Source organism: Veillonella seminalis, assembly GCF_003992065.1.
Lineage (GTDB): Bacteria > Bacillota > Negativicutes > Veillonellales > Veillonellaceae > Veillonella_A > Veillonella_A seminalis.
On sequence record NZ_RQUZ01000014.1, the window covers coordinates 1 to 52079 of the forward strand.

At 42.5% G+C, this 52079-nt stretch carries 43 protein-coding genes; 2 read left to right on the forward strand and 41 right to left on the reverse strand.

From position 1 onward, the window contains the following. Positions 1-204: 204 nt before the first annotated feature. The 16 genes from hypE to EO126_RS09415 all read right to left on the reverse strand — a co-directional run bounded on the left by hypE (position 205) and on the right by EO126_RS09415 (position 17335). Entirely contained in the window at positions 205-1215 is a 1011-nt protein-coding gene (gene hypE, locus EO126_RS09340; RefSeq protein ID WP_006556920.1) for a hydrogenase expression/formation protein HypE, read from the reverse strand. A 105-nt stretch (positions 1216-1320) separates the two neighbouring features. Continuing rightward, positions 1321-2439, reverse strand: a complete 1119-nt coding sequence (hypD, locus tag EO126_RS09345) for a hydrogenase formation protein HypD (RefSeq protein ID WP_127008619.1) — start codon at positions 2437-2439, stop codon at positions 1321-1323. After that, positions 2399-2650, reverse strand: coding sequence for a HypC/HybG/HupF family hydrogenase formation chaperone (locus tag EO126_RS09350; RefSeq protein WP_006556922.1), 252 nt, complete (start codon positions 2648-2650; stop codon positions 2399-2401). Before EO126_RS09350 ends, hypD begins: the two co-directional genes overlap by 41 nt. Before the next feature lie 121 nt (positions 2651-2771). Next, positions 2772-5057, reverse strand: a complete 2286-nt coding sequence (hypF, locus tag EO126_RS09355; protein WP_006556923.1) for a carbamoyltransferase HypF — start codon at positions 5055-5057, stop codon at positions 2772-2774. A 53-nt stretch (positions 5058-5110) separates the two neighbouring features. Next, positions 5111-6550, reverse strand: coding sequence for a thioether cross-link-forming SCIFF peptide maturase (scfB, locus tag EO126_RS09360; protein WP_006556924.1), 1440 nt, complete (start codon positions 6548-6550; stop codon positions 5111-5113). 247 nt (positions 6551-6797) lie between these two features. Next, positions 6798-6941: a six-cysteine ranthipeptide SCIFF gene (scfA, locus tag EO126_RS09365; protein ID WP_004693318.1), complete on the reverse strand. Its 144-nt coding sequence runs from the start codon at positions 6939-6941 to the stop codon at positions 6798-6800. A gap of 160 nt (positions 6942-7101) precedes the next feature. Then, positions 7102-8136 carry a metal ABC transporter solute-binding protein, Zn/Mn family gene (locus tag EO126_RS09370; protein ID WP_192496413.1) on the reverse strand — a complete coding sequence of 345 codons (1035 nt, stop codon included), beginning with the start codon at positions 8134-8136 and terminating at the stop codon, positions 7102-7104. A 251-nt stretch (positions 8137-8387) separates the two neighbouring features. Continuing rightward, on the reverse strand, positions 8388-9419 hold the full coding sequence (locus EO126_RS09375) for a metal ABC transporter solute-binding protein, Zn/Mn family (protein WP_225723649.1): 1032 nt from the start codon (positions 9417-9419) through the stop codon (positions 8388-8390). 163 nt (positions 9420-9582) lie between these two features. Continuing rightward, a complete protein-coding gene (locus tag EO126_RS09380) occupies positions 9583-10197 on the reverse strand; it encodes an ECF transporter S component (RefSeq protein WP_006556927.1) in 615 nt (204 codons plus the stop codon). Positions 10198-10323: 126 nt separating this feature from the next. Beyond that, positions 10324-11166, reverse strand: coding sequence for a hypothetical protein (locus EO126_RS09385; protein WP_006556928.1), 843 nt, complete (start codon positions 11164-11166; stop codon positions 10324-10326). Continuing rightward, positions 11163-11570, reverse strand: coding sequence for a hypothetical protein (locus tag EO126_RS09390; protein WP_006556929.1), 408 nt, complete (start codon positions 11568-11570; stop codon positions 11163-11165). Before EO126_RS09390 ends, EO126_RS09385 begins: the two co-directional genes overlap by 4 nt. 128 nt (positions 11571-11698) lie before the next feature. Further along, positions 11699-13834, reverse strand: a complete 2136-nt coding sequence (locus tag EO126_RS09395; protein ID WP_006556930.1) for a heavy metal translocating P-type ATPase — start codon at positions 13832-13834, stop codon at positions 11699-11701. Between the two features lie 5 nt (positions 13835-13839). Further along, positions 13840-14133 (reverse strand): DUF6110 family protein, encoded by a 294-nt coding sequence (locus tag EO126_RS09400; protein ID WP_006556931.1) that lies wholly within the window; start codon positions 14131-14133, stop codon positions 13840-13842. Between the two features lie 170 nt (positions 14134-14303). After that, positions 14304-14477 carry a hypothetical protein gene (locus EO126_RS09405; protein ID WP_006556932.1) on the reverse strand — a complete coding sequence of 58 codons (174 nt, stop codon included), beginning with the start codon at positions 14475-14477 and terminating at the stop codon, positions 14304-14306. 190 nt (positions 14478-14667) lie between these two features. Then, on the reverse strand, positions 14668-17091 hold the full coding sequence (feoB, locus tag EO126_RS09410) for a ferrous iron transport protein B (RefSeq protein ID WP_127008623.1): 2424 nt from the start codon (positions 17089-17091) through the stop codon (positions 14668-14670). A 1-nt stretch (position 17092) separates the two neighbouring features. Beyond that, entirely contained in the window at positions 17093-17335 is a 243-nt protein-coding gene (locus EO126_RS09415) for a FeoA family protein (protein ID WP_040771345.1), read from the reverse strand. 563 nt (positions 17336-17898) lie between these two features. Here EO126_RS09415 and EO126_RS09420 point away from each other — a divergent pair. Next, a complete protein-coding gene (locus EO126_RS09420; RefSeq protein WP_006556935.1) occupies positions 17899-19161 on the forward strand; it encodes a DEAD/DEAH box helicase in 1263 nt (420 codons plus the stop codon). A gap of 166 nt (positions 19162-19327) precedes the next feature. Here EO126_RS09420 and EO126_RS09425 read toward each other — a convergent pair whose 3' ends face one another. After that, positions 19328-21781 (reverse strand): DNA topoisomerase III, encoded by a 2454-nt coding sequence (locus EO126_RS09425; RefSeq protein ID WP_006556936.1) that lies wholly within the window; start codon positions 21779-21781, stop codon positions 19328-19330. 272 nt (positions 21782-22053) lie between these two features. Between EO126_RS09425 and EO126_RS09430 the strand changes: the two genes are divergently transcribed. Beyond that, a complete protein-coding gene (locus EO126_RS09430) occupies positions 22054-23649 on the forward strand; it encodes a peptide chain release factor 3 (protein WP_006556937.1) in 1596 nt (531 codons plus the stop codon). Positions 23650-24271: 622 nt separating this feature from the next. On the opposite strand, the gene EO126_RS09435 is transcribed toward EO126_RS09430, so the two are convergent. From EO126_RS09435 to nhaA (EO126_RS09550), 24 genes are all read right to left on the reverse strand, one after another. Beyond that, complete coding sequence (locus EO126_RS09435) at positions 24272-25114, reverse strand: polysaccharide deacetylase family protein (RefSeq protein ID WP_006556938.1); 843 nt, start codon at positions 25112-25114, stop codon at positions 24272-24274. Positions 25115-25334: 220 nt separating this feature from the next. Continuing rightward, the gene (gene rsmA / locus EO126_RS09440; RefSeq protein WP_006556939.1) at positions 25335-26195 is read right to left on the reverse strand and encodes a 16S rRNA (adenine(1518)-N(6)/adenine(1519)-N(6))-dimethyltransferase RsmA; all 861 of its coding nucleotides are present in this window, start codon (positions 26193-26195) and stop codon (positions 25335-25337) included. A 31-nt stretch (positions 26196-26226) separates the two neighbouring features. Then, positions 26227-26766: a ribonuclease M5 gene (gene rnmV / locus EO126_RS09445; RefSeq protein WP_006556940.1), complete on the reverse strand. Its 540-nt coding sequence runs from the start codon at positions 26764-26766 to the stop codon at positions 26227-26229. A gap of 229 nt (positions 26767-26995) precedes the next feature. After that, positions 26996-28000: a 3D domain-containing protein gene (locus EO126_RS09450; RefSeq protein WP_006556941.1), complete on the reverse strand. Its 1005-nt coding sequence runs from the start codon at positions 27998-28000 to the stop codon at positions 26996-26998. Between the two features lie 461 nt (positions 28001-28461). After that, positions 28462-30576, reverse strand: a complete 2115-nt coding sequence (locus tag EO126_RS09455) for an RNA degradosome polyphosphate kinase (protein WP_006556942.1) — start codon at positions 30574-30576, stop codon at positions 28462-28464. Between the two features lie 3 nt (positions 30577-30579). Next, positions 30580-32130 (reverse strand): Ppx/GppA phosphatase family protein, encoded by a 1551-nt coding sequence (locus EO126_RS09460; protein ID WP_006556943.1) that lies wholly within the window; start codon positions 32128-32130, stop codon positions 30580-30582. A gap of 10 nt (positions 32131-32140) precedes the next feature. Next, positions 32141-33679, reverse strand: a complete 1539-nt coding sequence (ppx, locus tag EO126_RS09465) for an exopolyphosphatase (RefSeq protein ID WP_006556944.1) — start codon at positions 33677-33679, stop codon at positions 32141-32143. Between the two features lie 217 nt (positions 33680-33896). Then, entirely contained in the window at positions 33897-34667 is a 771-nt protein-coding gene (locus tag EO126_RS09470; protein ID WP_006556945.1) for a TatD family hydrolase, read from the reverse strand. A 1-nt stretch (position 34668) separates the two neighbouring features. Then, a complete protein-coding gene (gene metG, locus EO126_RS09475; protein WP_127008625.1) occupies positions 34669-36699 on the reverse strand; it encodes a methionine--tRNA ligase in 2031 nt (676 codons plus the stop codon). Between the two features lie 113 nt (positions 36700-36812). Next, the gene (gene rsmI, locus EO126_RS09480; RefSeq protein WP_006556947.1) at positions 36813-37673 is read right to left on the reverse strand and encodes a 16S rRNA (cytidine(1402)-2'-O)-methyltransferase; all 861 of its coding nucleotides are present in this window, start codon (positions 37671-37673) and stop codon (positions 36813-36815) included. Further along, positions 37660-38388, reverse strand: a complete 729-nt coding sequence (locus EO126_RS09485) for a tRNA1(Val) (adenine(37)-N6)-methyltransferase (protein ID WP_040771347.1) — start codon at positions 38386-38388, stop codon at positions 37660-37662. The genes rsmI and EO126_RS09485 overlap by 14 nt, the downstream gene beginning before the upstream one ends. Continuing rightward, positions 38378-39223 carry a PSP1 domain-containing protein gene (locus EO126_RS09490; protein WP_006556949.1) on the reverse strand — a complete coding sequence of 282 codons (846 nt, stop codon included), beginning with the start codon at positions 39221-39223 and terminating at the stop codon, positions 38378-38380. The genes EO126_RS09485 and EO126_RS09490 overlap by 11 nt, the downstream gene beginning before the upstream one ends. Then, complete coding sequence (locus EO126_RS09495; protein ID WP_006556950.1) at positions 39220-40263, reverse strand: DNA polymerase III subunit delta'; 1044 nt, start codon at positions 40261-40263, stop codon at positions 39220-39222. Before EO126_RS09495 ends, EO126_RS09490 begins: the two co-directional genes overlap by 4 nt. Before the next feature lie 73 nt (positions 40264-40336). Further along, a complete protein-coding gene (locus EO126_RS09500; protein ID WP_006556951.1) occupies positions 40337-41017 on the reverse strand; it encodes a dTMP kinase in 681 nt (226 codons plus the stop codon). 10 nt (positions 41018-41027) lie between these two features. Beyond that, positions 41028-42500: an aminotransferase class I/II-fold pyridoxal phosphate-dependent enzyme gene (locus EO126_RS09505; protein ID WP_040771442.1), complete on the reverse strand. Its 1473-nt coding sequence runs from the start codon at positions 42498-42500 to the stop codon at positions 41028-41030. Between the two features lie 194 nt (positions 42501-42694). Beyond that, positions 42695-43198, reverse strand: a complete 504-nt coding sequence (locus EO126_RS09510) for an NUDIX domain-containing protein (RefSeq protein WP_006556953.1) — start codon at positions 43196-43198, stop codon at positions 42695-42697. 74 nt (positions 43199-43272) lie between these two features. After that, positions 43273-43470: a hypothetical protein gene (locus EO126_RS09515; protein ID WP_006556954.1), complete on the reverse strand. Its 198-nt coding sequence runs from the start codon at positions 43468-43470 to the stop codon at positions 43273-43275. A 321-nt stretch (positions 43471-43791) separates the two neighbouring features. Then, positions 43792-44370 (reverse strand): aminoacyl-tRNA hydrolase, encoded by a 579-nt coding sequence (gene pth / locus EO126_RS09520; protein WP_006556955.1) that lies wholly within the window; start codon positions 44368-44370, stop codon positions 43792-43794. Positions 44371-44471: 101 nt separating this feature from the next. Further along, positions 44472-45425 carry a ribose-phosphate diphosphokinase gene (locus tag EO126_RS09525; RefSeq protein WP_006556956.1) on the reverse strand — a complete coding sequence of 318 codons (954 nt, stop codon included), beginning with the start codon at positions 45423-45425 and terminating at the stop codon, positions 44472-44474. 109 nt (positions 45426-45534) lie between these two features. Then, a complete protein-coding gene (gene glmU / locus EO126_RS09530) occupies positions 45535-46914 on the reverse strand; it encodes a bifunctional UDP-N-acetylglucosamine diphosphorylase/glucosamine-1-phosphate N-acetyltransferase GlmU (protein WP_006556957.1) in 1380 nt (459 codons plus the stop codon). A gap of 4 nt (positions 46915-46918) precedes the next feature. Next, positions 46919-47743 carry a pur operon repressor gene (purR, locus tag EO126_RS09535; RefSeq protein WP_006556958.1) on the reverse strand — a complete coding sequence of 275 codons (825 nt, stop codon included), beginning with the start codon at positions 47741-47743 and terminating at the stop codon, positions 46919-46921. A gap of 352 nt (positions 47744-48095) precedes the next feature. After that, entirely contained in the window at positions 48096-48872 is a 777-nt protein-coding gene (locus EO126_RS09540; RefSeq protein WP_081580071.1) for a peptidoglycan-binding protein, read from the reverse strand. A 304-nt stretch (positions 48873-49176) separates the two neighbouring features. Further along, positions 49177-50364, reverse strand: a complete 1188-nt coding sequence (gene nhaA, locus EO126_RS09545; protein WP_127008627.1) for a Na+/H+ antiporter NhaA — start codon at positions 50362-50364, stop codon at positions 49177-49179. 255 nt (positions 50365-50619) lie between these two features. Next, positions 50620-51786: a Na+/H+ antiporter NhaA gene (gene nhaA, locus EO126_RS09550; RefSeq protein ID WP_006556961.1), complete on the reverse strand. Its 1167-nt coding sequence runs from the start codon at positions 51784-51786 to the stop codon at positions 50620-50622. Positions 51787-52079: the final 293 nt, after the last annotated feature.

The window sequence follows — 52079 nt, forward strand, 5'->3', positions numbered from 1 at the left end:
TGGTGTAATGCACTGCCACGCAAAATTCTAAATTACCGGACACCACAAGAAGTATTCATTGAAGAAGTTAATAAGTTACTGGGTTTTTAAAAGTGTTCAATTTCATATTGCAATTTACTTCAAAAAAGCAGTTATAAAATAAAAATTTTATAACTGCTTTAGCATATACCTATTAAATTTTATCTATAAAAATATTAGAGTTCTTTAACAAATTCTCGGCACTTGGTCCTCGCCCAACTGATCCAACAACCGAACACCGCCAAGCGCTGTTTTAAGACCAACTTTACCGGCATTACTGCTAAGCACTTCACCGATGCAAGCGGCCTCACGGCCATATTCGTTAGCATGCAAAATTTCAAGCACCGTATCTGCCACATCGGCTTCAACAACAAATACTGCTTTACCTTCATTAGCCAAATACAATGGATCATAGCCTAAAATACTGCAAACGGACTGCACTTCATCGTGAATTGGCAACGCGTATTCATCAACACGGATACCGACATTAGCTTGACCGGCAATTTCATACAGGGTTGTTGCCAAGCCGCCACGTGTTGGATCACGCATTACGGCCACTTTATCGCCTACTGCATCCAACACGGCCATAATCATATGATTAAGTGGTGCACAGTCGGTTTTAATGGATTCAGGCAAAGCTAATTCATAACGAGAACCCATTACGGCAATAGCATGATCACCAAGCGAACCGGATACAATAATTTTCATGTCCGGCTTAACGCGTTCGGGATCAATGTTAATCCCTTCCGGAATCATACCCACGCCGGCGGTGTTGATGTAAAGACCGTCTACGGCCCCTTTTTCAACTACCTTTGTATCGCCTGTAACGATAGTAACACCCGCTTTTTTAGCCATTTCCGCCATAGTCGCGAGAACGGCATCCAAAGTTTTTACCGGTAAACCTTCTTCCAGAATAAGACCACAGCTCAGATGTAAAGGTTTCGCACCGTTCATAGCCAAGTCATTCACCGTACCGCATACGGCCAATTTACCGATATTACCACCGGGGAAAAATTGCGGTGTTACCACATAGGAATCAGTGGTAAACGCCATACGACCGGCGGGTACATCGAATTGAGCACCGTCATGTAATTTTGCCAATGCCTCATTTTTAAAATGAGGCATAATATATTTTTCCATCAATTCATGGCTGAAGCGTCCCCCATTACCATGAACCAAGCGTATTGTTTCATCCATAAATTACTCCTTAGCCGAAAGCCTTGCCAAAACAAGTCTCGCAATAAAGCTATCTAAATAAGGACATTAAGATTAAGACAGCTCAACACAAGCACCATTCGGCTTTTATTCTTCCCAAGTCATACCGCCGCTGGCACGGCCGTATTTATACCAAGCCGCACAGCTGCCTTCCACGGACACCATGCAGGCACCCACCGGATGGTCGGCGGTACAAAGCTTACCGAATAAACCGCATTCATCGGGACGAATGAGGCCTTGCAACACACGACCGCATTGACAGCCTTTCGGCACGCCACCGCTTTCAATCGGTCCGAGTGGAATCATACGTTCCGCATCAAAAGCCGCATATTCACCTTTTAAGCGTAGACCGGAGTTAGGAATCACACCGATGCCGCGCCAAGTATCATCGATAACTTCATAGAGTTCATCCATAAGCTTAACCGCTATGGGATTACCTTTTTTAGCCACCACCGATTTATACTGATTGCCCACATAATACTTGCCGCTTTTACGCTGTGCCAATAAATCGCGCACAGCCGCCAAGATTTCAAGACCGTCAAAACCGGCAATACAGGACGGCATATGGCATTCTGTAGGAATGAAGCTATATGGTTCTTCCCCGATAATAACGCTCACATGACCGGGCAAAATAAACCCATCCAAATGGCCTTCTTTTTGATTGGCCAAGGCACGTAGTGCGGGCGGCACCAATTTATGGGATACCAAAAAGAAAACATTCTTAAGGCCCGACATAGCCAACGCTTTAACAGCCGCCGCAATAACGGCAATGGTCGTTTCAAAACCAATAGCTAAGAAGACAATCTTTTTATCCGGATTAGCTTTACCCAGCTCGATGATTTCTAAAGGACTGTAAATAATATGAATATGAGCACTGGCGCTCTTTGCTTCCCACAGATTACTGTGTGTGCCCGGCACTTTCAGCATATCGCCAAAAGTCGCCACAATCACATCATCCATAGCCGCATAGGCCAAAGCTTTATCCATATATACCTGGTCGGTAACACAAACAGGACAGCCCGGTCCGCTTACAAGCTCGATGCCTTCCGGCAAGAGTTGACGAATCCCTTCGCGGAAAATCGCCACTGTATGCGTACCGCACACTTCCATAAATCTAACCGATTCTCCCGGCGTATGAAGTGCTTTTATCTCTTGTAACAGTTCATTAGCGACCTGTGTTTTTTCCTGCAAAGTAATCTTTTTCAAGTTCTTCCAACTCCTTAAAGGCCTCCATTGTTGCATTAGCCTCTTCTTCATCTACCACTTGAACGGCGCAACCGGCATGAACCAGTACATAATCGCCTACTTTAGCTTCCGGTACCAACATGAGATTTACATCACGCGTCACACCGGTAAGCTCAATGGTGCCGATGAATTCATTAACTTTTATTAATTGAGCAGGTACTGCTAAACACATAGTGTTCCCTCCTAACTTTCTCAGGGAGTATGAATTTTCATTTAAGGAAATATTACTCTTTCATTTAAGAAAATATTCTTCTATTCACTTAATGAAATACTGCTTCTCACTAAATGAAGTATTATTTTTCATTCAATTTTTGATGACCCAGCCACAATTGCCCCAGTGCCAAACCACCGTCATTCGGCGGCACCTGACGCGGCAAGAGCATGACTTGATCGTGATTTATACTCATCATTTCTTCGATAAGGCGTCTGTTTTGAAAAACACCGCCGCAAAGAATAACTTGTTTAATATTATATTGGGTACACAAATGCTCCATCGTTTCCGTAATGCCATAGGCCAACGTACGGTGGAACGAAGCTGCCAAAACGCGCTTGGAAATTCCATCGCCCAAGTGGCCGACAATATCCTGCACCAATGGTTTAAAATCGAGGATTTTACCGTCCCAAATAAATTCCTTAATTTTACCACGTTCACCATAAGCTAACTGTTCAAGGCTCATAGCAATTTGCCCGTCAAAGGTGTGTTCATTGCCAAGGCCCAGTAAACAGCCTACAGCGTCGAATAATCGACCGGCACTGCTGGCATCAACCATAGGCATATTGTTTTGCATCATGAAATCTAATAATTCCCAATTATCCGGCAATTGATTAAACCACGGCTCGAGCCAAGCCGGCGTGTCATCGCCGAACTCATCACGCACATACCAAAGGGCCTGACGCCACGGTTCTTTAACCGCCGCTTCACCGCCCGGTAACGGTGCCGTATGAATATGAGCCAAACGTTGCATGGAAGACCCCTGACACAGTAAAAACTCACCGCCCCAGATAGTATCATCCAGACCATAGCCCGTACCGTCAAAACAAATCCCCAACACCGGTTCGGAGTCTAAGCCATATTCCGCCATAACGGCCGCCACATGAGCATGATGATGTTGCACCTGCATATAGGGAATATTGTGCTCTTCACTATAGGTTTTGCCATATTGTGAAGAAAAATATTGCGGATGATAATCGGCCACTACCGCTTCCGGTGTAAGACCGAATAAATCTTTATATCTGTCAATAGTCCAAACCAGACTGTCATTCATGGCCAAATTGGCTAAGTCACCGATATGAGGCCCCATGAGCACCGCTTCATTGCGATTCATGGCAAATGCATTTTTCAAATCGCCGCCCATGGCGAGTACCGTTTTTTTACCTTCATTTGGCAAGCGCACTCTAAAAGACGTCGGTACATAACCGCGACTGCGCCTAATTTGTAAAGTTTCGCCCTTTACCACCTGCACCACCGAATCATCTACGGATGCCACAATACGGCGATTATGAACAAGAAAATAATCCGCCACATGTTTTAATTTGGCAACGGCTTCCTCATCATCAAAAATCACCGGTTCACCGCTGCGATTACCGCTGGTCATAACCCAAACAGCCCCTGCCGGGAGCCAAACTTCATGGACCGGTGCATACGGCAACATAATCCCTACATAGTGATTATTCGGTGCTACCGCCTGCCATGCTACCTTCGCATCATGACGTTGCGGCACCAATACAATCGGTCTTGCCGGCGATAACAATAAAGCCTCTTCTTCCGGTGTAATATGAGCAATTTCTTTAGCTGTAGCCAAAGAATCTACCATAACGGCCAAAGGCTTATGAGGTCGTTGTTTACGTTCACGAAGTGCCATAACGGCGGCCACATTAGTGGCATCACACACCAAGTGATAACCGCCTACACCTTTAAAAGCAATAATATGGCCGGTCATGACATAGTCACGCCCCAATGTTAACGGATCCAGTTCCGTCGCCGTAGGATGAATCTCTCCGTTAATTACTTCATATAAAGTGTACTGCGGTCCGCACACGGGACAAGCATTCGGTTCTGCATGATATCTTCGATTACTTTCAGACTCATATTCTGCCTTGCAAGCATCACAGAGCGGAAACTCCTTCATGGACGTAAATTTACGGTCATAAGGCACTGTTTCCACAATCGTATAGCGAGGCCCGCAATGGGTACAGTTAATAAAGCCGTAGTGAAAACGGCGGTTCATAGGGTCGTGCAATTCATGGCGGCATGCCTCGCACGGCGCCGTATCGGCCCCGATAAACGTAGCCGGTTGTTTACCTGCCGGCGAAGGGGCGATAACAAATAAGCTGTCATCTTTTAACGAAATCTCCTTTACATTGACTGAGTCAATGCGTGCTATCGGTCCTTTTCGCTCTTTTACGGCATCAACGAATTTTGCCAATGCTTTCTCCGTGCCCTCAACTTCTACATAAACGCCCGCATCATCATTATAGACAAAACCCGTGAGACCCAATTCACGTGCTACAACCGCAATAAGGGGGCGGAATCCGACCCCCTGTACTATCCCTGTAAATCGTATACCTTGTCGCTTCATAAATAGTTCCTTTGTAATATACTATTTGCTTACTTGTTATACGGTATTTAGTTTTACATCCAATTATGCTGTTTGCGTTCCTGGAAGGCCGGATCCTCCTTCGGCACAATTCCCTGTTCACGCAATTCATCAAGCTCAGCCTGAATCATGATGGCACATTCAATGCGTTTTTTCTGCAATTCACAGCCAAGTGCATACGGTTCCTTAATGGTGCCGGTAAAGGTTTCATTATTGGCATGACAACCGCCGGAGCAGAAGAATTTAGCCCAGCAAGCAGCACAGGTAGGTTTCGTAAACACATGAGTATTGCGGAATTCACGCGGAATATCAAAGTTCTTAAGCCCTTCGTATACATTGCCCAATACATAGCCGTCGCGACCGACAAACTGATGGCATGGGTAAATATCGCCGTTCGGTACGATAGCCATATATTCATGACCGGCACCGCAACCGCGCAAACGTTTAGCCATACAAGGTCCGCGATATAAGTCCATACGGAAGTGGAAGAAGTTGAACTTTTCACCCCAGCCTTCTTTTTGACGTTCCAAATACAAATCGGCAAGCTTTTCGTATTCTTTCATCAAAGCCGGCAAATCTTCTTCACGAAGTACATAGTCCCCTTCTTTACCTACTACCGGTTCCATAGATAAATGTTCGAAACCGAGGTCGGACATGGCAATAACGTCCTTGGTAAAATCAAGGTTATTGTGCGTATACGTACCGCGTGCATAGTATTCGAGACCATGACGTTGTTTAACGGCATTAACAAGGTTTTTAGCCACTGTTTTATACGTATCCGTGCCGCCGGCGCTTGGACGCATATGATTATGCACTTCTTCACGACCGTCAATGGACAATACCATACTCAATTTATGTTCGTTGAGGTAATCGATTTTTTCCTGAGTTAATAACACACCGTTGGTGGTCATAGTCATTTTGAAAATCTTATTGTGTTCAGCCCCAACTTTTTCGGCATATTCGATGGTCTGTTTAACAACTTCCCAGTTCATGAGCGGTTCGCCGCCAAAGAAATCTATTTCTAAATGTTGACGAGGACCACTCATAGAGATTAAGAAATCAACAGCTCGTTTAGCCACATCAAAACTCATGAGTTCACGTTTTACTCCGCCGTAATCGCCCTGGCTGGCAAAGCAATAACGACAAGCCAAGTTGCAGTCATGAGCAATATTAAGACATAAAGCCTTAACAATCGGTTCTTCCGCTGCCACTAATTTGAAATCTTCAGACATTGGTGCATAGAGCATTTCATCTTTAATCAAAGAATCCAATTCGTCTAATAATTCGTCGATTTCAGCCGGTGATTCAACGCCGTCAAAAGCCTGATGAACTGCTTCACGATTGGTGCCATCATAAATATCGAGCACTTTATCGGTAAATTCATCAATAACGTGAATAATACCGCTATTTACATCAAGACAGAAATACTTATCCTTCATCTTGAATTTGTGAATCATTGGTTTTAATTCTAACATGGTACCTCCATATATTTAATAGTTACTACTACCCTATATATTATACATCATTTATCTACTTTTAGCTTAAAAAAAAGGTTCTACCATATATGAAATAATGACATACAAGCCCTTTCCAAAAATCCAATTTATTAATTTTGCATAGATTGGGTTGTTTTAAATTATGAAAATAAAATAAGACCCAATCACTATCAAATAATGATTGGGTCTTATCGGATCATTGACGTATCAAAACAGATAAGAAATCTTATTTCTGTTTACAAACCTGGTTGCCTACAGTGCAGCTTGTTTTGCAAGCGGACTGGCAAGAAGTCTGGCATTCGCCGCAACCACCGGTTTTAGCAGTTTTCTGTAAAGATTCAGTGTTGATTGTACGAATTCGTTTTGCCATGGTGTTCAACCTCCTCAAAATACTACTATACGTTACTCATATTTTAACATAGTAACGCGGTAATCGGCAATACTTCAGTCAATGCGAAATATCAATACCCCATATGTGGTTGAGAAATACGTTGATAATCCGTCAATTCTTTTCAGGCTAATATGATGTATTATTGCCCGCCTAAAGCCGTTTTTAATACCTTCAAATTATCCTCCATAACGGATAAATAGGTAGCGCCCGCTTTCATTTGCTCTTCCGTCAAACCTTCTACCGGATTCAGCATATACACCTTAGCGCCCGTTTCTTTAGCAATAGCTTCTGCTAATTTAGGATTAACCAATTCTTCGCTGAAAATAGCCTTTACCTTGTGCGCTTTTACAAAACTGATAATCGAGGCCATCCGTTCCGGTGTAGGTTCCGCATCCGGTGCTACCCCCATGATGCCCAATTGCGTGAAACCGTAACGATTGGCAAAATAGCCGAATGCTTCATGAGTTACAACTAAATCTTTATTCGGGATTGTTTGAGCAAACGCCTGATATTGTGCATCTAAAGCTGTCAATTTTTCTTTATACGCTTTACCGTTTGCTTCGTAATAGTCTTTATTCGCCGGATCTGCTTCACTAAAGGCCGCCACTACAGCGTCCACTTCTTTTGCCACATTCATCGGATTCAACCAAATGTGAGGGTCCACCGTGCCATGATGATGATGATCATGACCGTCATCGTCATGATGAGCTGCATCAGTGTGATGATCATGATCGTGGCCGGTTTCTGTTTCCGTTTCATTATCGATATCAATGGATTTAATCGGCATTACCTCAACTGATTTTGCCAATTCTACCGGCTTAGCCTCTTTTAAATTATCCGGTGCCAATAACTTTTCACTTGGTTCTAAACCGGCACCGTTATAAATAAATACCTTAGCTTGGCCTACGGCCTTTAAATCTTTAACGGTTGGTTCCCAATCATGAGGTTCCGTTCCCGGCGGCACCAATAAACTTACATTCACCTTATCCCCGCCTACTTGTTTCGCAATATCATAGGCCGGATACACGGTAGCCACTACCGGCAATCCCCCTTTACCGGAGTCCCCGCTCTTATCCCCCAAGCCACAGCCTCCAAGTACAGTCGCACCGACTAACAAGCCGGCCATTAACACGGATGAAATGCGCCATTTGCGCCAATTAATTTGAATATTCATTTCATCGCCTCTCTTTCTAAAAAAGATTGTAGAATTCGTTTTGCCATGGTGTTCAACCTCCTCAAAATACTACTATACATTACTCATATTTTATCACAGTAACGCGGTAATCAGCAATACTTCAGTCAATGCGAAATATCAATACCCCATATGTGATTGAGAAATACGTTGATAATACGCTTTCCTTTTCAGCCTCCAAAAAGTATTATAAATCACCTAAAGCAACCTTTGACGTGTTTATAAAAGAAGTATTATTGACCGCCTAACGCTGTTTTCAAAACCTTCAAATTATCCTCCATAACGGATAAATAGGTAGTGCCCGCTTTCATTTGCTCTTCCGTCAAACCTTCTACCGGATTCAGCATATACACCTTAGTGCCCGTTTCTTTAGCAATAGCTTCTGCTAATTTAGGATTAACCAATTCTTCGCTGAAAATAGCCTTTACCTTGTGCGCTTTTACAAAACTGATAATCGATGCCATCCGTTCCGGTGTAGGTTCCGCATCCGGTGCTACCCCCATGATACCCAATTGCGTGAAACCGTAACGATTGGCAAAATAGCCGAATGCTTCATGAGTTACAACTAAATCTTTATTCGAGATTGTTTGAGCAAACGCCTGATATTGTGCATCTAAAGCTGTCAATTTTTCTTTATACGCTTTACCGTTTGCTTCGTAATAGTCTTTATTCGCCGGATCTGCTTCACTAAAGGCCGCCACTACAGCGTCCACTTCTTTTGCCACATTCATCGGATTCAACCAAATGTGAGGGTCCACCGTGCCATGATGATGATCATGACCGTCATCGTCATGATGAGCTGCATCAGTGTGATGATCATGATCGTGGCCGGTTTCTGTTTCCGTTTCATTATCGATATCAATGGATTTAATCGGCATTACCTCAACTGATTTTGCTAATTCTACCGGCTTAGCCTCTTTTAAATTATCCGGTGCCAATAACTTTTCACTTGGTTCTAAACCGGCACCGTTATAAATAAATACCTTAGCTTGGCCTACGGCCTTTAAATCTTTAACGGTCGGTTCCCAATCATGAGGTTCCGTTCCCGGCGGCACCAATAAACTTACATTCACCTTATCCCCGCCTACTTGTTTCGCAATATCATAGGCCGGATACACGGTAGCCACTACCGGCAATCCCCCTTTACCGGAGTCCCCACTCTTATCCCCCAAACCACAGCCTCCAAGTACAGTCGCACCGACTAACAAGCCGGCCATTAACACGGATGAAATGCGCCATTTGCGCCAATTAATTTGAATATTCATTTCATCGCCTCTCTTTCTAAAAAATATTCATTCTTACAAACTCCATATTTAAACAGCTCAATATTTTTTAAGGCTTATTTCCTCATTTATCAATATATATTCATATATCAATATATACATTCAAAAAGCCCCGACATGACGTCGGGGCTAATGGTTTAACATATTATTTATCTGTTTTAAGTTTAGCCCTGATCGCCATGACTACCGGTGTCCCTACTACAACAGCCGCCAATGCTTCAAGCGGTCCGTGGAATACGGCTACACCGATAACAATATTCGCCACATGGTCTACAGGAATCCCTTTTGCTGCTGCATACGGTTCTGCATAAATAAGGTAAATCAACCCCATTACCATTACAGTATGCACAATAGTACCGACAAATAAGGCAATCATAACACGCCATAAAGGCCTTTTAATCGGTAAATAACGGTACACATAGTAAGCAATAGGTCCGATTAACATACGTGGTAATATGGAAATAATCGGGTTTAAAAATACGAAAGACATAATGTTTGGCTGTACGAAGTTTTGAACCAAACTGTAAGACCCGAAAATAAAACCGATAACCATACCGATTTTTGGGCCTTCCAGTAATGCCCCGATTAAAGTCGGAATATGCAAGATAGTCGCATAAATCGGTGGAATCGGAATAAATCCTAACCCGCTGACACCCAGTACTACGGTTAATGCCGACAACAAACCGATAACAGTTAATTGTCGCAAGCTGAATCGCTGACGCGGATACGGACTTTTCGTATCCATATTATCTTTTTCCATGTAAAAAAACCTCCGTTCTCATTCCTATTCGGATATAAGTCGAAATACATATTCAAATTCATACAATTGCGCTGTAAAATCTCAATCACCCATTTTCAAACAGTTATACATTATATCATAGAAAATTTATTTTGCCTGCCGTTTCAAAATAAGATCTTCCAAAAGTAAACCTGCACCTACGGACATGGCGAGTATCACAAATTCCAGTAAGCCCGGTGTAATATAAACCAGCCAATTGCCTTGGAATACCGGCATCATGAAATATAACAACTCCATAAAGAAGTCCGGCTTCCAACCATACATTAAATGTCCGTTAATAGCGAGCCATATCAAAGCAGTCACCATAATACGTGCTAAGCGTAAGCCTTGTTTTTGCCCCATCCGAGGATGAAGATAAATGGCAATAACCGCCATAGTCCAAATAACAAAACCATAGAGCCAAAGTTGTAAAAAGGTAAACACTTGGGGACTAAGTTGTGCTGCCAAAATAGGATCGGGCACATTTAAAAATAACACGTCCCCTAATAAAAGCATCGGCACAGGCAATGAGTAAACAGCCATATCCAAAGAATCATCGAACCAGCAATTAAAACGTGGACGTTCGGCATAAAGCGTCAGAATAACAGCTACTAAAGTCATAGCCAACAGACAGATCGAAAAGACTGCAATCCAACCAACCATAATAAGGCCCATGCTACCGGTTGCAATAGCAAATGGGATTACGCTGTCACCTAAGAAGAAAAAGGTTAAACACCAAATCCAACTGTAAGCATACAAACTGTTACGCCACGGATAGGTCAAAAATTGTTGTAAACGGTCTTGCCTACGAAGTACCATAGGTGTCAGAAACGAAAGCACCAAGAAGGCTACCATGCCTAAAGAAACACCTTGCAAGGCCAATATAATCATAGTAATCGGTAATACAATAGCCAGATTTAAAACAAACATGCGTAATACATTTTTTATCATTTAGCGGCCCTCCCGGAAATGAGCGAATTCAGAATATAGCCGACCACCAATGAAAGTGATACCTGCAAATACATTACAATAACAAAGGCTATATCACGGCCCACACTTGGCAGTGCCCAGAGAAAAGCAAAATCACCCACAAAAAAACTTTGATATGTTGCGAGCTGAACAAGGAACCAGCCCAATATATAATAAATACGGCCTACACGCTTTTCTTCCGGACCGAAACCACTTCGCTTCGAAGATAAATACGCCACCGGCACCAATAACGACAACACTAAATAACTGACCAACGCCACCATGGCACTGGAACCGTTATGAATAGTGTAGGCGCCTAAGGGTACCAATATGATGAAAAAACTCATATATAGCGTGCGCCTCAAAATATCCGTGAGGACTTTCATAGTAAAAACCTCCTACATCCTTATCTTAACAGTATTATTCTACTATAGGACACGCTAAAACTCAACTGTAAAAGGCGGTGTTCCGAAGAACACCGCCTTAATGTCACTTATTTTTACTCTATGTATGCTTACGCTACGACCTGTGCCGTTGTTTCAATAATCTCCCCATCGTCCGCTGTTTTAGCCGGTAACAATGGTGTCATACTGCGCAAACCGATACCTAAGGTGAACATATTATGCATCCATGCCGTCGTGCTCGGTGTCAATACTTGGAACAAACCAAGGCCTACCAACGCGCCGTTAACGCCGACGATGGAATTGTAATTAAACTGAATGCGATCCATCAAACGCATAGCAATGCGTCGCAAATCAACAAGACTGGCAAGATTATCGGAGGAAACCGTAACATTAGCGATTTTTTGAGCAATCGGTGCCCCTTCATTCATCGCAACGCCTACATGAGCTTCCGACAATGCCGGCGAATCGTTAATACCGTCGCCAACCATCATTACCGTATAGCCTTCATCTTTAGCTTTCTTTACATAAGCCGCTTTATCCCCCGGCAATACTTCCGCATACACTTCGTCAATGCCGATTTCACGTGCTACACGTTCTGCATTGCGTTTACTGTCACCGGTCATCATAACGACTTTTTTAATGCCTAATTCGTGAAGCTCTTTAACAACCTGTTTTGCTTCGTCACGAACCGGATCTTTAATACAAAGTACGGCTGCCAAACAACCGCTGATGGCTAAGTACAAATGAGAGGAGAAATCCGGCAAATTGTCGAATTTTTCCTGTTCCCCTTCCGGAATTACAACTTTTTCATCGTCAAAAATAAAGTGTGCACTACCGATACGGCATTTACGATTGCCTACTTTAGAAGCAATACCATGTGCCACAATATATTCAACTTTAGACGAGTGTTTTTCCTTGTGCGGTAAATTATGCTGATCGGCCGCATTAACAACCGCTTTCGCCATAGAATGTGGGAAATGTTCTTCCAGGCAGGCGGCCAACAAGAGCATTTCTTCCGGATCATGGCCTTCAAACGTAATAATTTGTTCAAATACAGGTTCCGCTTTCGTCAATGTTCCCGTTTTATCAAAAACGACAACATCAGCTGCGGCGATTTGTTCCAAATACTTACCGCCTTTAACCGTAATACCCCGTTTAGAGGCTTCTTCCATAGCAGATAAAACAGCCAACGGAATACTCAATTTCAAAGCACAAGAGAAATCAACCATCAAAAACGACAGTGCTTTCATCGTATTTCGCGTGAGTAAGTAGGTCAAAATAGTGCCGGCAAAACTGATTGGTACCAATTTATCGGCCATATGGAACGCTTTTTGTTCCATACCGGATTTCATTTGCTCCGATTCTTCAATAAGCGCCACAATCTGTTCATAACGCGATGATTTCGAGTTCCCCCGTACTTCAATGAGACAATGCCCCTCTTCTACTACCGTACCGGCATATACCGAAGTTCCTTCATCGCGACGAACCGGTTCCGGTTCCCCTGTCATAGAGCTTTCATTAACAAGGACAACACCTTCTACTACTACACCGTCCAGCGGTACGACTTCACCTTGGCGTAAGACAACAAGATCGCCTTCTGCAACGTCCGCTACAGGTCGACTTACTTCAACGCCATCGACTTTAACCCAAACTTTATCTACATTAAGCGACATACTTTCAGCCAGGTTAAGTACAGACTTACGAAGAGTCCATTCTTCCAAGGTCTCACCGATACCCAACAAATACATAACGGCACCCGCCGTAGATACATCACCGCGCAATAAGGATACGGTAATCGCTACGCCGTCCAATACTTCTACGGTTAATTTACGATGCCATAACATGGACACCGCTTTTTTAGCAAACTTTAAAGCATTAAACCAAGACCACACCATATTAACCGGTGCAGGTAACAATATCTTTTTCCCCAAGTACATGAGAGTCTGACTAATCATAGACTCTTTGTATTGTTTGTTAACAAGTCGCGGTGAGTATTCCGTCAATGCCGGTGCATCGGCGAAATCCAAATCGTTGAGTGCCACCAAGGCATCACGAACAGCTAATTCATCGCCCGTATGGTTGATGATAAGGTCTCGTGAACGCGTAAAGAACTGAGCTTTTTCTATAGCCGGATTCTGCAATAAAGTCGCTTCTAAATAAGCGGCTTCCGCATCATCAAACAAGTGGCCGGAGACAGTAACATGAAGACGTTTCGATAATCTTTGAATAACCGAAAACTTCAACATATTAATTATTCACCCTTTTCTTCAGCTTTTTCTGCTTGTTCTTCTTCGAATAAAGCTTCTTCTTTATGACGATTTTCATTAATTTCTTGTGCATCAGCTAAAATGCTACCACTGGAAGCCTGTACTTTTTCAGCTGTCTGCAATACGCTTTCCTTAGCACGAAGGCCGGCAGCCACTACATTAGCATATACCTTTTTAGCGTCTTTACTGGTCAAAACTTTAAGACCAACTGTACCGAGAGCCAAGCCGGCTGCGAATAAATTAGCGTTTTTTACTTTGTCTTTGTTGATGTTAAACATAAAAATCTCACCTTTCCTCTACACGATGTAATGCACCCAGTGCATATACAATAAATAGTTTAAGCACCTACTGCTTTATAAAAATAGCCAAGGTCTACCCGAACCTTGGCTACTTTTGCCGTAAATCAATCGAATACACTGTATTCGTCAGTCATTACCCTTATGAAATCCTATTTGTTGCCCCCGCAACCACAGCCGCAACCGGCTTCAGACATGTCTTTTTTCTTGCCGTTACCGTTACCGCCGCAACTGCATCCGCCTTTACCGCTAAGCGTTTTATATGCCTTACGAGCAACAAATAATACAGCGATTAATCCGATAAGATATACTATTAGGTTCTCCATTATAATACACCATCCTTAATTAATAATCAATAGTGATTTGTTAAAAATCTTGAGAAAATATTGATTGGTGTTACATTCTCAACGATTATCAGCAGTTAATTCTCATTTAGACTTTCATAGGAACAAGCTAATAACTTAACAGAAAAACGCATTTCAGTTTTAATTCATTTAATTTATAACGTTTTTTTAATCAATGGAATCCCAATAAGTGACCGCCATTGTAGACGATAAAGGCTGCTACCCACGCTAATGCTGTAGAGTAAAGAACGAAGAAGCCTAACCAGCCCCAGCCGCCGGCTTCACGTTTGAATACGGCCATAGCCGCAAAACATGGCGGATAAATAAGAACGAACATCATCAAACCAACTGCAACAAGTGGCGTGAATGAAGGGTCTTGACGTAAGTAAACTTGCAATGGTTGTTCATTGTCTGCATCGGCTGCAATAGAGTAAATTGTACCTAAGGTACTTACCATAACTTCCTTAGCTGCAAAAGCTGTAACTAAGGATACGCTCATCTTCCAATCGAAACCAAGCGGTCTCATAACCGGTTCAATGAATTTACCGATAGAAGCTACATAAGAGCCTTCTAATTTTTCAGTTGCTTCCTTCTGATCAAGTTCACCGATAGCTTCGTCTTTTTCTTGATTATTTAAGTAAATTGCCCAAGCAACCGGGAACGCATCAGCATTAGCTACTTCAAGATTGTGGAAGTAGTCAGGAACTTCAGGGGCCGCTTCTGCAGGAGCTACATCGGTAGTAGCAGCTGCTGCTTCACCGTTAAGACCTTCATCACCGATTTCTTCTTCCTCTTCGTCAGCCGCAGCTTCATCCTGTTCTGCCTGGATAGAAGTCATTTCGTCAACGAGTGCCATAACCGGCGCTTTTTGTTCGTCAGTAGCAATACCGTACTGAAGTAAGATTGCATTATCACGAGCTTCATATTCTTGCGTTACTTGATTGCGAGCCGCATCAAAGTCTTGGGACATCGGAACATCCTGCGGATAAGATGCCAAGAACCAAATCAATACGGAAGCTGCTAAAATGAAAGTACCTGCTTTTTTAAGATATAAGAAAGCACGTTCCCACATATGCATTAACACGCTCTTAATAGTCGGCATATGGTATGGCGGTAATTCCATAACAAATGGTTCGGATTCGCCCGGGAACAAGAATTTACGGAATATTTTAGCCATTACAATAGCCAATACGATACCGGCAAAGTAAATGGCAGCCAATACATTACCGCGTTGTGCTACCGGGAAGAACGCCCCGATAAACAATGTATATACCGGCAAACGAGCACTACATGTCATAAACTGTGAAACAAGAATCGTAATCATTCGATCGCGGTTGTTATCCAAGATACGAGCACCCATAATAGAAGGAATACTACAACCATAACCCATAAGGAGGGGAATGAAGGATTTACCGTGTAAACCGCAGGCACACATGATACGGTCCATTACGAAAGCGGCACGCGCCATATACCCGGTATCTTCAAGGAACGCAATACCCAAGAATAAAAGCACAATAAGCGGTACGAAACTCATTACCGCGCCGACACCGGCGATGATCCCGTCAACTACGAGGGAATTTAACTGCCCTTCCGGAATTACCGCACCGGCCCAGTCACCGAGAGCTGTAAAGGCGTCTTCAATCCAACCTTGCGGATACGCACCGATTGTATTAACGAGGTTAAATAAGAGCCACATTACGAATACGAAAATAGGTAAGCCCCAAATACGATGTGTAAGCACTTTATCGATACGGTCGGAACGTGTTTCGATTTCCTTAGGCGTACCTTTTAAAGCATTATTATATGTAGCAACGGCAAAGCTGTGACGGAATTCTTGGAAAATAATTTCTAAATCTACTTTATCTTTTAGTTCGTCGCGCCACTGTTCTGCTTTAGCCAATACGGCTTCGGTACGATCAAAGGCTTTTACTTTTTTAATTACATCAGGGTCGGCTTCCAATAATTTAATAGCTACCCAACGCAACGGATAGGTAATGCTGTCTGCTTTCTCAAGTTCATTAACAATATCGGTAATAGCCGGTTCAAGTACAGGACCGTAATTAATGGTAGCACTCGGCTTTTTAGCTTCTTTAGCAACATCAATTACAGCTTGCAACAATTCGGTAGTCCCCACATTGTTACGACCTACAGTCTCAACAATAGTGGCACCGGTCATTTCACTTAATTTCTTAATGTCAATGTGAACACCCATTTCTTTGGCCACATCAGACATGTTAAGTGCCATTACAATCGGACGTTCCAATTCCAACAATTGTGCCGCTAAATATAAGTTACGTTCCAAATTAGACGCATCAATAACGTTTACGAGAACATCCGGTTCATCATTAATGATAACATTACGAGCTACTAATTCATCAAGGGAACGAGCTGTTAAACTGTATGTACCCGGTAAGTCAATAAAGAGTAAATCTTTACCGCTGAAGGTACATTCCCCTTCTTTCTTTTCTACCGTTACACCGGGATAGTTACCAACATGTTGTTTGGCACCGGTAATATTATTAAAAATAGTTGTTTTACCACAGTTCGGATTACCGGCCAAAGCAATGCGAATGGACGTGGTATTTTGGTCGCTCATTCTAGGCCTCCTGACTCACTTCAATATCAATAGTTTCTGCTTCGCTCACACGCAAGGCTAAATCAAAGTTCTTAACTTTAATTTCAATCGGATCACCCAACGGTGCGTATTTCATAACACGCACGAAAGTCCCGGGCACCAAGCCCATGTCAACGAGACGGTGTTTGATGTTGCCGGAACCGCGCAACTTTTGAATCGTGCCCGCTTCACCGGCCTTCATCGACGCCAATGATTTTATCACAATCTTACACCTCCTTCTGGCCGAACAAAAACAAACTCATCTTCAAAAATTTGCTTTAGTACTGCACTGAAACTGATAAAAAATTACAATTAAATTATAACATAGCCACCGAGAAAATCAATAACTATTTTCAATATCGAATCTTATGAATGCAGATAGAAATTGTTGAATATTCATTATCACTCCTGCATTTATAGCTATTCAACATATTGTCAACTCTCAACGTTCTCATTCTCATTTGAAATATTTTCTCTTTTATTATTGATTTAAGTAAAAGTTTAACTGTTATCAAAATATTATCAATTAAATACTTATTCTCAATGAATTATTAAAATATATATTTCGCAAAAAAACTATGCAATTGAGTTCAAATTACACTAAACATATCGATTCTTTTATATAAATCTTCTACATATGATATAATAAAAATATATTTAGCTAATTTAATGCCAATGATTCCTACTTATTGAGCGAAATCAAATTTTAACTGCTAATTAATGAAGTTACCTATTCCCCTATAGGAATCATTACTCAAAGTATTACTAATTAAAGATAAGGAGATATATATGAAATCATTTCAAACACTCGGCGTTGTGCCTGAGCTTATAGAGTCCTTGGCTAAACAAGGAATTAAAGAGCCTACGCCTATCCAAGAGCAAGCTATTCCGCCGGCCTTTAAGGGAAACGATTTAATCGCCATGGCCCAAACCGGTACCGGTAAAACATTAGCCTTCCTTCTTCCTGTATTGCAACGCGTTAACGTTGAAGTTTTTCAGGAACAGGCACTTATTATTGCACCGACTCGCGAACTGGTAAAACAAATTGCCGATGAAGGTAAGGCTATCGGCGATATTTTAGGTGTGGATATTCTCCCCCTCATCGGAGGTCGCACTATTGAAGGTCAGTTACAACAACTCGGTCGTCGCCCTCATGTAATCCTGGGTACTCCGGGCCGTTTATTAGATCATGCAACACGCGGTTCCTTACATCTTGATACTGTACGCCGTGTAGTACTTGACGAAGCGGATCAAATGCTCCATATGGGCTTTTTGCCGGACGTTGAATCACTTATTGAAAAAACCAATGCCAATCGCCAATTACTGCTCTTCTCCGCTACCGTACCGGACCGTATTCGCAGCTTGGCCAAAACCTATATGAAAAAACCGATGTCCGTAACCGTAAAGGGTAATAATGTAACCTTAGATACAATCGAACAAAAGGTTATTATGGTAAAACCGGAAGAAAAATTGGACCGCTTAATGGCTCAACTCCGCGAAGATAATCCATATTTAGCCATTGTTTTCTGCAATAAAAAAGAAGGTGCCATTAAATTATCCTACGAATTGACGGCAGCAGGCTTTAATATCGGCGAATTACACGGCGATTTAACACAGGGACGACGCACTCAAATATTGCGTGACTTTGCTCGTGCGCGCACACAAATTTTAGTTGCTACCGATATTGCCGCTCGCGGTATTGATATCGAAGGCATCAGCCATGTATATAATTATGATGTTCCTCACGATGTAGATTATTACATTCATCGCATCGGCCGTACCGGTCGCGCCGGCACAAACGGCATTGCTATTACCTATGCTACTCAAGCCGATGAACCTTGGCTTCGCCGTATTGAACGTGCCATCGAGGCAACTCTTACAAAATACACAACCGACGGTCAGGTTAAAACTAAAGGTCGTGCCCAAGCACCTAAAAAAGCCACCGTTTCTAAAAAGCCGGCTATTAAATCTTCTTATCAGGCTACCAAAGCCAAACGTCATAAAGCTACCGGCCATAAAGGCGTAAACACTAGACGTCGTCGCTCCCGTTAAGACCGACCAATAACAAACTTCTGTTGTAAGAAATAGAATAATAGAATACTTCTAGTTACTAACACAAATAGGACTACTCATTAACACAAAGTTCGACGAACAACGTGCTTATACGAGTAGTCCTATTTTTATAGGTAAGTCATCTTACCATATTTAGTTTCTTTTGTTATTTGAAAACAACCGGCTTACCGTCCACATCTGCTACTGTAGTACGGCACTTAGGCTGATTGGCACAAGTCCAACTGATATTACCGTTACGAGAAACAGCCACCAAATACCCTTCACCGCAACGTGGGCATTTATACTGTAAAGTCCCCCGTTCCTTAGCCGCAGCCAGTGCTGCTGTCACCTGCGGATCTATAGCTTCATCATTTGTAACCCCAAAACGAGCCCGATTATTATTGGTCCCCAGCGAATTTAATTGCCCCGGATTTGCCGAAGTTCCGGCAACCGGTTTGGTAAAGTTACACTTTGGATACGCCGTACAGCCGTAAAACTCACCGAATTTACCGTTTCGAAGTTGCAATTTCCCCTTTCCGCAACGCGGACAATCCTCCAGTTTACTCAACTCTTCTTGAGATAAATTTCCTGTCCTGCCGTTGCGATTAACCGCATTTCCGTTTTCCGCCCCATTTGGGCGCTTAACAGTTCGCACCGTACTCACAATATGGAATCCGTCCGTATCAAGACCGTCCATATTCATACCGCTATTGGCTTTATTAATCAGGCTCTTTAAGAACTCAACTTGATCGTTTAAAAAAGAATTTAATGTATCTTGTCCTTCGCTGATAGCCGCCAAGCGTTCTTCCCAAAGAGCTGTCTCATCGGGATACAGCATTTCTTCCGGCAACGCATCCACCAAAGTATAGCCCAATGCAGTAGGCTGAATTACTTTCTTTTTACCCTTGGCAGACATAAATTTACGGGTTATAAGCTCATCTATAATGGTAGCCCTTGTTGCTTCCGTACCAATCCCCGAAACCGCCTTTAATTGCTTTTTCAACTCTTCGTTTTTCACATATTTATGAATCTCTTTCATAGCTTGCAACAAAGTAGCTGCCGTAAAACGACTCGGCGGTTTGGTTTGTTTCGCATCAATGGCAATATTATCTACTTCGACGGCATCTCCCTTTTTCACATTAGGCAATTCGCCGCTCTCTTCAATCGGTTGTTTACGTTTCTTACCGGATTCCTGAGCATCTGAATCCTCATCATTTGGCGCCATGTCGTCCGAATCATTAGTATCATCCGCCGAATCGGCATCCTTCTTAGGTTTCTGATACAAAGCCTTCCAACCGACTACTAATATAACTCGACCGTGAGCGACAAATTCCTCATCACATTGTGTCACAGTTAAGCGGGTTTGTTCATATTCATGTTCCGGATAAAACTGCGTTATATACGACTGAGCTATAAGGAAATATATATTTCGCTCCATCTCCGGCAAAGTCGCCATATTACAAGCCACTGTCGTAGGGATAATCGCATGGTGAGCTGTGATTTTCTTATCATTCCAAGCCCGCGATTTAATGGATACATCGGCTCCCTGTGCCCATTCGCCGATAACACCGCTGTTTTTACTTAAATTCTGTAAAATAGCATGACGATCTTCAAATTGATTGTTCGGTAAATAATCACAATCGGAACGCGGATAGGTAGTCAATTTCTTTTCATATAGTTTTTGAGCCGTATCCAATACCTGCTGCGGATCGTAGCCATATGCTTTTCCCGCCACAACCTGCAAAACCGATAAAGATAAAGGCAACCGTTGAGCCTCTTTCTTTTTCGTCTTTTCACGCTTAGAAATAACGCCTGTTTTACCGTCCATCAACCGCTTTGCCAATTCCTCGGCAACGGCCTTTTTAATTAAACGCCCTTCCGGATCGAGGCCAATCTGATCATCTTTAGGCTGCCAAGTGGCCCAAAAGCTGCCGTTTGGATGTTTATATAAGACTTTTAACGTAAAATAGTCTACCGGCACAAAGTTTTCCAGTTCCCGCTCACGACGAACTACAAGCGCCAGTGTCGGCGTTTTTACACGACCGATTGGAAAGGTAACTTTATTTCCCTGACGCCGTTGCTGTAAGGTATATGCACGGGATAAGTTCATCCCTATGAGCCAATCCGCACGAGCTCTGGCCAAAGCGGATTGTTGCAAATTATAAAAATCTTTATTATCTCGCAAATCGCCCAAAGCCGCACGAATTGATTTTTCATCGAGCGCATTCAGCAAAATACGTTGTACCGGTTTTTGATTATTAACATATACTAAAATCTCGTCAATCAATAACTGTCCTTCGCGGTCCGGGTCACCGGCGTTAACAATCGTATCCGCATCTTCAATCAGTTTTTTTATCGTTCGGAACTGCTTGGCACTGCTTTCCGTTATTTTGAGCTGCCATTCATCCGGCACAATCGGCAAGTCCGCCGCATTCCAACGCTGATACCGTTCATCATAATCACCGGGTTGCAATTGCTCCAGTACATGTCCGAAGGCCCAAGTCACCACATCATCGCCTTGCACAATAAAACCGTCGCGTTTTTGTACATTCTTTTGCTCCGGTAAATATTTACTTATTTCTCGCCCCATGCTGGGCTTTTCGGCAATAAATAATCTCATAGGCCCTCCTTTGTCTGTTCTATTATACACTAAACCGAACGTACATAAAAGGAACAGACTCGCACCAATAGTATGAATCGTCACTAATAATATGAATCGACACCAGTGATATGAATCAGCATCAACGGTGCTATTGATAGTTGAATGAATCATCACGTTAAACATTGCTGCTTAATTGTCAATCAATTAAATTTAATAAAATGAATTTAATGACAAAAGCCCCGTCAGTAGTATATAATTTTAAAGATAGATAATTTGTATGAGGTGACAACATGACATTCTTAGAAGAAGTTAAACGCCGACGCACGTTTGCGATTATTTCGCATCCGGATGCCGGTAAAACTACATTAACTGAAAAATTGCTCCTTTACGGCGGTGCGATTCACTTGGCCGGTTCCGTAAAGTCTCGTAAAACTCAAAAATATGCCGTTTCCGACTGGATGGAAATCGAAAAACAACGTGGTATCTCCGTAACCAGCTCTGTACTCCAATTCGATTACGACGGTTGCCGCGTCAATATCTTGGACACCCCGGGTCACCAGGACTTCTCGGAAGATACGTATCGTACATTGATGGCTGCCGACAGTGCCGTCATGCTCATAGACGTAGCGAAAGGCGTGGAAGCTCAGACGAAAAAACTCTTTGCCGTTTGTAAAGAGCGCGGTATTCCTATTTTTACCTTCGTCAACAAAATCGACCATTTCGGCCGCAATCCGTTCGATCTTATGGAAGAAATTGAAAACTCTTTGGGCATTCGTGCCGTGCCTATGAACTGGCCGGTGGGCATCAACGGTGAATATCAAGGTATCTATGACCGCGAAACTCACACGGTTGATCTTTTTGCCAAAGACGAAACTCACGGTCAGCAGAAATTGGCTTCTACCAAAGAATCTGTAGATGATCCCGCATTCCGTGAATTATTGGGCGAAGAAGTTCACCAATCTTTAATTGATGACATTGAACTTCTCGATGTTGCCGGTGACGAATTCGATTTCGAACGCGTACGTGCCGGTGAATTAACCCCTATGTTCTTCGGCTCCGCCATGACCAACTTCGGTGTTAAACCGTTTTTAGAAAAATTCTTAAGTCTCGCTCCATCACCGGCTCCTCGTAAAGCCTTGGAAGAAACTGTAGAAGCTACTTCCGAAGACTTCTCTGCTTTCGTTTTCAAAATCCAAGCTAACATGAACCCTAATCATCATGATCGCATCGTCTTCATGCGCATTTGCTCGGGTAAATTTGAAAAAGGCATGTCTGTATTACATCGTCAATCGGGTAAAAGCATTCGTTTGGCTCAACCTCAACAATTCTTGGCTACCGAACGTACCATTATTGATGAAGCCTATCCGGGCGATATCATCGGTGTATTTGACGCCGGTACCATGGGCGTTGGCGATACTCTTTGTGCTTCAAATCACAAAGTAACCTTCGGCGACTTCCCTATATTCCCACCGGAATTCTTTGCTCGTGTCAGTCCAAAAGACACGATGAAACGTAAACAATTCCAAAAAGGGATGACGCAATTGGCTCAAGAAGGTGCTGTCCAAATTTTTGAACAGCCGCATTCAATGGACTCCTTCATTGTTGGCGCTGTCGGTATGCTTCAATTTGAAGTATTACAGTACCGTTTGCGTAATGAGTACGGTGTTGAACCGATTACCGATTCCCTTCCTTACAGCGTTGCTCGCTGGGTAAAAGGTGACGTTGATATTAAACAACTCAAAGGCCTTGATAATGCCATGGCTGTTAAAGATAATCGTGGCAGAACCGTTATTTTGATCAGTAATGAATGGCAAATGGGCTGGGTTGTGGAACGGAATCCTGATGTGGTCTTCTTAGAAACGCCGACGCTGAATGAAGAGGTTTAGGTTTTTCTTTGGCCGGTAAATCCTTAAATTCAATAATATAAAATAGAGATGGTTTGAGCCAAAAAGTGACTGTGCTTTTTGGCAGATAAATTCTTAAATACTTAGTATAAAATAGAAATGGTTCGTGCCGAAAAGTGACTGCGCTTCGCTTGTAAAACTTTTCTTACACGAACCATTTCTATTTCTTTTATATCATCTCAATTTAAGACGTTATCTGCAAAAAGAGAGCTCTACAAAACTTCTTCCCCAAACCATCTCTATTTATATGTCATCTCAATTCAACACTTTACCGGCCAAGAGAAAATTCCCTGTCCCCTCTTTTATTCAGCGTGCGGCAGTACTCTAATTCAGGCCCGCAGCAGGATTCCGTAGAGGATGAGAGATTGGAAAAGTGAGAAGTTATTCCTCTGAATAGGATACCTAAATTACCGCCCCCGTTGTTGCTGTGAATAAGCCCACACCACAAAAAGAAGAACTCGCATAAGAAAACTATTGCTATGGAATAGCCTAGTTTTCGTTGCGAGTTCTTCTTTTTACCTCCCCCACACACTGAACAAAGATCCCACGCAAGGAATCTTTTGATACGAAGTAGCCAGATTCCGGTGTGGGACCTTTGTTCAGCTTAGAATAACGGCACGATGGATGCCAAGGTTGGATGGTTGTGAGCGAGCAGGAAGTCACGTAATGACCACAAGCCGCCGATAATTTCTACGTAATGCAGACGTAATTGCATACTGAGTAACGGATTGTCGCCTTCAAATACAGGTATGCGATTCAGGTTAAAGCGGTTTTCACCGGTTCTGGCATTACCTGTATCAACGGTAAATGCTAAGCGATAACCTGCCGCCTGAGCCAAGGCATCTACCTGCGGATTAGTAAATCCGCACGGATAAGCTATGTATTGTACCGGATGCCCTAAGGTGGCTTCCAAAATGTCTTTAGATTTGCTAAATTCGGTAGCCACCGTATTAGCCGACATTTTAGTCAGATCCTTATGGGAATAAGTATGTGATTCTATTTCAAATACATGACTTGCTTCCATTTCTTTCAACTGTTCAGCCGACAAAAATCCGGGTGCGCCGATAGAGTCGCCAATCATAAATAGTGTAGCTTTCATGCCGTATTCTTTTAAGATTGGCATAGCTTCAGTATAGTTATCCACATAGCCGTCATCAAATGTGATTACAATCGGTTTACTTGGCAACGGCAAATTGTTTTGCAAATAACCGTATAATTCTTCCATGGTAATCGCATGATAACCTTGTTCTTGTAAATATGCCATTTGACTTCTAAAATCGGATGTTTTCATTGTCAATGGCGAAAATTTTTCATCATTCACTTGATGATAATTTAAAACCGGCACTCCCCGCAATGTATATACCGGTGCCGTAAAATAAAAAACGAGCGCCGCAAATACAACTAAAATAGCGGTAACACCTAACACTTTACCCAAATTACGTAACATTACGTATAACTCCTATATTCAACTTATTAACTATATTTGATTGTTAATATACGCTTCAATTTTAAACTTCAAAAATCCTGACTGATAAATTCAGATATCAATCAGGATTTAATTATACTTTTAAAAATACCGACTTAAGCTAAAGTACAAAACATCCTTTTAATAGCAGGCGCTTTACCTTAAACGGCAATTTACGCGACGCTTTACCTTAAACAGAAATTTATGCTTTACCGTAAAGCTCATGCCAAGCATTGGCTAAAGCAGCAAAATCATCCAAAGTGAACGTTTCACCACGTAAATTACCGTCAATGCCGGCTTTTTCCAAAATAGCTGTTATCTGCTCTTTGGCAAGCCCCGTGGTCTTCATAGTATTGCTGAAGGTTTTGCGACGCTGTGCAAAAGCTGCTTTAATTACACGGAACAAAAGCTTTTCATCAGCTACTTGTACCGGCGGATCTTTACGCAAACGACAGCGAATTACCGCGCTGGTCACTTCAGGCGGCGGTAAGAAAGATTTCGGCGATACCTCAAATACGATATCCGGTTCCGTATAGTATTGAACCGCAACCGACAAGGCACCGTATGCTTTTGTCCCCGGTTCGGCTACCATGCGTTCAGCCACTTCTTTTTGAACCATAACAACCAAACGCTCTATAGGAAGTTTCATTTCCAATAAAGACATAATAATAGGCGTCGTAATGTAGTAAGGCAAATTGGCCACCACTTTAAACGGCTTATGGTTCATAAGTTCCGGAATATTTACTTTTAAAATATCTCCGTGAATAATATTTACATTGTCATAGCCTGCCAGCGTTGTATCTAATACCTCCAGCAAGCGTCGGTCTAATTCGACGGCCGTAACGTCTGCTTTACTCTGGGCTAAGCCCTGCGTAAGCGTACCGATACCCGGTCCGATTTCCAATACCGGTTCACCCGGTACCAGCTGGGCGGCTTTAACAATATCATCTACTACATGACGAGAGATGAGAAAGTTTTGTCCCAACTTTTTACTCATGTGAATACCAAAGCGTTTACATATATAATGTACTACTTCAGGACTCGCAATAATTGATTCCAGCATATATTTCCTTTCAACTGAGAAGGTAAAAATCCTAACCGATCATAATATCGCGCATGGCATCATTAAAGCCTTCACGTGTCACGCCATAATGATTAAGACGATATAAAAACTGCTTGCTATTACCATACCCGATACCTAATTTAGCACCGGCAATAGCCCGATTGTCCGCACTGCGCGGTGAACCGGTTAAGTTATGAGCTACCATATCCTGCATGGTAAATTCTTCCGAAGACTCAAGCGACTGCGTATGCAGTTTACCCAACGCTTCACGAATAGCTTCCGGCGGAGCCTGTTCAATCCCGATATCGTCATTAGCCGTTGCCAAATCACGAGAAATAAACGCATGTTGCGCATCCGGAAATTTTTTGGCCAAAAAACGACGAATTTGTTCGCCCGCCCTGTCAGGGTCGGTAAAAATAATAATACCTCTTTTTTCATAGGCAACTTGTATTTGCTCCAACACCCCTTTGCGTAAAGTAAATCCTTCGGTAGCAATACAATCAGCCTCTACAGCTTTGGCAATTTGCTGAATATCAGATTTGCCTTCGACTACGATTACTTCTTTTAACATAAGTATTTCCTTTCCACAATGGCCTAATAATCAACTGTGAATAAAATAGGGTTTTTAGCTACTTAATTTTACCAAATTTTTCAAAAATAATAAAGAAGGGGCTATAACGAAATGCACATCAAACCGCATTTCGTTACAACCCCTTCTTACGACGAGTTTACATATTTAATTACTGTAAAACGAATTACTCGAAACTAAGCTTTATAAAAGCATATTTCCAAAGCTGTAATTACTGCAACACATAAACTTCAACGGAGCGGCGACCAAATTCCATCGCCTCACCATAGGATTCCATTAAAAGATCAATCTTATGACCTCTAATTGCTCCGCCGGTATCCGCTGCTATAGCCATGCCATAGCCCGGAATGTAAAGTCGTGTGCCCAATGGAATCACGTTAGGATCCACGGCTACAACGCCTCGTCTGGCTACCATGCCGGTAGCCGTGATGCCTCGACCATCACCATCACCCGGTAAGTACGCTGACGCTTCCATAGTCAGCACCTCGCGATAACGTACTACCCCACGAGAAGTTTCTACTGCATCTCGTGTACCTTCTTTGATGATTGTCGGTACCATCCGTTTAATATCATTCTGACTAATAATTTGCTTTTTAATTTCCTTACCATCCTGGTACAAGATTTCTTCCTCAACGGAAACCAAACCCGGAGTCCCTTCTTGGACTACTGTTTGTTCACCGATGCTCATGGAGTCATCTCGCTGACGAATAACCTGTACTTCTACAGGCTGTTCGTAAGTTTTTACAGAACGACCGGTTACATGAGCTATAGCAACTTCACTGCCTGCTTGCAGGTGTTGATTACCATCGCTCAATGGTACGTAATTAGGTGCATGATATCCCAACTCATCAGCTAAACCTTGGGCTGTCGTTTGAACGGTCATTACATCTTTCGCAACGCCGTCAACCGTTACTTTTACAGGAAATGCTCGAAGAACTGTTATTTGAGTTCCGTTTTGCAAAGTCGGTGTACTTAAAAGTACAGCATCTTTGGCCCCGAGCGAGATCCCGGCATCATGTAAAATGCCCTCCGCTGAGTTGAGGTGTGTCTTAACAATCTGTGTCTGACCATCAGCCATTACAGTAACGGCTTTTTCATTCCAAGCAAAACCGGAAATCGTCATAAACACGACTGCTAAGAGTAACAGCAAAAGTGACGTATGACGCTTTATGAGGGTCGTCATATTCTTCTTTTGCATTACTAGATATTTTGTCATCTAATCCCTCCTACCGGGCTATTCTACCACAAAGAGATATAGAGCGTCAACTTAGCGGCCGGGCGATGCATATAAATGCAGGCATTTCAGATTTCTCTCATGTTTATGTTTTTTGTTATTTTCAGTCTGTGTCTTTTTACAGTGTACAAAAAATGGCTATCATTATATTTATTTATTTTATTTATAATCTCTTCATTTTTCTTTTATTCTATTTTAGAATAATTACACAATTAAAAATTCACCTCCCCCACAACGCCCATGTACAAAGGGCTCACAGTTCCAATGTTAATAATCAAAAAGAAGTACCGACTTGAAAACAGTAAAACAGTTTCCATTTGAGTCGGTACTCCATTAAGAAAAAATATTTGATTTTCTAAAATTTCCACGAAAATGTATTTAAATGTTTTTGAAGTCAACTCGCTGTAATCAGCACTTCAAAAATAAACGATTCGTGTAAAATATTACTCTTTATACATTGGTTGCATCTGTTCCACAACGGTTGGTTTTGGACGTTCGCTAGCCTGTTTAGCTTCCTTCATCAAGCTTTCTTGAGCCGAAATCTTATCGGTCTTGCTGACCAATTTGCGATAGGAACCGTCTGTTCGCATTACATGGGCCTTCTGATTGTCTTTAAGATACAAGTCCAAAATACCGCGTACACGGTCTTTATGGAATTTATCTTCAATCGGAATCATAAGTTCCACACGTTCGTTGAGGTTACGAGGCATCCAGTCAGCACTGGACAAGAATACGCGGTCATTACCGCCATGACGGAAATAGAACAAACGATGATGTTCCAAGAAGCGCCCGATTACGGAACGCACCTGAATATTTTCACTCACTTCCGGAATCCCCGGACGCAAGGTACAAATACCGCGCACGATTAAATCGATTTTAACACCTTTTGAAGATGCTTCATAAAGCTTCGCTACTACTTCACGGTCCAGCAAAGAATTCATTTTACCGATCATATAGGCCGGTTCACCTTTTTCGGCATAACTGATTTCTTCGTCAATGAGTTCCATGATCTTTTCACGCAAGTTTAACGGTGCTACTATAAATTTATTCCAAATCGGAGGATCGGAATACCCGGAAATAAGATTGAAGAACGCCGATGCATCTTCACCGTATTCATCATTGCAGGTAAAAATACCGCAGTCAGTGTATAAACGAGCCGTTTTACCGTTATAGTTCCCTGTTGCCAAGTGAACATAACGACGAATGGCATCATCTTCACGACGAACAACCATGGTAATTTTGGAGTGCGTCTTTAACCCTTTCAAACCGTAGATAACGTGACAGCCGGATTTTTCCAAGCGACGGGCCATCAAAATGTTATTGGCTTCGTCAAAACGAGCCTTAACTTCCATGAGAACCGTTACCTGTTTGCCGTTATCCGCCGCTTTAATAAGGGACGAAATAATCGGTGAGTTGCTGCTTACGCGATATAAAGTCTGTTTGATAGCCAAAACTTGCGGATCATTGGCAGCCTGAGCCACAAAATCTTCAACCGTTTTAAACGTTTCAAACGGATGATGAACGAATAAATCGTGACGTCGAATGAGGTCAAAAATATTTTCATCTTCATGGCCTACCAAATCAGCCGGTTCACAAGACTCAAACGGCGCATAACGCAAATGGTCATAGCCTTCCAAATCGCAGAAGCTGAAATACATACATAAATCAAGCGGACCATGAGCAATAAAAGCGTCTTTCGGTTTTAACTGCAAACTGGTCAAGATGAAATGCAACAATTCATCGTCAGGCTCACCGGCCACTTCCAAACGAACCGTAGCACCGCGGCGACGGCGACGCAAAGATTCTTCCATTTCAAGGAGCAAATCTTGTGCTTCTTCTTCATCAATTTCCAAATCCGCATCACGAGTAACGCGGAATGTCATAGTTTTTAAAATATCATACCCTACGAAGAACTGATCTGCATAATAGGTGATAATATCTTCCAAATAAATGAAATATCGCTGGCCGTCACGGCTCGGTACTTCTACGATACGATCGAGAACGGAAGGAATCGGCAAAATCGCATTACGAGTGCCTTCATCTTCTTCGGTTTCTACGACCGAACGTTTAATTTGTACAACCGTATTAATTGTTTTATTAGCTAAAAACGGGAACGGATGGCCCGAATCAATGGCCAATGGCGTTACTACCGGATATACTACACGTTCAAAGTGAATACGTAACCATTCTGACTGTTCCGGTGTCAACTCCTCAGGTTTTACAAAGTGCAAACCTTCTTTGGCCAGCATTTCCATTACATGATTCAAATACGTGTATTGAACGCGTACCAAACGTTTTGCCGATTCATCAATAGCACGTAATTGAGCACGTGCATCCATATGAGCCGCATCATATTTGATAATGCCGTTTTCTTCTTGATGGCGCAAACCGGCAACGCGAATCATAAAAAACTCGTCTAAATTGGAACTGGTAATCGCAATAAAACGCAATTTTTCCATCAATGGATTCGTATTGTCTATCGCTTCTTGAAGGACGCGTTGATTAAATTTTAACCATGATAATTCACGGTTAAAGTAATATTTATAGTTTTCAAACATGCCTTATTTACCTCCTATGCGTAAGACCATTTCCAAACCAAAGACTTCACTGAAATATTCCGCTTCTCGTTCGAAGGTCCATTTTTCCAAGGATAAATCCTGTTTGGTCGTTGCTTTAACTACGATGCACTTATCATTGCGTTCGATGGCAAGTTTCGACACCTTTAATTTATGACTTACATCCAGGGCACGCATACAACGAAGTATGGCCACGAATTTGGTGATCAAAATCTTTTGGACTTCTTTTAAATAATGGAAGTTTTCATCATCATCATCCGGCTTGCCCTTGTAGTGGTAAAATACTACATTGGCTACCACTTCTTTTTCACGGTCCGACAACCCGAAAAGGTCCGTCCCCATGATAATGCGATACGCATGCTCACTGTGATTACGAAGACTCACAAATTTGCCCACTTCCGACAAAATAATGGCCGTACGCAATACAAATATCATACGTTCATCAATATCGAAGTCAGCTAAATTGTGACAAAGCTGTACCGTGAAACGCTCTACTTGAGCCACATGGGCTTCATCGACCTGATAGCTTCGAGCAATGGCACGAGCTAACTGTAAGTTCTGTTCACGCATCACATCGAGGAAATGATGATTTTCAAGTTCCGCACCTTTATACAAAATAACGCCTTCGGCAAAACCGTAAGGACTGATTAACAGGCTTTGCGGCCGTACCATTTTGAGAAGTTCTGTATATAATACGATAGTCGGCATAAGAATATTCGCACGATGCTCCGGCACATTGTATTGATTAACCAATTTAGTAGCCGAAACACCATGGAAAGATTCTACAAAATCTTCAAACTGTTGCGGCAATAAAGACATCGTTTCCTGACTATGAGTTTTAAAACCCATAAGCTCGGCAATTTCACGAGGTTCATCGCCGGACAGCACAAAATATTTAACGTTAAAACGACGTACTTCGTCTTCTAACGGCTGTAACATACTGTGCAAGTATTCACCCACCGCAGCCGGGAAAGACAGCGAAGAACGCTGATTACGGTTAAACGATTCCATAACGCGCAATGTCCCTAAATGCACGTTTTCTTGGAAAACCAAGGAACCCTTTTGCCAAACGGTTAAACCTACACCACCGGATGTAATATCTATAAATAAAGCCGCATCTTTGGTATCAGTGAGGCCTTGTTTCATCATGTGGTAGTACAAACCGAAGTATTTATAATAAATTTCTTTAGGCATATCCACGACTTCCACTTTGAAGCCGGTCTGCACAAAAATCTGATCCATAATACTGCGACGGTTTTCAGCTTCACGAACAACAGCCGTTGCATATACGGTATAATGTTCAACACCGTATTCTTCCAACATGCGTTTGTAGCCTTTTAAAAGTCGGCAAATTTCTTCAATCGTCTGGAAAGATAATCGTTTATTGTGAAACAATTCTTCCCCAAAGTTTACATCACGCGAAGCATAGTCGATTATTTTCACTTCATCGATAGTGGTGTATTCTACGATGGTAATACTCATACTGCTGGCACCCAGATGGATTGTTCCATACAGGGGCTGCTTCGATAATGCCATTATATCCTCCTTATAAGGCTTCTCGCCATTCTACAACTAAATTTTTCCTAAAATCTTTCTTACACTGCTTAATCAGTTTATTAATAACCACCTCCGCAATGGATGTGTTACCGCCCGGTTTTTTCCAAACGGTCACATTAATATTTTTATCAGTAAATTCAGTATTAACCAAAACGGCAGATTGTTCATGACTTTCGTCAATGGCTTCCGCTAAAGCTAACACTAAAGAAACTTTCGCTACCATGGCACGGTCTTCCGTTGATAACAAATGACCGTACGCCGATGCCTTAATAAACTTGCTGTTGGTTCCGTGGGAGTTGGCTGCTACAAAAGCACAAATTGCCTGTTCACGATGCGATAAACCGTAAAGACTGCTGTTAACAATCAGATATGCGCTATGACGGGCATGACCGTAATAGTTGATGGTTTTACCGATATCATGAAGTAAGGCCGACACCTGCATTAATTCACGCATACGCGGACCCCATTCATACACCTTTTCCCACTGATCATAGAGCATGGTTGCTAAATTAGTGATATATTTAGCGTGAATCAAATCACCCTGACCTCGGTTGAGCAATACATTTTCGGCCGAATGAACCAAAATATTGTCTACAATGCCGCTGTCATTCATATAATGTTTGCCGTAGTAACGATAAAATAAGCCGTCACGCAAACCGCAACCGCTGACACAAATCGTATTGGCATCGACAAACAACATAAGCTCACGAATTAAAGCCGTACCGGCCACGATGATATCGGCACGTTCATACGAAAGGCCTGAGATCTTACGGCGTTGCTCTAACGTACGATTGCATACGTCTTCATACATAGCATCCAAACGTTCAAAGGATAATTCATAATTATGCAATTTTTCAATCGGATAATTGTGGGCCCGTTGATCGATTTTAGCTAAATTACGCACCGTACCGCCAATACCGACCAATGGTAATTGTTTATCTTTCAGCCATTTCTCCTTACTTAACACGTCCTGAATATGGCTAATTAAGTTTTTCCGCTCTTTCTCGGACATTTCGTCGCCTTCTTGGAATTTACCCGTTAAGGTAAGTGCCCCCATCGGTAAACTTACACTTTGTTTAACGGCTCTGTCTTTAACGAGTGTTACTTCAATGCTGGCGCCCCCAAGGTCAAAGAGAATAAAGTCACGAAGGCCAATGGTATTGACTACCCCCAAGAATCCCAAATAGGCTTCTTCCGTGCCATCAATACATTCCAAATCAATACCTGTACGTTCTTTAACTAACTTAAGAAAATCATTGCCGTTTTTCGCCAATCGCACGGCGGCGGTTGCTACAGCATATATTTCAGTACTCTCCATGGCTTCGGCCATATGAGCAAAGGCTTTAAGCGTCATAATTGCACGCTCCATTGCCTCTTCAGTGAGCTTATTTTTCTCCCACATATTCTCACTGAGTCTGATACTCTCTTTTTGCTGATAAATCAACTGATAGCTGCCATTTTCGTTAATCTCGATAATGACAAAACGCACAGAGTTGGACCCTAAATCTATAAATGAAACACGCTTCATAATTTTACCTCTCGTCTAAATCAATATGTTACCTTAATCTTACCGAAACTGAAAGAGTATTTCAAGAATATTACATAATCTTTACGAACTTTATACAAAATTTTTCCTTGTCATTACATGAGTCTTTCATCTCGGCACGAGAACAAAAAAAAGCTCTCTTCGCATCACTCACGAAGAGAGCTCTTTTTATTAAGGTATCAATGCTTTAATATCTGTACTATTTAATGTTAAAAATGCGTTTGCCGTTTTCAAGGGTAATCGCAGCAATTTCGTCCGCTTCCATACCGCGCAATGAGGCAATTTCCTGTGCTACGAACTGAGTCTTGCTCGGATCGTTGCGGCGACCTCTGAATGGCGGCGGTGTCAAATACGGCGAATCTGTTTCAATCAATAAGCGATCGAGCGGTACTTGTTTGGCCACTTCCTTCAGTTTAGTGGACTTAGGAAAAACCACGGGGCCTGCAAAGGAAATATAAAAACCCATTTTAATGGCTTCCTTCGCCATTTCCCAACTGCCGGAATAACAATGGAAAATCCCATAGTTTCCTTTACCGTCCGTACGCAAAGTATCCATAATATCACCATGCGCATCACGATCATGAATAATAATCGGTAAATCGACTTCACGAGCCAACGCCAATTGGCGTTTAAACTCACGCATCTGAGTTTCCCGGTCGGAAAAGTCATAGAAATAATCCAAGCCGATTTCGCCGATAGCTCTTACACGATCATTGTTAAGAGCCTGTTCTTTAAAATATTCATAATCTTTTTCGGTCACATCTTTGGATTCATGAGGATGCACGCCTACAGCGGCATACACATAATCGTACTTTTCGGCCAACGCGATACCGGATTCAGCCGTACCGCGGTCAACGGCCGGACACATAATATAACGAACACCTTGCGCCAGGCAATCTTCCAACATGGCCTCACGGTCATTGTCGAAACGATTGTCGTTAATATGCGCATGCGTATCAAATAATTCCATCTTATTTCACCAAGCTTCCCGGAATGAGCGATTCAATGTTGGTTACTTCCAAGTGGTCGGCAAAGTCGGAGGCAGATAAAATCATACCGTACGATTCAATCCCCATGAGTTTCTTCGGAGCCAAGTTGGCAAGGTAAATTACCTTCTTGCCAATCATATCTTCCGGTTCATAGTACTGAGAAATACCGCTTACTACGGTGCGTTCTTCTACGCCTACATCCAAGACGAATTTTAAAAGTTTCTTGGATTTCTTTACTTTTTCACAGGAAATAACTTTAGCCACACGCAAATCAAGTTTGGCAAAATCATCGTATTCCACATTTTCTTTAATTGGCGGAATTTCCTGTTCAGCTGCTTCGGCGCCGTCGTTTACGTGGTCTGTTTCATCAGCACCTTCCGTACCGGTTTTAGCAGCACCTTTGTCGGCAGCTTTAGCGTCTTCAGCTTTTGCTGTTTCAGCCGGAGCCTCTACCATTTCAGTGACTTCAAAACGAGGGTAAATAGGTTCGCCTTTAACAACTTTAGTACCGCTGGCTAAACCGCCCCACTGACGTACATCGTCAAGTTTGGCTTCGGCAAAACCGGTAAGACCCAACTGTTCCCAAATCTTAGGGGCCCCTGTAGGAATCACAGGATCGACGAGAACGGCAATAATGCGAAGCGCTTCGGCCAAATGATACATTACGGTTTGCAATTTTTCCGCATCGCCCGCTTCAGCACCTTTAGCGAGTACCCAAGGCATCGTTTCATCAATATATTTATTGGTACGACCGATGAAAGCCCAAACCGTTTTCAACGCACGGTTTAAGTCAAATGCTTCCATGTAGTTTTCGTAGTCTTTAACGGTCGTTTCCGCCATAGCCGCTAAATCTTTGTCGAATTCGCTGACTGAAGGCATAGCCGTAATAACACCGCCATGATATTTTTCAATCATTGCTACGGTACGATTCAATAAGTTGCCCAAGTCATTCGCCAAATCGGAGTTAACACGTTGAACGAAGTTAGGTAAAGTAAAGTTACCGTCATTGCCCAAGTGAATTTCACTCAATAAGTAATAACGAAGTGCATCGGAACCGTACATGTTAATGAGAGGAATCGGATCCACTACATTGCCCAAAGATTTACTCATTTTGGTGCCGTCTACAACGAGCCAACCATGACCGAATACTTTCTTAGGAATCGGCAATTCAAGACTCATGAGCATAATTGGCCAAATAATGGAATGGAAACGAACGATTTCCTTACCTACCAAGTGAATATCGGCAGGCCAGAATTTTTTGAATAAGCTGTCGTCTTCTTCGAGCGGATTCAAAGCACTGATGTAGTTAACAAGGGCATCAAACCATACATATACGACATGTTTAGGATCAAACGGAACTTTAATGCCCCAGTCAAAGCTGGTACGAGATACGGCCAAATCTTCAAGCCCCTGTTTAACGAACTGAATCATTTCATTACGACGGGCTTCCGGCTGAATGAAATCAGGATTTTCTTCAATAAATTTAAGCCATTGATCGGCATATTTACCCATTCTGAAGAAGTAACTTTCTTCTTCCACTTCTTCTACAGGACGGCCGCAATCAGGGCAAGTATGGTTAGGTCCCAATTTTTGTTCGGTCCAGAATGTTTCATCCGGTGTACAGTACCAACCTTTGTATTTGGATTTGTAAATATCGCCTTTATCATAGGCTTTCTGGAATAAGTATTGAACTACTTTTTCATGACGTTTTTCCGTAGTGCGGATGAAATCATCATTGGAAATATTAAGGGCTTTCCACAATTCTTGGAAACCGTTAACAATTTTCGTTGTATATTCAAGCGGTGTAATCCCCAAAGCTTCGGCAGCACGCTGAATCTTTTGACCATGTTCGTCGGAACCTGTCAAAAAGCGTACATCATAGCCGGCACGGCGTTTGAAACGAGCTACCGTATCGGCAATCGTGGTGCAATAGGTATGACCGATATGAAGCTTGGCACTCGGATAATAAATCGGTGTGGTAATATAAAATCGTTTGTTGGTTGTATCTGACATACAATAACCTCCTCTTATTCCTATAACATTGAACGAACCCTCGTGTGTAGTAACTATACTGCGTTTTCACAGTCTATGCATCAAATCGGCAGTTTCACGAAAAACGTCAAGATTTACACGTCCTGTGCCGCCTCAACCGCATTATATACATCACGTCTGGCTACGCCCAATCGTTTGGCAACTTCACGTATAGCCTCTTTTTTAGCCATACCGTCTTCTATAAGCATCGTTACAGCACTTACATAATCATCGGTTGTCAGTATCTTGTCCTCGGTTACTTCGGTCTCCATAGTGACGGCCCCACCGACAACAAGCACAAACTCACCTTTTATGGTAACGAAATCGTCAGCCTTTTGCAAGCGCTCCAAATCGGTACGCACAAAGGTTTCAAACTTTTTAGTCAACTCGCGGCCAACTACAATCGGCCGATTGCCTAAGTATTTATATAACTCCTGTAACGAAGCTTGTAAACGATGCGGCGCTTCATAGAATAATAAAGTGCCTTGATAAGTAGCCACGCGCTCCAATAATTCTTTGCGATGGCTGCTCTTTTTCGGTAAAAATCCTAGAAATGTAAATTCTCTGGTATCAAGCCCCGAGGCGATAAGTGCCGTCAAAGCTGCATTCGGTCCCGGCAAAGGTACCACCGGAATTTCCGCTGCTATAGCGGCGGCCACCAAATCGGCCCCCGGATCGGATATGGCCGGCATGCCGGCATCACTGATAACAGCCACATCATGACCGCTCAGTAAAATCTCCATCAAAGGGGCTTCCTTAGCCTCCTTATTATGTTCATGATAGGATACCAAAGGTTTTTTAATATCAAAATGCTTCAATAATAACCCGCTGTGCCGTGTATCTTCGGCCGCAATGGTATGTACTTCCTGTAAAACACGGACAGCCCGATAGGTCATATCTTCCAGATTACCTATGGGCGTGGGTACTAAATATAAAGTTCCTTTAGGTTCGCTCATACCAACTACGCACCTCCTCACTGTACACATTCGGTGTGTCATAAATATATAAAGGGACTTCCGTAATTAAACCGACCTGCCCCGCTTTACGTGCTTCAATCAAAACCAATTTTGCCGCCTTGCCCGGCATACTGTGGACAAAACGCATCCGCTTTGGTTCCAATTTTACTTCTTTTAGCGCACTCAATAAATCCATGAGACGACTTACGGGATAAATCCAGAAGGCCTGTCCCTGATACTTCACCAAGCGAGCTGCAGCCTTGGCTATATCCAAAATGTCATACACCGTTTCATGACGTGCCAAATTGACATCCGCCGATTGCGGCTGAGCCCCTTGAGCCGCCGTAAAATAAGGCGGATTGATGACAATTCCGTCAAATCGCTCCACCCATTCAGAGCCTTCAAGTCGGCAATAATCTGCTTCAACCAGCGTAATTTCCGATTCTTTATGATTGAGCACAATATTGCGTCGTGCCAAATCAGCCAATACAGGATTAACTTCAACAGCCGTAATGTCTTTTACCCCGCGAGCCGTCATAAGGAGCGGAATCACGCCTGTACCGGTGCCTAAATCGGCATAGCGGCGCCTTTCATTAAATTTAGGAAAGTGCGCCAGCAATACCGCATCAATGGCAAAGCGGAATTGATCCGTTCGTTGCCACAATTTCATACCGTCAATCAATAAATCATCAAGTCGTTCAAGATTATTCTTCATCAGGCAATACGATGTCAGTCCACGGCAAGTCAATCGTACGACCTTCTTCGAGCTGTACTTTAACCGTTTTCTTGTTGCGATTTATCTTTAATACTTTGCCCATACCTTCATCGGTTACTACATCTTTACCGATACCCGGCGGTTCCACCATAACCGGAACGACTTTGGCTTTTTGCGTATATAAATCGCCGCCCTTAGCATACAAATCATTTTCGTAATTCAAGCAGCACATCAAACGACCGCACACACCGGAAATTTTTGTAGGATTAAGGCTTAAATTCTGATCCTTAGCCATACGAATGGATACCGGTGTAAAATCGCCGAGGAATGTGGCACAGCACAAAGCACGGCCGCAAGCACCGATACTGTTTAAAATTTTAGCTTCATCACGCACCCCTACCTGACGCAATTCAATACGCGTACGGAATACGGTAGCCAAATCTTTAACCAAATCACGGAAATCAATACGTCCGTCAGCCGTAAAGAAGAAAATGATTTTATTCATATCAAAGGTGTATTCCACATTGATAAGTTTCATCGGCAATTTGCGATTGGCAATTTTTTCCAAACAAATTTCAAATGCCTTTTCCTCACGCTGTTTATTCTTTTCTACTTGTTTATAATCTTTCGGGGTAGCCTTACGAATTACACTCTTAAGCGGTTGAATCACCGATTCTTCTTCCACTTGACGAGGTGCAATCACAACATCACCGAATTCAAGGCCGCGAGCTGTTTCAACAATAACTCCGTCACCTAAGCTCAAGCTGGCACCACCGGGAGCAAAATAATAAATTTTACCCGCTTTTTTAAATCTAACACCGACTATGGTTGTCACTGGGTGTCCTCCTTTAAGGCTTGGCGCAGTGCAATCAATACACCATCCATAACCAAACCTGCTTTTACATTTAATCGAAGTGCTTCTTCTGCAGCCAGCGTTTCACGCTCCAACAATAATAATGTTTTCACGCTCCACGACGGTAAAACCGCCAACAAACGTGCTTTATGCAAAGGGCACTGTAAGACATCATCCGGCGCACCGGCTCTGAGAGCCAGAATATCACGCCCCAACAGCCGCAACCAGCTCATTAATTCACGCATTTCATCGCGTTTAAGAGCTTCTATTTGCAGACTCAGTTGTGTAAAAAACAAAGCCTTCGGCCACCGTTCCAACATTTTCACTGCCTTTTCCAATAAAGGCAATGTCCCTCGGCGCACCAATTCTCGAACCAGTGCGGGATTACCTTGGCCGGCACCTAAAGCTTGTTGTAAATCTTCGGTAAATCCTTCCTTACGAAGGGCCGCCGTAATAGTTTCATTACTCACCGGTCCGAACGGAACCAGCATGCAACGTGATTTAATTGTCGGCAACACCGAAGCAATTTGATTGGTTAATATTAAGAAAAAAACATCCGCCGGCGGTTCCTCAATCGTTTTCAGCATGGCATTGGCCATTACCGCATTGGCTGTCTGAAAATCCTCAACGATAACAACCCGACGTCCGCCACCGGTACGACCTAAATAAGAGCTTAAAAGTTCATACCACTGCTCCACTTTGAGCATCGACTTCATCGGCCTTAGCCAAAAAGCCTGCCCGCCGTCAACGTAAATAGCGAGACCTTCCGCTTCTGTTTTTTTCTCCGACTCGCCATCTGCCTGACGGGCCTGTGCTACAGCTTCCAAAAACTGAGCGCCCCCATCCGGCGAAAAAACTTGTCGTCCTATTAATAAAGAGGCCAGACCGATTGCCGTATTCAATTTTCCAAGGCCTTTTTCCCCATAAAGCAATAAACTGTGGGGTAAAGTACCTCGTTCTACCAAGGTCGTCAAATGGTCGATAATCGCCGTCTGACCGATAACTTGCTCAAAATACGACATGGTGCCTCCTCAATGCATTACAACATATTTATTATATACCGTGAAGCCCCTAAAAAACAACTCAAAGCCACGGCTATGCGTCAGCTAACACCTGTAAAATAGCTCGATATACATCTTCGTGAATATCCTCAATCGTCCGCAATACGTTCTTACTATCGGCACAGGCAATACGCTGCCAACCGTAACGAGCCACTAATTCATCATAAGCGGCATGAACACGGCCGAGATACGCATGATCTCGTTCGTGAATATCACCGGTAGCACCGCCGGTTTTGTGTTTTCGCTCGGCCATGAGTGCTTCACTGACCGCAAGCGGCATATCCAACAAGCAAACCACATCGGGTCTCGGCAAACCGAATTTTACAAATTCGAAGTCTTCCAACCAATCAAGAAAAGTATTACGCTCTGCCTCATCATCGTACTTCACCATTTGATGCACCATATTAGAAGTCGTATAGCGATCGGCCAAGATAATCCCCCCGGCTTCATAAAAAGCTTGCCATTCCATCCGGAATGAAGCAAAACGATCAACGGCATACAAACTGCTGGCTACAAAAGGATTGATATCGGATGGATTTTTGCCGAAATCACCGGCTAAATACATCTTCACCGGCATGGCTGCGGGGCTGTCATAATTAGGGAAGCTCACCGACTTCACCTTATACCCTTCCTGCTGCAACCGCTCCTTCAATAACGCCGTCTGCGTAGCTTTACCGCTGCCGTCGCCACCTTCAATAATAATTAAACGGCCCATGTCTTCCACCTCACGCTTCACTAATAACTCGAATAGTTTTCAAAGTTTTGTCGGCACAGCCGTTTGGTACGAAGCCCATGACTTGTCGCTCTTTTATATATGCCAATACGGCAGGAGTAATACGTTCCCCCACACTGACAAAGGGAATGCCTGGCGGATAATAGCTGATAGTTTCACCGCTAAGTTTTCCTTCTGCATCCGCTAAATTAACTGTTACGGTTTGACTGTAAAAACCCTCGCGCGGTGTCAATACCACTTCCGGCTTCGTTAATTGCGTACCTGTTGCCAAAGGGCCTTCAGCCGTAACCGCTTGTTTGGCATTTGTCTGTGTCCCCGGTGAAGTTACACCGAGTATCTGAGCCGATACATTTTGCACAGCCTTAACCAGTCGTTTAATACTTTCTTTCGTATCACCGATAGTAATGAGTACCAATACATGATAAGCCTGCACCAATTCCACTTCGATACCTTCTTGGCGAAGGCGCTTTTCAGCTTCAACACCGGTAAGCCCCAGTTCATAAAAATCTATGAGCACTTTAGTGGCATCATAAGCATAAATAGCATTAAAATCTTCAGCGGCCGGCACTTTAATCCCCGGAATTTGCTGCAGGTCACGACGTAATTCCATGGCTAATTGCTCAGCTTCTGTGACCAACTCATGACCTTCCGTGGCCATTTGTTGGCGAGCCATATCGAGACTGGCCAGGAATATATAATTCGGACTGGTACTTTGTAAAATCTGATGTACCTGGGTAATACGACGTTCATTGATCAGCGAACCTTGACCGTGAAGCATAGATGTCTGTGTCAAAGACCCGATAAGTTTATGTGTACTCTGTGCTACCAAATCGGCTCCGCAGGCTAAAGCACTTTTCGGCAATTTTTCACCAAACTGTAAATGAGCTCCATGAGCCTCATCAACCAATACAATAACACCTCGTCTATGCGCCGATGCAACTATGGCTTCCAAATCAATGGCAATACCATAATAATTCGGATTAACCAAAACGATGGCTTTAGCTTCCGGATGCTCAGCCAATACCCGTTCCACCTCTTCGGGTGTTGTGCCCAAAGGTACACCCCAACGCTCATCAAAACGTCCTTCCAAATAGACCGGCTTAGCTCCGCTTAAAATTAAACCGCCCATTACTGAGCGGTGTGCTTCACGAGGAATAATAATCGTATCACCGGCTCCTACCGTGCCCATAATCATAGTCTCTATCAAAGCGGTAGTACCATTGATCGAAAACCATGTATGATCAGCCCCATATAACTGAGCGGCCAAGTCCTGCGCTTCTTTAAGCGAGCCTTCCGGTTCATGCAAATCATCCAACGCATACATGACGCCCAAATCATACGGCAAAGCCGGCTCCATCCACAATTTTAACGTGTGCGGTGCACCGACTCCCAATTTATGGCCCGGCGTATGAAAAGCCGCAAAACGCTCCACTTTATAAGCTTCCAAGGCTTCTACAAAGGGCATGCGTGATTGATTCAATGCTATATTATTATTTTGTGATTGTGTATCTGTTTTCAAAAGTAGAACCTCTTTTATATCTTTTCATTTACGTACATTACATATGTATATTATATACGAAATTTTGTTGCAAATATAATACACATAAATCATATACGTAATCTTTGTACAGCTATATAGTTTATTAAACCGCTAAATAGCTATTTATAGGTTTCTACAAAATACTGACGCAATTCCTGGCCGCGTTCATTGCTTGTTTTAATGCGATCTAACGCTTGACGCAATGAATCTTGCAAACGATATGTATGAAGCTCCGACGGTTTCACCCAGGCAAAATCCGTGTGCTCATCCGACAAAATAACATTACGATCCGTTGTTTTGGCAATAAAAATAACACCCGTCAAAAATTGAAGTTTATTACGTGCATAGGACCAAAGACCGGCCACATCTAAAAGCTCCACGGTAAGTTCTGTTTCTTCACGGACTTCACGCAAAGCCGCATCATGTAAATCTTCACCGAATTCCAGGCCGCCACCCGGAAATTCCCAAGGGCTGAGCCCTTCACGATCTTTCTTTTGTAACAATAAAATATCGCCTTCACAAAAAATCATACATTTCACTGACATCCCCATACGCTTTGTTTGGCGTGGCCCGGCAGGAAACGAACGTTGCTTACGCGGTTTATGATTTTGTCGTACGAACATGTAATCCTCCGTCTTCCCTTATATCGAAAAAAGGAGACTATAGCTCCGTATAGTCTCCTGTGGTTACGCTGTGCTTACTTGCTATAAGCGGCCGCAAATTGCGTGCCGAGCGTTACATATTTTTCCATTTGCTGAATAACATCTCGCAACTGATGTCCATTCAATGTTTTTAACTCTTTGCCTTTAGAGGCATTATTAATAATGTGAGAAATCTCGAAACCACTATATCCCAGCACCGATAAGCGGTTCGATAAACTTTTAATCTTGTTCATAATCGAACCTCCTTGTTATTTAAAACTACAGCGATTTGGGTTAAAACCAACTGCTCAAAAGTGGTTGGGTTATTACCACATACCCTTTTCGACTGCACAGGAATGTTCAAAGATTATGACATTGTTGGGTTTAAAGTTCATCCTCCTCAAGCATTAACACTGACAATCTATTCCGGATAATAAAATTATTATATCGAAATTGTTAAAACTTGTCAAGCGTTAATATTAAAAATTCTCACTTCCGCATTGTATGAACATCATTATATTCGTTACAATTACTTTTTTTACACAGTATATACGAAATCATCTTAAACACAGTAATTACTGACGACGCCCTTTACGAGGATTATATAAATTCATTCCTTTATCAAGCCCTACTTCTAAAGTGCCCAAAATAGCTTTGGCCATATCTTCGATACCTTTATTAACCTTATCCTGCTGTTCTTCCGGGAACGGTGCCAGCACATGATCGATGACAGTCCACTGCGGTAACGGACGACCGATACCGAAACGGAAATGCGGAAACTCGGATGTGCCCATATGAGCAATCAAAGATTTAATCCCATTATGACCGCCGGCACTGCCATTAGGACGAATACGAATTTTACCGACCGGTAAATCCATGTCGTCATAGACGCAGTACACATCTGAAGCATCAATTTTATAATAACGCATCAACGGACCCACAGATTCCCCACTGGCATTCATAAATGTCTGCGGTTTTACAAGGAGAACCTTCTCACCGTCAATTGTAATCGTCGTAATTAAAGCTTTAAAATCTTCACGCCACGGCGTATGAGCTTCTTTAGCCGCCATAGCGTCGATGACCATAAATCCTATATTATGTTTTGTCTTTTCATATTCACGCCCCGGATTACCGAGCCCAACTACCATTTTCACTGTTTACATCCTTTATTCTACGAAAAACAGAACCTCCGGAACGAATTCCGGAGGTTACACACGTCGCTCTACAGAGGCATAAACAGCCGTGCAGAGAAAAATTATTTATCAAACAAATTACTTACGGACACTTCATGGAAGATACGCATAATAGCTTCACCCAATAAAGGTGCTACCGACAAGGACGTAATATTAGGTAATTTATGTTCTTCCGGTAAATCAATTGTATTAGTTACAATTAATTCTTTAATATTGGAGTTTGCAATACGTTCGCAAGCAGGATCGGTCAATACGGCATGCGTTACACAAGCCATAACCGATTTAGCACCGAATTCTTTGAGTGCTTTGGCGCCTTCAACCAAAGATCCGGCTGTATCAACAATATCGTCGATAATGATACAGTTTTTACCTTCTACATTACCGATTAAGTTCATAACTTTAGCCACACCCGGTTGCGGACGTTTCTTTTCAATAATCGCGATTGGTGCACCGATGCGGTCAGCCAAATCACGCGCACGCGTTACACCGCCAAGGTCAGGCGATACAACGATTAAATCTTCCATTTTCTTTTCGTTAATATATTTTGCCAAGATGGAGGCACCGAACAAGTGGTCCACCGGCACGTTGAAAAAGCCTTGAATCTGACCGGCATGAAGGTCAATCGTTACCAAACGAGTGATACCGGCCGTCTGCATTAAATCAGCCACCAATTTAGCCGTAATTGGTTCACGACCGCGAGTTTTACGGTCTTGACGGGCATACCCGTAATACGGTACTACCGCCGTAATATGACGCGCAGAGGCACGTTTTAAGGCATCGGCCATTACTAATAACTCTACTAAATTATCATTTACCGGATAGCTGGTAGGTTGCACAATAAATACATCTTTACCGCGCACGCTTTCATCAATCATAATCTGAACTTCGCCATTGTTGAAACGACCTACAAATGCTTCGCCTAAAGGTAAGCCTAAGTAATCACAGATTTCTTTCGCCAACTCCGGATTCGCATTACCTGTGAAAATTTTAAGTTTCTTACCGTCTTCAAATGCCATGATTCAATACCCCTTTTGCTAATTAATAACTTCGTTGCTCCTAGCAAACCTCATCTTTATTATTGTATACTATTACCGCCTACAATGCAAAAAAGTAAACAACTTTTTTCTATTTTTTCTTGAATGTGTCGTCAGTTACCCAATTTTCTTTGACAATCTGGCGAGCCCGACCTACTGCCAAAGATTTAGTCGGTACATCTTTGGTAATTGTGGAACCGGCACCGATATAACTGTAATCACCGACTGAAACAGGGGCTACTAAATTGGAGTTACAGCCTACAAACGCACCGTCACCGATCTTGGTACGGTGTTTTAATTTACCGTCATAGTTAACCGTAATCGTACCGCAACCGATATTGACACCGCTACCTACATCGCTGTCGCCGATATACGATAAATGAGGGAATTTAGTCCCCTTACCGACAATACTGTTTTTCACTTCCACAAAGTTGCCGATGTGAACAGATTCACCGATTACGGTGTTAGGACGTAAATGTACATACGGTCCGATATCGGCACCGTCTTTTACTTCACAATCATGTGCATACGTAAAATGCATAACCACTTCATTGCCAACATTCACATTCGTCAAGCGGCTGTGCGGTCCGATTTTACAACCTTCACCGATAACAGTTTCACCTTCAAGCAAGGTACCCGGTAAAATAACCGTATCAGCTCCGATGACAACTTCAGGAGCAATATACGTAGATGCGGGATCAATAATGGTAACACCCAGATCCATGAAATGACGACTGGTGCGTTCACGCAAAATGCGTTCCGCTTCCGCCAACTGAGCACGCGAGTTAACGCCTAAAGACTCTTCTTCATTCGTCATCATATACGCACTTACACGGTCGCCCTGATTTACCAAAATTCCTACTACATCGGTAATATAGAGTTCGCCCTGCGCATTATCATCAGATAACTGTTCCAAGCATGGCCATAATTTTTCGCTGTCAAAAGCATACATACCGGTATTGATTTCCTGCACAGCCAATTCTTCCGGCTTACCGTCTTTTTCTTCAACAATGCGAAGAACCTTACCCGTACCGTCTTCACGAATAATTCGGCCGTAACCGGTAGGATTAGCCATATGAGCCGTCAAAACAGTAGCTGCTGCGCCGGTTTCTTCATGTTCTTTTAAAAGTGCTTCCAAGGATTCACGTGTAACGAGCGGTGTGTCTCCGCAAAGCAATAAAATGGTCCCTTTGTAATCGCCCAATAAAGGTTTAGCCTGTTTTACAGCATGACCGGTACCTTTTTGCTCGGTTTGAGTTACGAATTCAGCCGTATCACCCAAATACGCCTGCACCGCTTCACCGCCAAAGCCGACAATAACTACATTGCGTTCTGTACCGACAGTTTTTACCGTTTCGAGCACACGCTCCACCATGGGCTTGCCCGCTACAGGGTGCAATACTTTCGGTAATTTGGACTTCATACGAGTTCCCTTACCGGCCGCTAAAATCAAAGATGTTATAGGTTTCATACAATTAGGCCTCCTTATCAGCCTCTAAATCTACAGGTTGAATATCAATAGTACGCGTTTCTTCATCAACACCGTTAAGAATTAACAAAGCTTCACAATCATTAACTACTTTAGGATCCGGCGTTGATACCAATACACCGATACCTACCACCGTGCCGCCCATTTCGGTAACCAGCTCACGCATACCGTTAGCCGTGCCGCCCGCTTTCATAAAATCATCAATAAGCAATACCTTAGATTTAGGCGGAATCGCCCGTTTCGTCAGCGACATAGTCTGAATACGGCGATTGGAACCGGTAACGTAATTAATACTGATTGAAGACCCTTCCGTTACCTTACTGTCACGACGAGCAATAACGAGCGGTTTATTAAATGCTCTGGCTACCATAACGGCTAGCGGAATTCCTTTCGTTTCCACCGTCATAATATAATCCGGATTACGGTCTGCAAATCGAGTCATAAATATCTCACCCAAACGACTCGCAATATGCCAATCATATAAAATATCCGACATATACAAGAAACCGCCCGGAATGACCCGGTCCGGTTCTTGTAAGCGCTGCTGTACTTCGCGAAGAACGGACATAGCCCGTTCCCCTTGGCGATATGGAATAAAACGGACACCGCCGGCTACCCCGGCTACCGTTTCCAAAGACCCTAATGAAAAATGTTGCAAAGCTGTTTTCACCGAACTTAAATCTTCACTGAGTGTGGACTTTGCAATATCAAAAAAATCGCAAAAATATCGTAAAGATATCAATTCTTGCGGAGAATCTACCAACAGTTTAGTAAGCGCTACCATGCGCTCAACGCGTCGCACTTTTTCCACTGTATACCTCCTTATACAAAAAAATAACGTTGCCGACTTTGCCCACAACCTTGTTCTTTTTTAAGGATACCACAAAATGCCTCGAAAATACATACTTTGACGGTAAAAATCCATACATTCAAGGTTAATTTTCATCTGAACGTTCGTAGTATTCAAGTATCTTTCAAGAGTGGATAATCAAATAGCAGGAACTTTTAATCCGTTGATAAATAACAAAAGAGACCGTAACCGAAACGAGGAAATGTCCTCATTTTGGTTACAGCCTCTTAAGCTGCATTTTAGATGTTAATAATTGAATTCATATAAATTAATTCATACAACGTACTAACGCTTCTCTAAAATCTTATCCCATTTACTCTAAAATATAAACCTTAACGGTTTGTCGACCAAAATCTATGGCCTCACCATGAGAATCCATGGCTAAATCGATACGATTACCAATAATATCGCCGCCGGTATCATCCGCGACTGCATATCCGTAGCCCTCGACATAAACCGCTGTGCCTAACGGAATCACATTCGGATCCACTGACACATAACCGCGTTTTAATAAATTACCTCGTGCCGTATAATGCGAATTACCTGCATCATACGCCGAATAGGCCGTGGCATTCATTGTAAGAGTCTTTTTATACTCTGTCGGAACACCTCGCTCTTTAGCTAAGAGCGCCATTGTCTTACTGTCCACTTCACCGGTTACAGGCAATCCGTTTGCCTTCTGGAAACGTTTTAAAGCATCAGCTGTACCATTGCCAAAAATACCGTCAATAGAACCCGGTGAAAAACCACTGTGGGCTAAACGAGCCTGCAAATCGGAAACCGAGCGACCTCGATCACCAAAACGTGACACTTCTACGCTATTGCGCACATTGCGAGACTGTTGTGCTACTGCAAATTTTTTATTGTTCTCTTTCATCGCTGCCAAGGTGTTACTGTCCACCTTACCCGTAGCGGATAAGCCGTTTTGCTTTTGGAACATGCGCACCGCATATTCCGTATTATTACCGAAAACACCGTCGGCTGTATCAACAAGGTACCCCTGCGTAATCATCAAACGCTGAACATAAGTAACCTCGCTGCCACGATCGCCGCGTCCTACATCAGCCAATACTACTGAAGTACAAGCCATTAGAAACGTCAAGAGAACTGTCACTATTCTAAGTTTTCTCAATATTTCCACCTCGTATCTAAATGCAATATTATTTTACTTTATTTTGGGAATTTTGTCAAAAAACACCCACTTTTATCAATTATAATCACCACTTTACTCATAAAAAACAAATGTTTTTCCCACTTCGATTAAAATCTTCGATTTATTTGCACATTTTATTGTATATTTAATTGCTGTTTAGTAAATAAATATCGAAATTAAAAGGACTGTTACTCTTTTAAGGGTAACAGTCCCAATCATTAATCGTTATCATTTCAACTGATTATACTAAATGATTTTTATGGAAAAACGGATCTTCCGGTTCCGTCAATTTTACTTCCGGTGTGAAGAAGCGAAGCATAATATAGCCGGAAACACCGGATACGATAGACCCTAAGAAAATACCTACTTTAGCGATTTCCTGTGCATGCCCCGGTGGGAATGCCAATAAGTTAACGAAGAGACTCATGGTAAAACCCACACCACAGCAAAGAGATACGCCATAGATATGTTTCCAGGTAAGCGGTTTAGGCATCGGTACAATCCTAGTTTTAACAAGAATAAGCATAATACCGAAAATCCCGATTTGCTTCCCTGCAAAAAGTCCCAGGGAAATTCCTAAAATAACCGGATGCATAAGTTCGGACCATTGGAAATCACCGAAGGAAACGCCGGCATTGGCAAAACCGAACAACGGAATAATAAGGAATGTAATCCAACCGCCCAATGCTTCGTGCCAATCATTTAACGGAAACAATTCTTTGCCGTTACGCAATACTTTGGACGGAATAGCCATGGCTAAAATAACACCCGACAACGTAGCGTGCAAACCGGAGTTAAAAATACAAAGCCAAAGTGCCACACCCAGAATAATATACGGCCATGGGCTCACTACTTCTTTTTTATTCAATAATAAGAGCAAGACAAAAACAAGAACCGCCCAGCCCAAGTACATAAATTCCAACGTTGGCGTATATACAGCAGCAATGATTATTACAGCAATTAAATCGTCAACTACCGCCAAGGTTGTCAAAAATACTTTGGCTGCCAACGGCACTCTCGATCCCAATAAGGATATGATACCGATGGAAAATGCAATATCTGTAGCTGTCGGAATAGCCCAGCCGCGTAATAATTCGCCGTGATTATAAGTAAAAAATGCAAATATCAAAGCCGGCATCAACACGCCGAATACGGCGGCAATAGTCGGTAATAATCGTTTGGCATTAGTATTTAGCTCGCCTTCGAGCATTTCATGTTTAACTTCAAGACCGACACCTAAGAAAAAGATGGCCATCAACACATCATTAACCCAATGGGCAACGGATAAAGATCCTATATAGCTATGCAATATATGTTCATATTGCGGCCCCAGTGGCGAGTTGGCCACTATGATAGCAAGAATGGCTGTTAGCAGTAATAAAATACCACCGGTAGCCGGCGCTTGAAATATTTTTTTAAGACTCTCCATATATCTCCTTCACTTTCTCACACATTCATAACCTCTCACAAGCTTCATCGCATTTTGTAATCTATGCTGATGAGCAAATTTAACTTATTCCTCTGCACTTCTTAGTATACCCTATTCAAAATAAAACTGGCAATAAAATAAAGAGATTTATCGAAAATTTTCAATAAACCTCTTGTTATACAATCTGAAGCTATTAAGATTCGCCACTAAAGCAAAGGCTCGGTAACTGTTGTTCTATCAATAATTAATATAAAGCTATTCTTCGTTCTGTTCCAAAGCACTTACATCCGGCGTTAAGAATCTGAGTACCAAATAGCCTAACACACCGGAAAGAATTGAACCCATAAAGATACCGACTTTTGCCATTTCCTGTGCATGACCGGCCGGGAATGCCAACAAGTCTACAAACAAACTCATGGTAAAGCCAATCCCACAGCAAAGAGCAATCCCATATACATGAGACCAGGTTGCATGAACCGGCATTTCAACCAATTTTGTTTTAACCAAAATATATACAGTGGCAAATACACCAATCTGTTTTCCTAAGAAAAGAGCTAAGGATACGCCTAATACAACCGGCTGGAATAAATCCGAAGCTGTGAAATCACCAAAAGAAACACCTGCATTAACGAAGCCGAAGAGCGGCAAAACTAAGAAAGTAATCCACTTAATCAATGCATTATTCCATTGCATAACCGGTGAAATCAAACGACCGGTTTTATATTTAGCACGGTAAGGTATAGTCATTGCCAAAATAACACCGGAAAGAGTTGCATGAAGGCCTGATTTAAAAATACAGAACCATAATGCTATACCTAACAGGATATAAGGAATCGGATGGAAAACACCATTTCTGTTCAATAACATCAATATTACAAAGATGACAAGGGCCAAGCCCATGAACATAAACTGTAAAGATTCGGTATAAACAGCAGCAATGATAATAACCGCAATTAAGTCATCGACTACAGCCAACGTCGTCAATAATACTTTCATGGCTATCGGAACACGTGTTCCCAACAAAGATACAACCCCGATGGAGAACGCAATATCAGTGGCTGTAGGAATAGCCCAACCTCTATGATATAAAGGGTTTGCATGGTTAAACATGAAGTAAATAATGGCCGGAACCATAACACCGCAACAAGCGCATACAGTCGGTAGAATACGTTTTGCATTCGTATTTAATTCACCGTAAATCATTTCATGCTTAATTTCGAGACCAACGCTTAAAAAGAATATAGCCATTAAAACATCGTTAACCCAGAGATCAACCGGGAACGGCCCTAACGGTAATTTCAAGAACATAAAATACTGGTCTGCAATTGGTGAGTTCGCTACTCCTATGGCCAATGCGGCTGAAATAAGTAATAAAACACCGCCGACTGAAGGAGACTGTAGAAATGATTTAAACCAAGCCATAATATCCTCTTCTTTCTTAAGGAAATAAACTTTGCAATAATTTTGATGATTTAGTTTTCCGGTCGTTTATTTCCTTTTAGTTATTTTATACATAATATTATATCATCTTTTATCATGAAGAGAAATGCATTTTTGTGCGTTTTGTGTATACATTTGTACAATAAAATGCGATAAGAGTTATTGAGAAATAAGATTTCTAACGCTACCTTATAAATACGATTACAAAATCAAGCTCTATAAAGTTAAACTTATAAATAAAAAATTTATGCTTCTTATATCTTTTTTAAGAGTAG

Bases quoted from the DNA above. Each gene is read 5' to 3' on its own strand.
- hypE (WP_006556920.1), bottom strand. From the start codon at position 1,215: ATGGATGAAACAATACGCTTGGTTCATGGTAATGGGGGACGCTTCAGC.
- EO126_RS09380 (WP_006556927.1), bottom strand. From the start codon at position 10,197: ATGGAAAAAGATAATATGGATACGAAAAGTCCGTATCCGCGTCAGCGA.
- EO126_RS09405 (WP_006556932.1), bottom strand. From the start codon at position 14,477: ATGGAGAACCTAATAGTATATCTTATCGGATTAATCGCTGTATTATTT.
- EO126_RS09400 (WP_006556931.1), bottom strand. From the start codon at position 14,133: ATGTTTAACATCAACAAAGACAAAGTAAAAAACGCTAATTTATTCGCA.
- rnmV (WP_006556940.1), bottom strand. From the start codon at position 26,766: ATGTTAAAAGAAGTAATCGTAGTCGAAGGCAAATCTGATATTCAGCAA.
- EO126_RS09505 (WP_040771442.1), bottom strand. From the start codon at position 42,500: ATGCCCTTTGTAGAAGCCTTGGAAGCTTATAAAGTGGAGCGTTTTGCG.
- EO126_RS09500 (WP_006556951.1), bottom strand. From the start codon at position 41,017: ATGGGCCGTTTAATTATTATTGAAGGTGGCGACGGCAGCGGTAAAGCT.
- glmU (WP_006556957.1), bottom strand. From the start codon at position 46,914: ATGAAACCTATAACATCTTTGATTTTAGCGGCCGGTAAGGGAACTCGT.
- EO126_RS09495 (WP_006556950.1), bottom strand. From the start codon at position 40,263: ATGTCGTATTTTGAGCAAGTTATCGGTCAGACGGCGATTATCGACCAT.
- scfB (WP_006556924.1), bottom strand. From the start codon at position 6,550: ATGTTAGAATTAAAACCAATGATTCACAAATTCAAGATGAAGGATAAG.
- EO126_RS09470 (WP_006556945.1), bottom strand. From the start codon at position 34,667: ATGGAATTATTTGATACGCATGCGCATATTAACGACAATCGTTTCGAC.
- EO126_RS09450 (WP_006556941.1), bottom strand. From the start codon at position 28,000: ATGACAAAATATCTAGTAATGCAAAAGAAGAATATGACGACCCTCATA.
- EO126_RS09385 (WP_006556928.1), bottom strand. From the start codon at position 11,166: ATGATAAAAAATGTATTACGCATGTTTGTTTTAAATCTGGCTATTGTA.
- ppx (WP_006556944.1), bottom strand. From the start codon at position 33,679: ATGAAGCGTGTTTCATTTATAGATTTAGGGTCCAACTCTGTGCGTTTT.
- rsmA (WP_006556939.1), bottom strand. From the start codon at position 26,195: ATGCTGGAATCAATTATTGCGAGTCCTGAAGTAGTACATTATATATGT.
- EO126_RS09430 (WP_006556937.1), top strand. From the start codon at position 22,054: ATGACATTCTTAGAAGAAGTTAAACGCCGACGCACGTTTGCGATTATT.
- EO126_RS09420 (WP_006556935.1), top strand. From the start codon at position 17,899: ATGAAATCATTTCAAACACTCGGCGTTGTGCCTGAGCTTATAGAGTCC.
- EO126_RS09460 (WP_006556943.1), bottom strand. From the start codon at position 32,130: ATGGCATTATCGAAGCAGCCCCTGTATGGAACAATCCATCTGGGTGCC.
- EO126_RS09425 (WP_006556936.1), bottom strand. From the start codon at position 21,781: ATGAGATTATTTATTGCCGAAAAGCCCAGCATGGGGCGAGAAATAAGT.
- EO126_RS09525 (WP_006556956.1), bottom strand. From the start codon at position 45,425: ATGGCATTTGAAGACGGTAAGAAACTTAAAATTTTCACAGGTAATGCG.
- EO126_RS09510 (WP_006556953.1), bottom strand. From the start codon at position 43,198: ATGTTCGTACGACAAAATCATAAACCGCGTAAGCAACGTTCGTTTCCT.
- scfA (WP_004693318.1), bottom strand. From the start codon at position 6,941: ATGGCAAAACGAATTCGTACAATCAACACTGAATCTTTACAGAAAACT.
- hypF (WP_006556923.1), bottom strand. From the start codon at position 5,057: ATGAAGCGACAAGGTATACGATTTACAGGGATAGTACAGGGGGTCGGA.
- EO126_RS09350 (WP_006556922.1), bottom strand. From the start codon at position 2,650: ATGTGTTTAGCAGTACCTGCTCAATTAATAAAAGTTAATGAATTCATC.
- EO126_RS09515 (WP_006556954.1), bottom strand. From the start codon at position 43,470: ATGAACAAGATTAAAAGTTTATCGAACCGCTTATCGGTGCTGGGATAT.
- feoB (WP_127008623.1), bottom strand. From the start codon at position 17,091: ATGAGCGACCAAAATACCACGTCCATTCGCATTGCTTTGGCCGGTAAT.
- EO126_RS09395 (WP_006556930.1), bottom strand. From the start codon at position 13,834: ATGTTGAAGTTTTCGGTTATTCAAAGATTATCGAAACGTCTTCATGTT.
- EO126_RS09390 (WP_006556929.1), bottom strand. From the start codon at position 11,570: ATGAAAGTCCTCACGGATATTTTGAGGCGCACGCTATATATGAGTTTT.
- metG (WP_127008625.1), bottom strand. From the start codon at position 36,699: ATGTCAGATACAACCAACAAACGATTTTATATTACCACACCGATTTAT.
- EO126_RS09455 (WP_006556942.1), bottom strand. From the start codon at position 30,576: ATGTTTGAAAACTATAAATATTACTTTAACCGTGAATTATCATGGTTA.
- nhaA (WP_006556961.1), bottom strand. From the start codon at position 51,786: ATGGCTTGGTTTAAATCATTTCTACAGTCTCCTTCAGTCGGCGGTGTT.
- EO126_RS09435 (WP_006556938.1), bottom strand. From the start codon at position 25,114: ATGTTACGTAATTTGGGTAAAGTGTTAGGTGTTACCGCTATTTTAGTT.
- nhaA (WP_127008627.1), bottom strand. From the start codon at position 50,364: ATGGAGAGTCTTAAAAAAATATTTCAAGCGCCGGCTACCGGTGGTATT.
- EO126_RS09375 (WP_225723649.1), bottom strand. From the start codon at position 9,419: ATGAATATTCAAATTAATTGGCGCAAATGGCGCATTTCATCCGTGTTA.
- EO126_RS09370 (WP_192496413.1), bottom strand. From the start codon at position 8,136: ATGAATATTCAAATTAATTGGCGCAAATGGCGCATTTCATCCGTGTTA.
- rsmI (WP_006556947.1), bottom strand. From the start codon at position 37,673: ATGAGCGAACCTAAAGGAACTTTATATTTAGTACCCACGCCCATAGGT.
- EO126_RS09485 (WP_040771347.1), bottom strand. From the start codon at position 38,388: ATGAAGAATAATCTTGAACGACTTGATGATTTATTGATTGACGGTATG.
- EO126_RS09540 (WP_081580071.1), bottom strand. From the start codon at position 48,872: ATGGCTTGTACTTCAGTAGTATTGGCTGATGTAGGACGCGGCGATCGT.